We start from the raw sequence: 49868 nt of genomic DNA, 5'->3' as shown, positions 1-49868 counted from the left end.
GCCGTCCACCACGTAGTCGCAGTCCCGGGGCACCTCCTCGGCCGTGAGCAGCAGGACCACCAGGGTCCGGGAGAGCGCCTCCGTCAGGGCCTTGATGGCCCGCGAAACAGTGGGCTGCGACACACCCAGGATCTCTCCGATCACCGCCTGCACGATGTTCTGACGCAGGTACATCAAAGTCGCCCGCAAAGACCCGGACAGGCCCAGGATCGGCGGATACCCCTCGACCCCCTCCTCGCGCAGCCAGGCGAGCAGCCCGTCGAACTCATCATCGGTCAATCCCGTGGTACACTCCATCATGATGGCCCACTCCTTCCGGGGTCATGGCTGTTGTTTCTCAGACGCCCATGATACCCCACGGGGATGGGCCATCATCATATCGCCCCCCGGAAATGACCCAGGACACACCCAGAATAACCTTCATGGTAAGAAAGACTTATCGTTTAAATCAGTTGCCGATGCCGGGAAAAGTATTCTTGATCACTTCAAGGAGTTTGGCGGCAATGGTTTGATCTAACTGGATCGTCTGACTTACCTTCGGATGGCTCTTCCGTTTATCCGAACCGAAGGTTGAGAGATGAAGGTAAGTTCGCCCATCATCACCCGTAACGACCTGGTATGTACAGTCAACCTCACTCGCATGAACCCGTACGTTCTGCGTGCCTTTTTCAAGGGTTCTCAGTTTAGCCATTGTGGATCCTTTCACCGTGTTGTCACCGAGAGTGAGGTGTCAAGAGTTAGTTTGAGGGTGTTCGGGTATATTTATAGGGTACGGTGAATCTTTCTTGCCAAAAATGTCGGTTCGAGAATTCGGATTGGTGTGATAGTACAGTATGAGGAGGGATAAGTAGAGCCGACATGTACGGTGTTCGTGCCGTCCTACGGAGTCCTTCAGCAGCGTCACCTCACCCGGAGTCGCCACACGCCGCGCTCCTCGTCCGAAGCGGGGAGGAGGACGTCGGCCTTCCTCAACTTGAGGCCGGCCCAGCGCAGGTCGTACTGCCAGGTGTAGAAGAGATCGCCCGACTCCCGCAGATCATCCTCGTGCCGATCCCAGACCGCCCGCGAGATCTCAACGATCGTCCCCGCCCCGCCAAGACTCTGGAGAGCCTCGACGATCCAGTCGGGCAGGTCGTTCCTGTGCGCCATGCCTCCAGTCTGCCATCAACACCCGCATCCGGGCTCGGCACGCGCGAGCTACCAGCAAGCTACGACGCCGAGCTCACACTTCTCGTGACCCGAGTACATCCGGCCATCGAGGAGGACGCCATGAGCGCGCACACCACCGCCACACCCGAGCAGGAGCAGGTCCTGAGACAGGCGGCGACGCTGTCCCGGATGCTCCAGCAGACCTGGTCCCGCGCCGACTCCTACGACGTCGTCATGCTCCTCGTCGCCGAACTCCTTGAGGCCCACGCCGACACCGGCATCGACCTGGGCACATGGCCCGTGCCGCTGGCCGCCGTCGTCTCGCACCTCGCCCAGGATCCCGAGGGCTGCGAAGTCCTGCGCGCCGCCACCATCGAACCGTGGTTCACCGTCATCGGCACCCACCGCGGGCACAGGCGCGAGGCGGTCGCCGTCGTCGCCGGCCAGCGCGTGGTCGAAACGGGGATCGGCGCCTGGTGGCGTCAGATCCAGGCGCCATCGGCAGCCGACGCCGCAGGGTTCGCCATCCGGAGTCCCGCCTGATCGATCGTCTGACCCGAGCCCCGCGCATCGGATGACCGAACACCCGGAAACTTTGCGATTGTCAGGCCGCCTTCGAAATCGACTCGTCGATCTTGCCCGTCATTCTGTGCAGAAACCCCAGGTTCATCAGCAGTGCGGCGCCGATTACGACCGTGAGAATGGCCAGTAGTGGGTAGTTGACAGGGAATGTGACGAATGCGATCCCCAGCGTCGCCACCACCAGTGGGGAAGTGAACACGGCGGTCCGGCTCCCCGGCGCCCATCCGGGGAAGACGAGGGCTTCGCGGATATGAGCGACGAGGTGCAGGGCGTAGGCGATGAAGGTGGCGGCTATGGTCTCAACCGAGCCCAGGATAATCCCGACCGATAGGATGAGACTTGAGACGATGAACTCCTCGCAGATCTTCGCTGCTATCGATTCGGTCGACGGGTAACTGCCCGCCCCCGCGATGAACATCTCCGACGCGTAGCGCTCATCGTTCGCATGCTCGTCGATGTACCGACGGATGAAAATGATCTCGTCGAACTCGTGAATCATGAAGAGCGTGATCGTGATGAATGCGAACGTGCCTATGCTCATCGGGACTCCTCCTCGTAGCGGCTTCGCGGGACATCGATGAAGCAGACGATCCAGCGGTCCGTATCGCCAGTCATCTTCTCATCTTCATGTCGATGGCGCTTAGCATCCTTCCCGCCCTGGGCGTCAACTCCTGCTGTGCTGCGGGTCACCGACTGGAACTCATGAGGACGACCGGGAGGGTCGGTACTGCCTTCTTCGAGATTCGCGACATCGGATGTGATGTTGGTGACGACTCGTGCGGCCTCGGCATTGAGCCGTGCGATCGCAATGGAGTCGGTCATGGGGCCATGGTAGCACCGGACGCCGGGACCGCCTTCCATGGTGTCTGTTGGGTCATGTGCGAGGCGTTGATGGCGGATGAAGGAATCGATTCTCCGGGAATGCGGGATGAAGATCCTTATGAGTTGACGAGGGCAGGGGCTGCGAATCATTCTCACGCCGCTTGATGGGCATTGCCGTCGGGATCGTCGCGAAGTCGATCTGGGCAAGTCAGAAGGCTCGTTCAGAGGGCGGCGGTTCACCGCAGGAGCGGCCGCCCGGATCCGTTCACATGACGCGTCAGGAGCGGTCGGAGGTCCCGACGAATCTCGGTTTTGGCGCCCTGGGAGGATCGTTCGGGTCGACACATCGGATGCGCTCGGCGATTTCCTTGTGATTCCGCGGTTCTGACGGCGGCGCGATCGAGTGCGGGTTGGAACGATCCTCCCAGAACACCATGTTCATGAAGGCCGTGGCCCGCCTCGCGCCGAGGTGCTGCCGCTGCCGCCTCCCGGGCCGCCGCCATCGGACGTGCTGGCCTCACCGGGGTCCTGACCCCTGGTTTCGAGGGCGACCTCATCGCCGCGGCCGACGATCCCGGCCAGGACCTGACCGTCCTGCACGACCTGCGCCTATGGTGGTCTTCCGCGGAGGATCGCCGCGGGCGAGCAGGGTTTACTTGCGCATACTTCCCTCTGCGCGGTACGGGGTGAGGGACGCTGTGGGGCGCCCGGCTGTGCGCGGGCGCGTTCGCGATGCCCGTGGTCGGTCGGGGGTGATGGGGCGCTGGCGCCCGGGTCGGCTGTTCAGTCGTTGTCTGTGAGGAGGCTGGGGGTCTTCCGCGAGTTGATCGGCTGGTTGCTTTCGATGGTGGGCAGGCCGGTGAGTGGGTCGAGGTGGAGTGGCTCCGGTGGGGCGATCTGGTCGATGTGGGCCTGCACACCGTCGCTGAGGAACCGCGACATGGACACGCCGCGGGCCGCCGCGCTCGCCTTGATCCGTTCGTGGGCCGCGGGAGACAGATCGATCGTGGTGTGCATGGGCCCATCATGTGACGATGCGCCCCGGTGCGGCAATGACATGGGACTCCTTCTGACGGTGCGATCTCGTTGAGCGGAATGATGCCCGCCCGGGGAGTCCGCCGTCGAGCGTTTTGCCGGCGGATGGGGAACCGCAGAATCTCGCGGAGAACGACGACGGAGGTGGCCGTAACGGGCCTTCGGCGGTGATGCCGGGGTAGAGTCGCCTCATGACCCGCCAACTGATCAGGGGGCCGCGATGCTGCGGTTCGACGTCGATCGCCTCCGACTCGCGGTGCGTGCGGGAGGTGCGGCCATGAGACGCATGGCTCTGAGGCGCATGCCGGGGATGACGGTTACGGATCTCATCCCCATCCATGAGGACGACCCGGGCGGGTCGGCCGACTCGCAGCACTCGACGCGAGGATCGCACGAGTCGCTCTGTCTCGAGCGGCCCAGATCTTCTCTTCAGTGATGGAGGCGATTTCGAATGACCGAGCTCTACGTTGTCAAGCATGTGGCCGACCGTGTTGCCAATGAACCGCGTAACGTGGGCGTCATAGCCGCAACCGGGCGCGGCGCCGACTCTCGGGTCGCCACGCGTTTCCTCAGCGTCGATCCGGACGGGACGTCGGCGCGCAGGCCGCTTCCCGGGGTTCCCAAGAACATCTATCTGGCCTGGGTGAATTACTTCCGGGTGAAAACGCGGGAGGGCCGCTGGGAGGACATTGCGCGCGCCCGACGGCGCCGTCCCCAGGACTTCTATCTCGATCATGTTCTGACGATTCTCGACAGTGATGACGTCGAACGAATCGCCGACGAGTACTTCTCCCGCCTTGTCCAGACCGTCGGGAGGGTCAGGGCGCCAGCTGATCGAGTGGAACCGGGCTCGCCTCGACGTCGTACGGATGTGGATCATTCTCAGCCGACGGCGGCTCGACGGCCCGCCGGGCGGCGTCGGCCGGGGAGGTGAAGACGAATACGGTGCGATCGGGCCGAAGTTCTCTGATGCCTGCGATGCGCGCGACCTCGGTTCCCCGGACGTCGACGGCCGTGAGCGTCACCGGGATGCCGCTGGGACTCTGGTTGCCCAGGGACATGCTCTGCGGTGACAGGAGCAGGGATGTCCGGCCCGCCCCCGCGAGCCACTGCCCGCTGGGGAAGGAGGAGCCCGGTGCCGTTGGATCACCCAGGGGGAAGACGCTGATGAGGCCCTGGCCGGCACCGCCGGGGAAGGGCGCCCGCGCGGTCTGGACCGCGAGGGCGTCATCGGTGAGCGCCTGCCCCAGCACGAGGCCCGTGACCTCGGCCCGCCGCACGAGACCGCCCGTGGCGGTGTCGAGGACCACCACCTCGGTGCGCTGCTGCGCGACGTCGCCGACGGCCTCGGGCAGGAGGATGAGGGACAGGCGGGCGCCGTCGGGACTGAGGACCGCGTAGGAGACGGGGTTATTGCCCATGGTGTTGTCCAGTATGCTCTCGGCCCCGTCCTGCGGTTTACCGGGATAGTCGCTGAGGGCCCGGATGCACGCCGTCGGCCGGTCGATGAGAACCGCCCACTGGATCCGGTCGTCCGCGTCCCGGCTGACCACCAGGGTCGAGTCGCGCGACGCGGTCGAGGAGAGGGAGAGCAGGGCGACCGTCCCCGATCCGGTCTCGAGGGCGTTCGTGCAGTCGGCACTGGCCGTCGCGCTCTCCTCCTCGGCGCGCTGGGCGGAGATCGTCGTCACGACGGCGTCGGTTCGGCCCGGCGTGCAGGCGCTCGGCGCGAGGACGAGTGCGAGGGCCAGCGCGCACGCCATCAGAAGGCGCGGAAGGCGCAGGGCCGGGCGCGGGGCGGGGCTCATGGGGCGCCCGCCGAGAAGGCGAGGAGCCGGACGTTGCGTGACCAGACCGATTCGCCCGTGATCTGAACCACCAGCGTCACCCCCGGGGCGCCGAGGGCGGTGATGCCCGACTCGTTGTGATTCAGCCGGTCCCGCTCCAGGTCGGCGAGCCACGGGTTGAAGGACTTGCGGCCGGGGGCGAGGCAGGAGGTCGTGCCGTCCACCGGGAGGCTCACGCCGGCGCCGCCGTCGCCCGGTGTGATCGTGAGGCGGGTCTCGACGCCGTCGCCCGCCTCGTGCAGCGCAATGCCGACTCTCGCGGCCGCCAGACCCGGGGTGCGGGCCGCTTCGGTGACGGCGCCCGTGGCCGGATCGAAGACCGCCGCGACCATGCCGGGCTCGGGGCCGGGGGGATCATAGGAGTCGATCTCCCACTGGGTCCCCTCGGGCGGTGGTGGCACGGTGACGAGCAGGTTCGTCGACAGGCTCGCCCGGCCGTTGACGGCGACGGCCGGGCCCAGGTCCGCGGTGGCGGTATCGGCCCCCTCGACGCCCGCGAGCGCGTCGAGGCCGACGGCCCGGGCCCCGCCGTCGGCCAGGACGGTGCCCCACCCGTTGCTGAGCACGAGGTGGTAGTGAACGGTCGCCAGCACGTCGTCGACCGTTCGCGCCGCCGCGGGGTCCGATTCGGGGGCCACCGTCAGGGTCGTGGTCACCGCCCCCGAGCCCTCGTCCTGGGACGGGTCGGACAGCTCCAGGACGAAGGAGGAGTGGCCGGCCGGGCCGGTGTAGTGGTCGGGGCGGGGGTAGTCGTCCTCCTCCGGCAGCGTCCACATCAGGGACCCGTCCTTCAGGCTGTAGGCGCTGCGCCCGTCCAGGACGGCGTCGTCGGTGAGCTGGAGCCGCCCGCCCTCGCTCAGATGCTCCATGACCGGGCTGCCGGAGACGGTGTCCAGCACGACGGTCTGGTACTCGGGCGCGCCCTTGAGGAAGGCGCCGGGCCCGAGCAGGCGCAGGGCCGCGTGACTGCGGTCGGGGCTCGTGATGAGGCAGGGCCTGTCGCCGACGACGGGCTTCTCGGCGTCCTCCTCCGGGCAGGCCAGGGTGATGTTCTCGCGGCGGAAGGTCCAGGTCGGCGAGCCGTCGGCGGGGTCGAGGCCCTGGAGGCCGTCCGGGGTGAGGATGAGGGGGCCGGCCGCCCCGGCGACGACGTCGGTGAGCTCGGCGATGTCCCGGCTCCAGGCCGGTTCGGGGGAGAAACTGGTCGGGTTCGCGGGCAGTCCGACGGCGGTCCGCTGGGTGGCGGGCGCGTCCTCCGGGCTGCGCAGCTGCACGACGGCCGCGCTCCCGGCCAGGACGAGCACCGCGACGAGCGTCGGGGCGGCGACGGCCGCCCACCGCGCGGGGCGCCATCGCCCGCCGGGGGAGGGGTCGTCGCCGCGGGCCGTGTGCAGGGCGTTGCCCAGCGCGCCGGCGGCGGCCGCGAGCGACAGGCCGATCACCATGAGGGCGATGAGGAGGAGCTCGGTCACGCCGATTCCCGTGGCCCGGGCGATCGTGTCCCACCGGCGCGCGCAGACCGTCGCCGCCCGGCCCCCGAGGCACAGGACGAGGGCGGCCACCGCCAGGTGCAGGACGGCGGCGACCCGTCTTCCCGCGCTGAGCCGGCCGTTGCCGGGCCGGCCGTCTCCGGCGCGGCCGCCGACCGCCCGATTGCCGCCGGACCCGCCGTCGTCGGCCCGGTGTCCGCCGGTCGCCCAGTCCTCGCCCGCGTCGAGGTCCATCTTGCGCCGGACGAGGCTGCTGAGCGCCCGGAGGCCCAGGATCGGCAGGATGCTCGGCACCGTCACGTCCTCGGGGAAGTCGCCGCCGGTGGCCTCGGCGGTGCCGAGGGCGTTGCCGGCGTCGTCGGGGATGAAGGCGAGGTGGAGGCCGCTCGGCCACACCAGTCGCGCCGCGGCGGCGACGGCCAGGAGGACGACGGCGCCCGCCAGGCCGGTGCGCAGGGCGCGGCGCGCCCGGGGGACGTTCAAGGACGGGCGGGCAGGGGCCATGCCCTCAAGTATGGCTCAGGCGGCGTGCGGCGGATCGTGTTCTCCCCGCCCGCCCGGGCGCCTCGTCTCCGGCGGTGAGGACTCGGACCGGGGGCGGCGACGTCCGCTGGGACGGCCGCCAGATGAAGCCGCGGCGCCCGTGGCCGTCCGGGGCGGGGCATGATGGCCCCGTGCGCGACCTCACCCGCCCCACCGAGCCCTCCCGCGCCGTCCAGGCGCGCATGGCCGCCGAGACCGCCGTCCGGGCCGGCGTCGTCGGCCCCGCCGCCGTCCTGGCCGAGTCCGACGGCGCCCCGCCCCGCCTGCGCGCGGCGCTCGCCCGGTCCCTGGCCGGGCTCGCGCCGCGGATCGCGGCCCTGTCCCGCGACATCCACGCCCACCCCGAGGTCGGCTACCACGAGCACCGCGCGGCCGCCGCCGTCGCCGGCCTCCTGCGCGAGTGCGGCATCGAGCCCGAGGTCGGCGTCTACGGCATGGACACGGCCCTGCGCGCCGAGATCGGCCCGGCGGGCGCCCCCGCCATCGCCGTCCTGGCCGAGTTCGACGCCCTGCCCGGCATCGGCCACGGCTGCGGGCACAACGTCATGTGCGCCAATTCCGTGGGCGCCTTCCTCGCCCTGGCCGACCTCGCCCGGCGCGGGCAGTGGGCGGAGTCGGCCCCGCCCGGCCGCGTCATCCTCCAGACCACCCCCGCCGAGGAGTGCGACACCGCCAAGGAGCGCCTGGTCCGGGCCGGCATGCTCGACGGCGTCGACGCCGCCATCCAGACCCACGCCTACGCCCGCGACGTCGCCGACCAGGTCTGGCTGGGCGTGCGCCGCATGCGCGCCGTGTTCACGGGCGTGCCCGCGCACGCCGCCTCCCAGCCCTTCATGGGCCGCAACGCCCTGGACGCCGCCACTCTCGCCTTGAGCGGGATCGGCCTGCTGCGCCAGCAGATCCTGCCGTGGGACCGCGTCCACGCCGTCGTCGTCGACGGCGGGGAGGTCGCCAACATCATCCCCGAGCGCGCCGAGCTGTCCCTCATGGTCCGCTCGAAGTACCCCGAGACCCTCAAGGACCTGGTGGGGCGCGTGGAGGACGTCCTGCGCGGGGCCGCCCTCATGAGCGGCACGGGCGTGCGCATCATCGTCCCCGACTACACCAACGAGATGCCGGTGCGCGCCAACGGCCCGCTCACGGCCGCCTGGGTCCGCTCCCAGCGCGAGCGCGGCCGCGACCCGCTGCCCGCCGGCGTCGTGCCGGAGACGGTGGCCGCGGGGACCGACTTCGGCAATGTCTCCCAGCGCGTGCCCGGCATCCACCCGCTCATCGGGGTCGCCGACTCCCCCGACGTCGCCCTGCACACCCGCGAGATGACGCGGGCGGCCGGTTCGCCCACGGGGGAGGCCGCCGCGGTCGACGGCGCCTACGGGCTGGCGGCCGTCGCCCTGGACTGGCTGCACGACGCCGATCTGCGCCGGGCCGTGCGGGAGGACTTCGAGGCGGGCGGCGGCGCCGTCGACGTGGAGCACTTCTGGGACGCCTGAGCCTCGGGCCGAGTCCGCGGGCCCGACCGCGGCCCCGGCCCGGGGACCGGCGCGGGCGGCGCACGGGGGACGGGGGCTGATGCCGCCCATCGGCAACGGCGGGCAGCGCCGCCCGGACGGCGCGCCGGGGAGCGCCGCTACTCGTCGGCCATGGGGAGTACTGCTCTTGTGGGTCGTGGGGAGTACTGCGATCATGAATGCCGTGACTGTCTCACCGGGGAACTTCTCCACGCCGCCCGTCTACAACCCGCCCCCGACCGCGCCGGGCTGGCCGCCGAGCGGGGGTGCCGTCCCGGCGAGGCGGGGCTCCGGTGTGGAGGCCATGGCCGCCGTCTTCGCCGGACTGGCCCTGACGAACTTCATAGCGCTGTATCTCCGGAGCCCCTACCAGCCTCTTTTCGGCGATGGCGCCCTCGCCCGTTTCATAATGGAATTCCTCTTCGGGGACATCTGGTACATCATCGTGGGATTCGTCCTGTGCCTGCGGCACCGGGCGGCGGCGGGCTCCGCGGTCGTGCTGTTCTCCGTCGGCCCCCATGTCACAACATATGTGATTGGTATCACACAAAATGATTATGTGTCCGTGGACGGCGACACGGAGTTCACCACGACGGTCATTTTCGCGGTGATCACCGCGGTCGCGCTCTTCGGCGCCTTCATCATGAACCTGCTCGGCGGGCCCGGGGGCGCGGGAATTCCGCCCAAGCCGCTCCAGCTGTCCGAGGCCGCACTGGCGTACTGCATAGTGGCAGGCGCCATCGGCCTCTTCAACGTCATCCACGCCCTCATGGGGTACCCGCTCTTCGGAAGGGGCGTCATGGAGGCGGGCGTCCCCCCGATGATGATGGCGGTCTACGCCTGTGACGCCATCGTTCTGATTCTGGGCATCGGGGCGATCGTGGTGCTGCGATCCAGGCGCTCCCGCGGCGCCTACGCCGGCCTGCTCGCCGGTCAGGCGATTTCCTGGGCCGCGGCTGTCGCCCTGAATTATGTCTGGCTCGTGAATGATGTCTATCATCGTTTCTACCCCGCCGTCATGGTGCCCGGCATCATAGTCGCAGTCATCGTCCTCGTCTTCGCGCTCATGGCCGGGGCGCCATCGGTGGGGCAGTGGTTCGCGGGAGTTCCGGCTCCCGTCGCGGGGATGCCGGCTCCCGGAGTCAATGTCGGCGGCCCCGTGATGGTCGCGGCCCCCGCCCCGGTCGCCGTCCCGCAGCAGGTCCTGGGCGCGGACGGGCGGATGTACACCGTGATGACCGCGGCCCCCGCTCCGATAATGGGAGGAGGGGCACCCGGGTTCGCCGGAGGCGCGTTCGCGCCCGCCGCCGCGCCCGCGCCGTTCCCGCAGGCCGCCGCTCCGTCGGCCCCCGTCGCTCCGTCGGCGCCCGCAGTCCCGTCGGGAGCCGCCGCTCCCGCGCCCGCGCCGTCCTCGCAGTCCGCCGCCTCCGCCGCTCCGCCCCTGGTCGGGTACGGATCGTCTTCCGGGTCGACCCCCTCCTCGGCCTGATCTCCACGTCGACGGTCGGCGGGCTGCTACCCTGGCGCCGTCAGTTCCTGGTGCGCGAACCGCACGGCCCGGTGGGAAGTCCGGGCGGCGCCCCGCGGGGCACTCGTCGCTCCCGTCGCCCCCGACGTGGAGAATCCGGCGTCACCGGGTCCGCCTCGGCGTACCTGGAGACAAAATGCCAACCATCTTCACTGTTCTTTTCGACGGCCGGTTCTGGGTCGGAGTGCTCGAGCGTCACGACGCTGGCCGGGTGCGGGCGGCCCGGGTCGTCTTCGGGGCCGAGCCGTCCGACGTCGAGCTCCACGCCTGGCTCCTGGCCCACGGATCCGAGCTGCTGGAGCGGGTGGAGCGGGCCCCGCGGGTGCGCGAGACCCGGGCCGGGCAGCCGCGGCGGATCAACCCGAAGCGGGCACTGCGGCTCGCGGCGCGCGAGGCCGCCCGGCCGCGTACGAGCACGACGGCGCAGCAGGCGGTCAAGGCCGAGCGCGAGGCCCGGGCGGCGCAGGCCGCCCGCACCGCGAGCGCCGACCGCCGGGCCGAGCGCGAGGCCGCCCGCGCCCGCAGACGCACCCGGGCCAGGGCCAGGCGCCGCGGGCACTGAGCCGGGGCGCGGGCGCCGCCCGTCGCCGGCCGCTGCCGCCCGTCGCCGGTCGCTGCCGGGGGAGGGGCCGCGGGCGGCTCCGCCCGCGCGCCCCTGACGGAGTCGGCCGCCCGGAAGGCGGGCGCTCACCCCCGCGCGCCCGGTCCGCGTCCGTCCCCGAGGGCGAGGATCGCCCGGCAGGAGGCGCGCATGGCGTCTTCCAGCCAGGCGGGCATATCGACGTCGGTGCGCAGGTAGCGGCGCACCAGCCCGTACGGGCCCTCCTGGCACGCCACGACCACCAGCGCCAGCGCGTCCGGGTCCGCGCGGCCGAAGCGGGCCCGGGCCAGGGCCGCCGTCGCCTCCCGCACCGCGTCGTTGACGTGCTCGACGTCGCGGCGCAGCTCGCCGTCGACGCGCGCGACCAGGTCCTGCCGGCGGTACAGCGTCATGGCGATGGCGTCGAGCCGGTTGTCGCGGCAGAACCGCGGGACGTGGGCGGCCGCCTCGCAGGCCGCGGCCCCGGGGTCCGGCAGGGCGAGGGCCTCCAGCAGTCCGACGTGGAAGCGGCGCACCGCCCGCAGCCACAGGGCCCCGAACAGGGCGTCCTTGTTCGCGAAGCGGTAGTAGACCGAGCCCGGCGGCGCGCCCAGCCGGGCGGCGACGTCGGCGACGGTGGCCTCGCGCCAGCGCTGCGCGGCCACGACGGCGGCGGCGTCGAGGATGCCGTCGGCGGTGAAGCGGGCGGGTCGTGCCATGGGCCCATCATGCCGCGCCGATTCCCCCGCCAGGGCGGGGACCGCGCCGCGGGGCCGCCACCGGCCCGGGCGGCGCCCCGCCGGGCGGGCCCCGCAGCGCTCGCGGCGGGCGTCCCGCCCGTGAGCGGGGACTGCCTCGACCAGGCGCCCGGCGGCCAGGGCCGAGGCGGGCGCCCCGCCCATGAGCGGGGACTGCGCCCCTCCGCGCCCCGCCCGTCTTGAAATCGCGGCGCCGGGCGCGAGACGCTGCTCCCGTGCCACCCGCGATCACCGCCACCGACCTGCCCGCCTCGATGAGCCCCACCGGCCCCTACCGCATCGCCATGGTCTGCACCGGCAATATCTGCCGCTCGGCCATGGCCCGGGTCGTCCTCATCGACCGCCTCACCGCCGCGGGCGTGCCCGACGACGGCGTCGACGGGGTGGCGGTGACCTCCTCCGGCGTCTCCGACGAGGAGCACGGCAACCCCATGGACCGCCGCGCCCGGCGCATTCTCGCCGACCACGGCTACGGCCGGGGCTCCGACGACGTCGCCCGCGCGGTGTCGCGCGCCATCGCCGCCCACCGCGCCCACCGCATCTCCGACGCCGAGCTGGTCGACAGCGACCTCATCCTCGCCATGACCTCCCGCCACCGCGACGCGCTGCTGCGCCGGGCCGACCGCCTGGGCCTGGGGGACGGTCCGGCCCCGGGGGACGGCCCGGACGCGGAGGCGGGCCGCATCCGCCTGTTCCGCGAGTTCGACCCCGCCACCGTCGAGTTCGCGGCCGGGCGCGGCGCGCCCCCGCCCGCAGCCCTGGACGTGCCCGACCCCTGGTACGGGACCATGGAGGACTTCGCCGCCACCCTGGAGGTCGTCGAGCGCGTGAGCGACGCCCTGGCCCCGGCCCTCGTCGAGCTGGCCGCCGAGCGCTCGCAGACCCTCACGCGCGCGCAGGCCCCCGGCCGAGCCGCGCGACCAGCCAGCCGGTGAGGGCCGCCAGGTACTCCTCGCGCGCCGCCGCGTCCGACAGGGCCAGGTCGTGCACGCCGCCCGGGATCTGCCGCACGGTCACGTCGTCGCCCAGGAAGGGGGCGCGGGCCACCATCTGCTCCACCGAGAGCACGAGGTCGCCGTGGCGGGCCTGCTCGATGCTCGCGCCCCTGCCCACCGTCGTCGTCGAGCAGCACAGCAGGACGGGCTCCCCGATGCCCAGCCCGTGGTGGACCTCGCGCTGCAGACGCCGGATCCCCGCCATGAAGCCGGCCCGGACCGGGAAGGAGGGGGAGGGCTTGAGGGTCAGGTCCCAGTCCCACGGCCCGCCCCACCGGCGGTGCAGGACGCGGGCGTACATGTCGAGCTCGATCGGCCCGGGGTCGGCGTCCGCATCCCCGGCGCGGTCCCGCGGGGCCGCGTCCGCCGGCGGCGGCGCAGCCGGCGCCCCCTCCGTCCGCCGGTCGGCCGATCGCGCCGCTGGCCCCCGCAGTTCCGCCGCCCGCGCCGCTGGCCCCCGCAGTTCCGCCGCCCGCGCCGCGGCCGCCTCGAGCCCCGCGGCCCGCAGGGCCCTGGACTCGTCCGGATTGTCGATGATCCGCTCGGGGTCCCAGCGGGAGATCAGGTCCACCCAGGCCGACCCGTAGGAGCGCACGAGCGCCGAGGAGTTCAGGTCCAGCCAGGGGGAGTTGAGCGTGATCGCCTCCACGCCGCCGGGGTGGTCCTTCGCCCAGATGACCGCCTGGAGGCCGCCCGTGGAGTGCCCGTTGAGGACGACGGCGCCGTGTCCGTGCTCGGAGCGGATGATGCGCAGCGCCTCGCCGATCTCCTCGTCGTGGACCCGCAGGTCGCGCACGTCGTGCGGGGACCAGTAGCCCGCCCCGGCCCGACCGCAGGTGCGCAGGTCCAGGGCGTAGAACTCGTAGCCGGCCTCCAGCAGGGCGTCGGCCAGCCAGGTCTGGAAGAAGTAGTCGTTGCGGCCGTGCAGGTAGAGCACGGCGCGGTCGTGGCGGGGGGCGGCGCCGGGCGCCGGGACGGCCCCCCGCTGGTGGACCAGGACGGCGTGATCCGCCCCGGGGGCGGCGTCGGACTCGGTCACGGGGATCCGGCGGGCCACCCACGGCCCGCCCAGGATGTCGGCGGTGAGCTGGGGGCGGGTCGGCGGCGTCGGCGCGGTCATGGGGCGATTGTGGCACCTCAGTCCCGCCCGGAGCCTCGTCCGGCGCGCCCGGCGCCGCGGGCGGGGCGCGCACCGGCGGCGCCCGTCGCACGGGCGGTCGGAGGCGGGCCTCCGCCCCGACCGGCGCCCCGCCCGGAAGAGGGCGTGACGTTCGTCCCTTCCCGTCGCGGGGGTTTGCCCGTCCGCCCGCACCCGCCTACCGTTGTCCTGGACCATCCAGAGCAGCCGAGAGACCTGGCTCGACGACGTTGCAGCAACCCCCGCTTCGCGGTGAGGGTGCTTCCGCCAGGATCGATGGAGGAGTGCGTGAGCGAAGATCCAGCGGGCCGGGCCGAGCCGCCCGGCGTCGGCCCCCTTGACGTCAAGACGGACGACGGCGCCCGCTCAGCCGACGACGGGCCGGGACCCGCCGACGGTCCAGCCGTCGACGGTCTGGAGCCCGCCGGTGCCGAGCCGCCCGGCGCCGAGCCCATGATCCGGCTCCACGACGTCCACAAGCACTACCGCCTGCGCGACGGGCGCGAGGTGCGCGCCCTGGACGGCCTCACCCTCGACGTCCCCGCGGGCTCCGTCCACGGCGTCGTCGGCACCTCCGGGGCCGGCAAGTCCACCCTCGTGCGCTGCCTGACCGCCCTGGAGCGGCCCACGAGCGGCGAGGTGCGCGTGGCCAGCCAGGACCTGACCGCCCTGGGCGCCCGCGAGCTGCGCGAGGCCCGCCGCGCCATCGGCATGGTCTTCCAGCACGCCAACCTCCTGGAGCAGCGCACCGCCGCCCAGAACATCGCCTACCCGCTGGCCATGGCCGGCGTCCCCAAGGGCGAGCGCCACGAGACGGTGGCCCGCATGCTCGAGCTCGTGGGCCTGGCCGACCGCGGCTCCTCCTACCCCGCCCAGCTCTCCGGCGGCCAGCAGCAGCGGGTGGGCATCGCCCGAGCCCTGGCCGACCAGCCCGCCGTCCTCCTGTGCGACGAGCCCACCAGCGCCCTCGACCCCGAGACCACCCGCTCCATCCTCGAGCTCATCCGCGACGTGCGCGACCGCCTGGGCGTCACCGTCGTCATCATCACCCACGAGATGAGCGTGGTGCGCGCCGTGTGCGACTCCGTGAGCCTGCTCGAGGCGGGCCGCGTCGTCGAGTCCGGGCCCATCGAGGACGTCGTGGCCGACGTCGCCTCCCGCCTGTCCCGCGAGCTCGTCCCCGCCCCCGCCGTCCCCGCCGGATCGGTGGGGCCCGACGACGCCGTCATCGACGTCGCCCTGACCGCCCGCCCCGGTCAGCCCGCCGCCGCCCGGGTCCTCGCCCTGGCCGCCGAGCAGGGCGCCGACGTCGCCGGCGGCCTGTTCGAGACCCTCGGGCGGGCCCAGGTGGGGCGGCTCGCCCTGACCATCCCCGCGGACCGGGCGGAGGCCGCGGTCGCGGTCCTCACCGGCGCGGGCGTCACCGCGGAGGTGCGCGCATGAGCACTGCCACCCTGTTCACCGGCGCCGCCCTGCTGGCGGCCAAGTCGGACGGCGCCTGGTTCTTCAACCCCGCCATTACGCGCAAGCTCGGGCCCGCGGCCCTCGAGACCTTCGGGATGCTGCTCGTGTCCGGCCTCATCACGATCGTCGTCGGCCTTTTCCTGGGCCTGGCCCTGGTCACCACCGGCGCGCGCGGGCAGCACCGCAACCGCGTCGTCTACGAGGTCCTCTCGCAGGTGGTCAACATCGGCCGCTCCATGCCCTTCATCATCCTCATGGTGGCGCTCATCCCGCTGACCCGCATCCTCGTGGGGACCTCCCTGGGCTGGGGGGCCGCCTGCGTGCCCCTGACGATCGGCGCCATCCCCTTCTACGCCCGCCTGGTCGAGACCGCCATCAACGACGTCGACCACGGCAAGGTCGAGGCCGCCCTCATGATGGGCGCCTCGGGGACCCAGATCACCTGGGGCGTCCTCGTGCGCGAGGCCCTGCCGACCCTCATCCAGTCCGCCACGGTCACCATCATCACCCTCCTGGGCTACACGGCCATGGCCGGCACGGTCGGTGGCGGGGGCCTGGGCGATCTCGCCATCCAGCACGGCTACCGGCGCAACGACACCGACGTCATGGTCATCGTCGTCGTCCTCATCGTTCTCATCGTCGGCGCCATCCAGGTCATGGGCGACATGCTCAGCCGGCTGGTCGACCACCGCTGACGGCGAGAGCCGAGCCCCGACCAGCCGGAGTCCCCGCCCGCGGCGCCGCCGCGCAAGCGCAGGCTCGGCGCACCCGCCCCGGGATCGCCACCGGGGCCGCCGCGGCCCCGGCCGTCACCGGTCCCGCCGCGACTCGGGTCGTCACCAGACCCATTGGTGCGCACCGCTCCGCCACTTCAGACCGCGCTCCTCCGGGAGCCCCGCCCAGGGCCGCACCGGCCCGAAAGAAGAAGGAATCACCATGCCCCGCTCCATCCGCCCCTCCATCACCCGCCGTTCCGTCCTCGCCGGCTCGCTCGTCTCCGCCGTCGCCCTCGCCCTGACCGCCTGCGGCTCCAAGGGCTCCGCGGACGGCTCCGTCAAGGGCATCGAGGTCAAGGACGGCGTCGCCACCATCACCATCGGCGCCACCCCGCAGCCGCACGTCACCATCCTCCAGTGGGTCCAGGACAACCTCGCCGCCGGCGCCGGCCTCAGCCTCGACATCAAGGAGATCGACGACTACCAGACGCCGAACACCTCCCTCGACGACGGGTCCCTGGCGGCGAACTTCTACCAGACGCCGAACTTCCTCAAGCAGCAGATCGAGGAGAAGGGCTACGACTTCGTCTCGATCGCCGACGTCCACATCGAGCCCATGGGCATCTACACCTCCAAGGGCTACACCTCGGTCGACCAGGCGGCCAACGGCGGCACCGTCGTGCTCAACTCCGACCCGGCCAACACCGCCCGCGGGCTCAAGCTCCTTCAGACCGCCGGCCTCATCACCCTCGACCCCTCCGTCGAGATCCCCTCGGACCTCGACGTCACCGCCAACCCGAAGAACCTCAAGCTCGTTACGGTCGACGGCGCCCAGGTGGCCGCCTCGATGGCCGACGCCGAGCTCGCCGTCATCAACGGCAACTACGCCCTCCAGGCCGGTCTGGTGCCCAGCCGGGACGCCCTGGTCCTCGAGCCGGGCGAGCACAGCCCCTACGCCAACGAGCTGGTGGTGCGCACGGCCGACAAGGGCAACGAGCACCTCGTCAAGCTCGCCGGGCTCATGAACTCCCCCGAGCTCAAGGCCTACATCGAGCAGACCTGGACCGACGGCTCGGTCATCCCGGCCTTCTGAGCGGACTCCCGCTCACGGGCGGAGCGCCGCCCGGGCCCGTGGTGGCTCGCCCCGGCCGACGTCGCCCCGCCCCGGCCCGTGGTGGCTCGCCCCGGTCGACGTCGCCCCGCCCCGGCCGGTCCCGCTCCAGGTCGGGTCCGCGAGATCGTCGGGTAACCCGCGAGCACGTCACTTAACCCGTGAGATCGTCACTCAACCCGCGAGAACGTACCTCTAGCAGACGTGCTCGCGGGTTAAGTGACGTGCTCGCGGATCCGGCCGGGGCAGGTCGGGGGCGGCGGGGTTCGGGACCGGACCCGCGACGCCCCCGGGCCGACTCCCGTGCTGATGCGGGCCGGGCCCGGGTGCCCCACGGACGCCCAGATCCCGGGCCGCGGCGGTGCTTGTCTACACCTCGATCAGCGGGAGGCCCGGGTGAACGGCGCGCAGGTCCTCAGGGTCGGAGGTCACAACGGTGTGCCTCTGCTCCTGCGCCGCCAGGACGACGTGGACGTCGACGATGTCCCGGTGGCCGCTTCGTCCGCACAGCAGGCCGACGGCCCTCGCCGTCATGTCATCCAGCGGCACGACCCTCACATCGGGATCCGCGAGCAGCCGTGCGACTCGGGCCTGCCGCGGGCCGCCCCGCCAGGCTTGCGCCACGACGCCGGCCGGCACGCTCAGGGGCAGGCCGGCCTCCAAGGCCCGCCGAAGAAGAGCGCGAACCCGTGGGCTCCCGCGCTCAAGCGCGAGCAGCGCGCCGGTGTCCAGGGTCAGGCCCTTCGCGCTCTTCCCGCTGGCGGCGGTCATGCCAGACCCAGTGCCTTGTCCGCCCACGTCAGGTCGGCGTCGCTGACGGGGCCGAGTTCGCGGTCGAGTTCGTCCAACAGCTGTGCGAGGCGGTCCTCCTGCTGCGCATGAGCAACCGCCGCGCTGATGAAGCCCGATACCGACGGCGCCCTGCCCTGTTCGACTGCACGGCGAATGGAGACGACCTGCTCGTCCGGAAGGCTCACCGCGATCTTCTGAGTCATACCAGAATCATACCGGAGGGTTGGCGGCCAGCGCCGACTCCGATGGTGGCTCCGCGTGCGCGGGGCTCTGCGCGTCGTCCGCCGCGCCGGTCAGTTGTCGCGCGTCCGGGCGGTATTTCTGCGGGACTGCGCGGGACTCGCCCGGCTCGGCGAGGGGGAGCGCGGGGACGCGGTGCGGAACCGGCGTCGGTAGGCCGACGGCGTCGTGCTCAGCACCCGCCCGAAGACCTGCCGCATCGTCACGGCACTGCCGAAGCCGCAGGCCGCGGCCACCTGCTCGATCGCCAGCCCCGTGCTCTCCAGGAGGCGCTGCGCCTCGCGCACGCGCTGGGCGCGCACCCAGGCCGCCGGCGCGGTTCCCGTCGCCTCTCGGAAGGCGCGGATGAAGGAGCGCGTGCTCATGTGCGCGGCCGAGGCCAGCCGCTTCACCGTCAGCGGCTCGGCCAGGCGCTCCAGCGCCCAGGCCATGGTGCGGCCGATGGCGTCGTCGTCGGGGTGCCGCGGCATCGGCCGCTCGACGTACTGCGCCTGTCCGCCCTCGCGGTGCGGCGCGATGACGAGCTGGCGCGCGACCTCGTTGGCCGCCTGCGACCCCAGCCGCGCGCGCACCAGATGAAGGCAGGCGTCCAGGCCCGACGCCGCACCGGCCGAGGTCAGCACGTCGCCGTGGTCCACGTACAGGACCGACTCGTCGAGCCGCATCTCCGGGTGCTCGCGTGCCAGCGGCTCGAAGGCCCGCCAGTGCGTCGTCGCCCGACGTCCGCCGATGAGGCCGGCCTCGGCGAGCGGGATCGCGCCCAGGCACAGGCCGACGACGCTCGCTCCCCGGTCGTGAGCCTCCTTCAGCAGCGAGCGCAGTGAGTCCTCTGCCGCGCGACCGTCGGCGAACCAGGCGGGGACCACGACGACGTCGGCCTCCTGCGCCGACTCCGGACCGCCCAGTCCGCTGAGGATATAGCCCTCCGAGGTGCGGATGGAGGTGGTGGTCGGCGAGGGGATGGGGGCGGTGGTCGGTGAAGGCGCCGAGGCCGTGGAGTCGGCGGGATCCTCGACGGGCCTCACCGACTCGGAGCCGGTGGTGAACAGCGAGACCCGCCAGTCCGCCAGACCCAGCCGGCTCACGGTGCCGAAGACCATCTGGGGGATCGACAGGTGGAACATGGTGACGCCGTCGAATGCGTAGACGGCGATCCGCATATGACCTCCCACGTGTGCGCCGCCGATGCCGATGCGACGTCGATGTGCCGCCGCCTCCTTGGCGTGAAACCATCGAAGAACAGCATATGCGCCACTGGCGGGCGCTGGAGCCCCCGGGCACCCTGGATGAGACACCGTAACCGCGCCGATGCGCGCCGCAGCTTTGGAGGCACCGTGACCGCTTCTCAGGACGAATCGCGACGAGGCCCTCGGCCCGATCCTCGCAGAGCGCTGATCCTCGTCGACGTGCAGCGCGAGTACGCCCGGCTCCCGCTGCGCATCCGCTTCCCGCGCCTGAGCGACTGCCTGGATCGGATCGAGCGGGCGCTCGACGCGGCAGCCGATGCCGGCATCCCGGTGGTGTGCGTGCAGCACGCGGGCAGACCCGGAGGGCCGGTCTTCGACCCCGGGGGGAGGGGCTTCGAACTCTGCCCGCGCATCGAGGGCCGGTGCGCCCCGGGATGGAAGCGCGTCGTCAAGCGCCACGGATCGATCTACGCCGGCACCGGCCTTGAGCCGTGGCTGCGCGAGCGGGGCGTCGACACCGTGACGCTCGTCGGGTTCATGGCGAACAACTGCATCCTGGCCTCGGCGGCCCAGGGGGAGACGCTCGGCCTGACGACGGAGGTGCTCTCGGACGCCGTCGGTGCCGTGAACCTGCGCAACCGCGCCGGAAAGGCGGACGCCCGAGCGGTGCACGCCACGCTCATGGCGCTGCTGCACTCCAACTGGGCCGCGGTGGCCGCCACCGACGAGTGGTGCCGGGCGCTCGGTCGGGGCGCTCCGCTGCCGTGCAGCAACCTCGTCGCCTCCGCGGTCGCGCCGTTCTAATGCCCGCCCGAGCCGGCAGCCGCGCGAGCCGGCAGGCCGGCCGCGTTGGCCACCAGGGCCCGGGCGCGCCGCGGGGCCACCGTCGGCGGACGGCGGGTCAGCGCGAGCCGGCGGGGGAGAAGCCGTAGACCTCGCCGTCGTCCGGGTCGTAGCCCAGGGCCAGGTCGGATCTGACGAGCTCGAGCTGGCTGTTATCGGTGGCGTCGATCCCCTCGAAGGAGACCGCCTCGCCGGTGGCCAGGTTGTAGAGGAAGTGGAAGGAGTTGACGCCGGCCCTGCCCTGCGCCACGACCCGGAGCGTCCGTTGGTCCGATGATGTGGCGAAGCTCCCGATTTCGGGGCAGCCGGACTGCGACGAGGATGCTGAGATGGCCGAGCCGGACGACGTTCTCGGGATCACCGCCTTCGTCTGCGGCACGTCGAAGGTGGGGCCGCCCAGGACCTCGATGGAGGTCGTGCACTTGCTGTCTCCGTGCCCGAGGGCCAGGACCTCGCTGAAGTCGCCGTCCCTCCACAGCGTCCGGTAATCGGACAGCGAGCGCGGCGAGGTCTTGTAGATGAAGGCGGTTCCGCGGTTGGAGAGGCCGGCCTTGATGGCGTAGGAGTCGGTGGAGTCCCCGCCGTCGATGTCGAACTCGTATACGTGACTGATGTCATTGTGGTCGCGCGTCACTGCGGCCACGGCCCAGCCGTTGGAGGCCGCGGAGATGAAGTAGTCCTCGAGGGCGGGCAGGTTCAGCTCGACCTCCTTCCCGGTGTCGAGATTGATGATGCGCCGCATATTCAGGACGATATAGCGGTTACCCTGCCGCACGTACGTGGGGAGGAGGGACGGGAGATTGCTGTCGATATGGTGCGACGCGCCGGACACCTGGGCGCTCCACAGCGGCTCCGTGCTCCCCTCCTGCCAGGCCCGGCACGAGTCGGTGGAGTCGCAGTTGACGATGATGTCGTCGGCGAGCAGCGGCGGCTTCTGCGCGTCCCAGGGCGCACTCGAAACCTCACCCGTGTTCAGGTTGATGAGGGTCGTGCCGTGGACGAGCGTGGACTCGCCCCAGGGGAGGAACTCCGGGTCGTCGAGAGCCCCCTGGGACAGGTCGACCGTCTGCGTCCAGGATTCGGTCGGGCCCTCGTCGCCGATCGTGTACCCGGTCAGGGTCGCGTTCGAGTCCCTCGCCGTGGAGCGCTCAATGGCCACGAGGTGATTGCCCGCCGTGACGATCTCCCGGTTCGTCCCGATGGAGGTCCTCCAGCGGACGGCGGCGCCATTGACCCACCCGTTGTCGGGCGCAGCGGCGGGGGAGCGGTTCTCCGCGCCGCGGGCGGAGCGGCGCTCGGCGGACAGGAACCAGCCGACGCCGATGACCGTCGCGAGGACGAGGACGCCGACCAGGGCCGCCGCCAGCACCGTGCGCGGGCGGTAGCGGGGGCCGGTGGATGCTGTGCGGTTCGAGGGCGCGGCGTCGGTCATGAGCACGATATTACGAGATCGCGGGGCCCGCAGCGGGCGCGGGCAGGGGCTGCTCGGCTCTTCGTGGCGAAGACCGGCCGGCTCCCCGCAGCGCTGAGCCCGCGCCGGAATCCTCAGCTCTTGGGGGCGAATGCCCTCACCGTTCCGGTGGCCGGGTCGTAGCCGACAATGAGATCCGGTCGAACCAGCGTGAGCTGTCCCCCCGCATTCACGTCGATGCCCTCGAAGGCGATCTGCTCCCCGGTGGAGGCGTTGAACAGGAAGGAGAAGGAGTTGGATTCCAGCCGGGCGGGGATCGAGGCCATGAGGAGGGAGCGGTCGGCGGGGACGCGCAACCTGGATATGCAGGTCCTCTTCGTCGTTGGGGAGTCGGGGCCATTCGTCGACGTCAGGTCCGGCATGGCTATGGAGGCGCCGCCGACGACGTCGATCCGGGGGATGCATTCGTCGGAGTCGGGGGTGAAGCGGACCGCGATATTGCTCGTGTCGCCGTCGCGCCACGCCGCGCGGTAGGCGGACAGCGGCAGGGGATCCGGGACCCAGAAGGCGATGGATTCATCGTCGTGTTCATCGGTATAGGTGTCGATCGCCTCACCGCCCTCCGGGCCGAAGGCGTAGACCACCGAGCCGCTGCCCGTGGAGTGCACGACCCAGCCGTCCGCGGCGGCCACGAGATAGTAACTCTTCAGGGACGGCAGATCGAAGGAGACCAGCTCGCCGGTGTCGAGGTTGACCGCGCTGTGGAAGGCGAGAATGACGTAGCGCACGCCCTCGCGCCGGTAGACGGTCTGGGAATTATTGTCGAGACCGATAAACGCGGAGACATTCTCGATGGAGGTATTCCACAGCTGCTCGTCGGACCCCTCGCGCCAGGCCGCGCAATTGTTGTCGGTCGAGCAGGCGATGACGACGTCCTGGGCCACCATCGGCTGCTCGTCGGCCGGCCAGGGTCCCGAAGAGGTGTCTCCCGTGGTCAGGTCGATGACGGTCGAGCCGTGAATGAGATGATGATCGCCCCAGCGGACGAACTGCGGATAGTCCTGCGTGAGCGCGCCCCGCGACAGGTCCGCCGTCGTCGTCCAGGCCTCGGACAGGCCGCCGTCCTCGATCGTGTAGGCCGTCAGCGTCGCGGCGCTGTCGCGCGCGGTCTTGCGCGTCAGGGCCAGGACGCGATCCCCGGCCGAGAAGACCTCGGCGCCGCCGTCGATCTGCGTCTGCCAGGACTGCACGGCCCCCGCCGCCCAGCCGGAGACGGGCGGCCGGCCTTGAAGGTCCTCGGCGCCGCTGATCGCGCGCCTGTTGGCGGAGACGATCCACCCGATCCCGATGACGGCGGCGAGCGTGACGACGCCCGCGACGACCGCGGCGATGATCGCGCGGGGGCCGCGGGCCGGACGGCCCCTCCTCGCCGGGGGGATCGGGGCGGTTGCGCTCATGGGTCCGATGCTAGAAGGCCTTCTCCGCGGGGGCGAGGTAATGGGCTCCCCATCCGGCCCGCCCGCCGGCCGTCCTCAGCCGGCCGGGGCGAAGGCGCTCACCGTCCCGGTGGCCGGGTCGTAGCCCAGGACCAGGCCCGGCTCGACCATCTCCAGCCGGCCCCCGGCGGCGACGTCGACCCCCTCGAAGGCGATCTGCTCCCCCGTGGCGGCGTCGAGCAGGAAGAGGAAGTCGTCGGGGTCGAGCCCGCCGCTCTCAAGACCCATGATCACCCGTCCGCCGGTGGACATGCGCAGCTCCCCGGCGCACAGGACGGAGGCGTTCACGACCCCGGGCTCGGAGTGCTTCGAGAAGGTCGGCACCACGAGCAGGCCCACGTCGGGCACGTCGACCGAGTCGATGCACGAGCCCGTCGTCGAGTAGGCGGCCAGCAGCAGGCTCCTGTCCCCATCGCCCCACAGGGAGCGGTAGTCGGAGCGCGAGTGCGGACCCCGGGCGAGGATGGAGTGCTCCAGGGTCCCCGCCGGAAGAGTGTCCGGGTAGGAGTCGAAGGGCCTGCCGCCGTCGAGGTCGTAGGCGTAGACGGCGGCCCCCGTGCCGGAGTCGTCATTGACCCCGATGTGCACCAGCCAGCCGTTGGAGGCGGGCAGGACGTAGTAGCCCCGGGAGGCGGGCAGGTCGAACTCGACCCTTTCGCCGGTGTCGAGGTTGACGACGTCGTGGAGGGCGAGAATGACGTACCGCGCCCTGCCGCGCTGGTACACCGGCGTGGTGTTGGCGCTCGGAGCGGTCCAGCCGGACTCGTCGAGGGAGACGGTCCACACCGGGTCGGCGGAGTCGGCGCGCCAGGCCCGGCAGACGAGGGAGACGGAGCAGGCGATGATCGTGTCCCCGGCCGCCATGGGGAGCTCGTCGTCCGCCCAGGGCGCGGGCGAGGTCCCGCCGTCGGCCAGGTCGATGACGGTGGAGCCGTGGACGACCCGCCCCTCGCCCCACTCGATGAACTCCGGCAGGTCCCCGGGGGTCGTGCCCCGGGACAGGTCCGCCGTCGTCGACCACGCCTCGGACAGGCCGTCGTCCTCGATCGTGTAGGCCGTTAGCGTCGCGTTCGCGTCGTCGCTCCTCGCGCGCGTCACGGCGATGAGGCGCCCGCCGGCGGAGAAGACCTCGGCGTCCGGGGCGATGGCCGCCTCCCACGTCCGGGTGGCGCCGTCCGCCCAGCCGTCGTCGGGCAGGCTGTGGCCGACGACGTCGGCGATGCGGCTGCCCATGACGTACCGGCCGATGCCGATCCCCGCCGCCAGCGCCAGACCGCCGGCCAGCACCACAATGACGACAATGCGCAGAATGCGGACGCTTCGGGGCGTCGCCGCGGGGTCCGGGGAGCTCATGGGGCGAGGTTAGAAGGACCGGCCCCCGATGGCAGTGGGGCGAACGCACCATGGCGCCGGCGGGCGGGCGGGGTCCTGGCCGGGACGCCCCGGCCGCGGGACCGGGCGGCGCCATGGCCGCGGGACCGGGCGGCGCCGCGCGGACCGCATCGTCCGGCCGCCCCGGGCGGGCCGGCCCTCAGTCGACGATGCCGTAGAGGCGGTCTCCGGCATCTCCCAGGCCCGGGACGATGTAGGCGCGGTCGTTGAGGCGCTCGTCGACGGCGGCGGTCACCACCGTCACATTGGCGCGCCCCCCGACCCGCTCCTCGACCTGCTTGACGCCCTCGGGGGCGGAGATGAGGCAGATGGCGGTCACATCGCGGGCGCCGCGCTCGAGCAGGTACTCGATGGCGGCCACGAGGGTGTGACCGGTGGCCAGCATGGGGTCGATGACGAAGCACTGGCGGCCCGACAGGTCGTCCGGCAGCCGGTTGGCGTAGGTCTCGACCTCCAGGGTGTCCTCATCGCGCTTCATGCCCAGGAAGCCGACCTCGGCCGTGGGCAGCAGCCGGGTCATGCCCTCGAGCATGCCCAGGCCCGCCCTCAGGATCGGCACGACGATGGGCCGCGGCTCCGCCAGGCGGCGGCAGCGGGCGAGCGCCACCGGCGTGGTGATCTCGACCTCCTCGGTGCGCACGTCGCGGGTGGCCTCGTAGGCCAGGAGGGTGACGAGCTCGTCCACCAGCTGGCGGAAGACCGCCGACGGCGTCGCGGCGTCCCGCAGGACGGAGAGCTTGTGGTCGATGAGCGGGTGATCGGCAACGTGGAGACGCATAGGATCAGCCTACGATGGGCGCATCGGTCGGACGCGCCGAATCGCGGCCGCCCGCGGGCCGGGGCAGGGCGGCCCCGCGGCCAGGCGCTCAGGCGTGGGCGCGCACCCAGGCGAGCACGGCCCGCACGCGGCGGTTCTCCTCGCCCGGCGGCAGATCCAGCTTGAGGAAGATATTGGCCACGTGCTTGGCCACCGCCCCGTCGGAGACCACCAGCCGCTGCGCGATCCGCCCGTTGGACAGCCCCTCCGCCATGAGCGTGAGGACCTCGGCCTCCCGCGGGGTCAGCCTCTCCAGCCCCCGGTTCGGCGGGTCGGCGGGCGCGCCCGCGGCCGGGCCGCGTCCCACCGCGCCCGTTGCGCCCGGCGCGTCCCATGCGCCCGGCGCGATCGACTCGCCCGCCCCGACCGCCCCATCCGGTGCGCCCGCTGGGCCCGCCCCATCCGGCGCGCCCGAGACGCCCGACGCCGCGAGCGCTCGCGGCGCATCCGGCCCCGTCGCGCCGGCTCCGACCGCACCCGCCGCGGACGCCATGAGGTGCGCCATCACCTCCGGGTCGATGACGATGCCGCCGGAGACCACCACGTCCAGGGAGTGCATGAAGTCGCTCACGCGCCCCACCCGCTCCTTGAGCAGGTAGCCGACCGCGCCGTCGACCCCCTCGATGAGCTCGCCCAGATACGGCCCGGCCACGTAGGCGCTGAGCACCACCACCGGCAGCCCCGGATGCGCGGCGCGCAGGTCGACGGCGGCCCTCAGGCCGTCATCGGTCCTCGTCGGCGGCATCCGCACGTCGGTGACCACGACGTCCGGCAGCTCGCCCGCCGCCGCCAGCCGGGCGACCTCGGTGCGCAGCGCGTCGGCGTCGGCCACCTGGGCGACCACCTCGTGGCCGGCGGCGGCCAGCAGTCCCGCCAGACCCTCGCGCAGCAGGGCGGCGTCGTCGGCGAGCAGGATCCTCATGCGCCCATCCTGCCCCTCCGCCGTCGGCCGGTGCGAACCCGGGCCGAGAGGCTCCGGCTCGGCCCGGCCGGGCGGGCGGACTCGCGAGGGGCTCCGGCTCCCGGCCCGGCCTCAAAGACTCAGAACCAGCCTCAGGCCGTCGTTGACCCGGGCCAGGAGGTGAGCGGGCAGGTCGCCGGTGATCGCGGATACGATGACGGTGGCGATGCGGGACCGGTTGAAGCGGTCGGAGGAGACGATCAGGGCCGGGCGCAGGTGGGCGGGTTCCGAGCCGACGGGCTCGCCGAAGTCGATCCACCAGACCTCGCCGCGGGCTACCACTGCCAGTCCCCGGATCGGATCGGCGCGCGCCCGGCCGCCAGCCCGGCCCCGCCCGCGCCGCCCGCCCCGTCGGCCCCACCCTCGTCCGTCGCCCACGGCGGCGTCAGGGGCGCGCTGATCGTCAGCCTCGTCCCGCCCCCGGCCGGGGAGACGACCGCGAGCGCCCCGCCCACGGACTCCACCCGCTGCGCCATGCCGCGCAGGCCCGTCGAGCCGGATGCCCGCGCGTCCGCCCCGCCGCACCCGTCGTCGGCGACGACGACGCTCAGGCCCTCCGCCGTGCAGGTCAGCTCCACCGCGGCGCGCGCGCCGGGCCCCGCGTGCTTGGCGGCATTGGTCAGGGCCTCGGCGACGGCGAAGTAGACGGTCGTGGCCACCGGCGAGGAGATCGTCCCCAGGTCGGCGTCGGAGCCGCGGATCGCGACCGTCGTCGGCAGCGGGGAGCGCCCCGCCAGATCGCGCAGCGCGGCGGCCAGGCCCCGCTCGGTCAGGACGGCCGGGCGGATGCCGCGCACCGTTTCGCGCAGCGATCGCAGCGCCTCCTCGGCGCGGTCCTGCACGGCGTCGATGTCGGCCAGGAGGCTGCCGCGCAGCTCGCCGGTCCGCCCCCGCTCGTCCAGCGACTGCGCGTGCAGGCGGGTGACGCCCAGGGCCATGGTCAGGGCGACGAGTTCCCGCTGGGCGCCGTCGTGCAGGTCCCGCTCGATGCGGGTGCGCTCGGCGTCGAAGGCGTCGACGAGCGTGGCGCGCCCCGCCGACAGGCGGCCGACCTGCGCCGTCAGCGCTTCGACCCGTTCCGCCTCCCGGTCCCCGGACAGGGCCTCGACTATGCGCGTGCGCAGGATTCCCAGTCCGAGCAGCAGGGTCAGGGCGAGCCCCAGGACGGCGACGCCGATCGGAGCCGTCCACCAGACGTCCCCCGCGCTCGTGCCGACCACGTGCAGGTGGCCCAGGAAGATCTGCACCGGCCGCTCGGGATCGGCGACGACGGGCAGCGCGATCAGGACGAAGGCGAGGGCTCCCCCGAGGAAGGCGAGGAAGAAGCCGACCGTCGTCAGCAGGAGGGCGCCCAGGCACAGGGGCAGGTCCTGACGCCAGAACGCCGGTGTGGTCACGCGGGAGGCCAGCCACCGTCCCGCGCCCTCGCCGCTGCGCCGCGCCCGGCGCCATCCCGAGGGCGCCGTCGCGCCCGCGGCCCGGGCGACGGCCCGCTCGGCCTGGGCGATCGCCGGCACCGTGAGGTGGAAGGCCAGGGTCAGGGGGATGAGCGCGATGACCAGCGGCATCCACGCGGCGGCGCGCACGATCTCGCCGACGATGAGGATGGTGCGGCGCAGGTGCGGGTTGACGGCGCGCGGTCCGGCGATGGCCGCTGCGGCCCGGTCAGCGGCGGGGCCAGCGGTCTCGGCGGCGGTCGGCTCGGCGGTGCACGGCTCGGCGATGTGCGGCGTCATGGGGGCGACGCTACGCACCGGCGTGCTCCTGGGCACTGGTCCCGGCACCCGCCCGGGGTGGACCGGGCTCCACCGCGAGGATGCGGAACGGGTCCGGGCGCCAGTGACCGGGCCGGGCGCCGGAGGTTCCCTTGAGCCATGAATGCTCCAGCGAACGCCCCGACGGATGCTCAGACTGATGCTCCGACGGGCGCCCCGGCCGTCGTCGTCTCCGGACTCACCCGCACCTACCCCGTCCCCGGCCGCCGTCGCGGCGACGGGGTCAGAGCCCTGGACGGCGTCGACCTCGCCCTGCCGCGCGCCTCCTTCACCGCGCTCGTCGGCGCCTCCGGGTGCGGCAAGTCCACCCTCCTCCAGTGCGTCGCCGGGCTCGACCGCCCCACAGGCGGCTCCGTGCGGATCCTCGACGTCGAGACCACCGCCCTGCGCCCGCGCGACGCCGCTGGCTTCCGGGCCGACCACATCGGCTTCGTCTTCCAGGAGGACAACCTCGTCACCGCCCTGTCCGCCCGCGACAACGTCGCCCTGCCCGGCCGCCTGCGGCGCAGGCCCCTGAGCCGGGGCGACGTCGACGCCGCCCTGGAGCGCGTGGGGCTGAGCGCGCAGGCCCGCCACCTGCCCCACCAGCTCAGCGGCGGCGAGCGCCAGCGGGTCGCCATCGCCCGCGTGCTCGCCTCCCGGCCCGACGTCGTCTTCGCCGACGAGCCCACCGCCGCCCTCGACGTCGCCGCCGGCGCCGACGTCCTCGACTGGCTCGCCCAGCTGCGCCGGAATGGGACCACGGTCCTCATGGTCACGCACGACGCCGCAGCGGCCGCGCGCGCCCGAAGCGTCCTGGTCATGGACGCCGGCCGGATCGTCGCCGCCCTGCCCGGCGGCGACCCCGACGCGGTCTCCCGGGCCGTCCTGGCCGCCCGCGCCGGGGGCCGGGCCCGGGCGGAGTGGCGGGATCCGCAGAATTGGCGGGGTCCGCGGGGCTCGCAGAGTCCGCAGAAGCGCCAGGACCCGCCGAACCGGTCGGCTCGATCGGAGGAGACCGTCCGATGACCCGCCTCCTCCTGGCCGACCTGCGCCGCCACGCCGGCACCTGGACGTGGACCGTCGCCGTCGCCGTCGTCACCGGGGCCTGCGTGTCCGGCCAGTTCATGGTCATGCGCGGCTCCCTCGCCTCCGCCCGCGCCGTCGGCGACGCGAACCTGATCGAGGCCGCCTCCGTCGTCTCCGCCTTCATCATCGTCTCCGTCGTGTTCGCCGCCGCGACCGTGCTGACCTCCACCAGTGCGCTCGCCGTCACCGAGCGCGAACGCGACCACGGCCTGTGGCGGGCCCTGGGCATGCGGCCCGGGACGCTGCGCGCCGTCGTCCTGGGGCAGCTGGTCGCCATCGGCGCCTTCGGCGCACTGGCCGGCACCGCGGTCGGCGCCGTCGTCGCCCGCCTCATGATCCCCCTGCTCATCGAGGAGCGCGTCACCGCGCCCGGCACCGCGCCGCAGTGGGTTCCCGTCGACCTGCTGTGGTCCGCGCTCATCGTCGCCGGCTCGGTCGTGATCGGCGGGTGGGGAGCCGCCCGGCGCGCCTCCCGCGCCCCCGAGGTCGCGCTCCTGCGCGGACGCGGTGACGAGGAACGACGCTGGGATCTCGCCCGCGTCCTCGGGCTTCTCCTGCGCCTGGCCGCGGTGGGCGGGCTCGGCGCGGGCCTCGTCTCCGCCTGGCTGACCACCCGGACCGCGGGCGTCGGCAGCGACGCCGCCGCTGACGCCGCCGCCCTCGGCTCCCTGGGCGCCGTCGTCCTCATGTGCCTGCTCGCGCCCTGGCTCGTCCCCCGGCTGCAAAGGGCGCTGGCGGCCCTGCCCGTCCCCGGTACCGCGTGGCAGGTGGCCGCGCGGACCGCCGCCCTGGAGTCGCACCGCTCCTCGGCCACCGTGCTGCCCTTCCTCGTGGCGATCGGGCTGGTCGCCGTCCTCTTCAGCGGCAGGTCGCTCGGCCTCGCCTCGGTGTCCACCAGGGGGTTCCTGTCCATGTTCGGGCTCGCCCTCGTCGTGGCCTGGAGCGGCGGGGTCGCCGTCATCGCCATGAGCGCCGGGCGCCGGCGTCGTGACGCCGCCCTGCTGCGCGCCGCCGGGGCCCGCGAGGGCGGCGTACTCGCGGCGCAGGTCCTCGAGGGGGTTCTTCACGCGTTCACCGCGACTCTTCTCGGTCTTCTCGCTCTCGCGGCGGCGAGCCCGCTGCTGGCGGGCGCGGCCGGTCTGAGCATCTCCGATGCTCTCATCCGCGCGCCGTGGGCGGAGCTCAACGTGGTCGCGAACCTGACCCTGGTCACCACCTGCCTGGCCGTCGTCGCCTCCTCCCGTGCGCGCGGCGGGCAGGGCGTCGGGCAGACCCTGCGGGCGCGGGACTGAAGGGGCGCCGTGGCCGGCCGCGTCGGGGTGGTCCGGTCCCGTTTTTCGTGAGCGCGCGGGTTTCCAGTCGAACGCGCGCCTCCCGGCTGCGCGTTCGACTGGAAACCCGCGCGCTCACGGAGTCGAGGAGGACGCGGCACCCGGGGGCGGCCCAGGACACCCGAGTTATCCACAGGATGTGCGTTTTCCGCCGGTTTCGCGTGTCTTTTCCGCCGGTTTCGGTGAAAGGGGCGGGTCAGGCGAGGGCGGCACCGCTCGTGCCCAGGTACTCCAGCCAGCGCTCGTAGTGGTCGAGGACGTCATGGGCGACCTGGTCGGCGGACCAGTCCATGATGTCGTAGCCCACCCCGCCCCCGCGCAGGCGCACCTCCAGGCGCACCGTGACGTCGTCGGCCTCGTTCATGCCGCTGCCGTAGGAGGGCGCCGGGGCCTCGACCATGCGCACCACGTAGCGGAAGACCCGCCGCCCGTCGGCCCGTTCGAGGACCTCGGGCTCGACCTCGCCCTCGCGCGCCTCGCTGTGCGGGTCGGTCACCAGGAGGGTGACGCGGCCCAGGTAGTTGCGCTCGTCGTCGGGGTCGACGGCCTCCGCGCCCTCGATGTGGACCTGCGCCTCCAGGTTCTCCTTGCCCAGCTCGGCGGCCACCGCCTCCAGGGCCGGCACGATGCGCCGGTCCAGCGCCCGCCGGGCCTGCTCGGGGCTGACATGGTCGAAGGTGTGGGACAGGCGGTCGCGCCAGGAAACGTGGCGCAGCCCCGCCGCGGTGCCGGTGAAGCCGACCTGGCGGTTGCGGTAGGCCCGCGAGCGGGCCAGGTTGAAGGTCGCCTCCTGGCGCAGGGCCTTGAGCAGGCAGGCCATGATGATCACGAGGATGAAGCTGAAGGGCAGCGCCATGACCAGGGTCGCCTGCTGGAGGATGGTGATGCCCCCGGCCACGAGCATGGCCACGGTGAGCACGCCGGTCAGGGTGGCCCAGAAGATCCGCAGCCAGGGGGCGGCGTCCTCCCGCTCGCCCTTGATCCGGCTGGACAGGCTCGACATGACCAGCGCCCCGGAGTCGGCGCTCGTGACGTAGAAGAGGATGCCGACGAACAGGGCGAGCGCGATGACGGGCCTGCCGCCGGCGGCGTCGAGCATGAGGTACAGGCCCTGCTCGGGCTTGGCGATGGTGGCCTCGGCGAACTCCTGGTTGCCCGAGCGGATGAGGTCCAGGGCGTTGTTGCCGAAGATCGCCACCCACATGACCACGTAGGAGAAGGGCAGGATGAGGGCCCCGAGGATGAACTCGCGGATGGTGCGCCCGCGGGAGATGCGGGCCAGGAACATGCCCACGAAGGCGCCCCAGGTGACCCACCACGCCCAGAAGAACAGCGTCCAGTCGTTGAGCCAGGCCTCGGGCCGGTTGTAGGCGTAGGTCTCCAGGGTCAGCTGCGGGAACTGGACCATGAAGTCGCCGACGCTGCCGACCAGCGAGTCCATCAGGAAGGCCGTGTTGCCGGTGATGAGGACCCACAGGGCCAGCCCGATGGCGAGGACCACGTTGATGTTGGACAGCATGCGCACGCCCCGGTCCACGCCGGTGGTCGCCGAGATCGTCGCCATGATGACGCTCAGCGCGATGAGGCCGATCTGCGCGCCGGTGCCCTGGGGGATGCCGAAGAGGATGTCGAGGGCCACGTTGAGCTGGACGACGCCGACCCCCAGCGAGGCCGCGATGCCGAACACGCCGCCCACGAGCGCCGCGGTGTCGACGACGTCGCCGATCCAGCCGTCCACCCGGCGGCCCAGCAGCGGGCGCAGCGTGGAGCGCACCGCCAGCGCGTCGCGGCGCCGGTAGGCGAAGTAGGCCATGGCCATGCCCATGACGGCGTAGACGCCCCAGCCGGAGATCCCGTAGTGGAAGATGGCCAGCACGACGGCGTGGCGGGCGGCCTCGACGGTTCCGCCCTCGCCGATGGGCGGGTGCACGTACTGGGCGACGGGCTCGGCGATGGCGAAGAACATGATGCCGGTGCCGATGCCGGCCGCGAAGAGCATGGCGGCCCAGGAGAAGGTGGAGAAGTCCGGGGTGGAGTTGTCCGGGCCGAGCTTGACGAGCCCGTACCTGGTCACGGCGACCAGGACGACGAAGACGAGCGCGGCCGTGATGAGGATGATGTAGAAGGAGCCGAACCACTTGCCGGCCCAGGTCACGGCGGCGCCGAAGGCGTCCTGCACGGTCGACGGCGATATGAAGGCCCCGGCGGCGACTATGGCGATGATGACGGCGGAGGCGCTGAACACCCCCCAGTTGATGGGGTGGCCCTTCTTCGCGGCGGGGTCTCGCGCAGCGCCGACGGCGCCGGCATCGGCTGCGGCGTCGACGGCGGCGGCGCCGGTGGTGGCGGCGGCGTCGACGGCGGCTACGGCGCCGGCATCGGCTGCGGCGGCTTTGATGGTGCCAGTGGTGGCTGCGCCGGCGGTGGCGATAGTGGCGTCGGCGTCGGCCGTGCCCGTCGAGGGAGTCGTGGGGTCGTGCGTCACGATGTCCTGCTTCCTTCATCCTGCATCAGGGGTGCTCCTGGGAGCCTCTCAGGATCACGGGGGAGAGCGCAACTGGAAGTGGCGGATTCAAGCGGAAATGCGGTTGTTCGAGCGTACGCGGTCACCGGTCTTCCCCGCGGTCGGTGTGAGGTGGGGCATATTTCCGGAAGGGTTCCGGCCGGCGTGCCAGGCTGTGGCCGTGAGCATGGTCGAGGATCGCTACGGGGCGGCGATGGGGCGCGCCCTGGAGCTGGCGCGCCGGGCCGCCGAGCGCGGCGAGGTGCCGGTGGGCGCCGTCGTCCTGGGGCCCGACGGCGGGGTGGTCGCGGAGGCTGCCAACGCCCGAGAGGCGCAGTGCGATCCGACGGCGCACGCGGAGATCCTCGCGCTGCGGGCCGCCGGGGCGGCGCTGGGCGACTCGCACCTGGACGGCTGCGCGCTGGTGGTCACCCTCGAGCCCTGCACCATGTGCGCCGGGGCGATCCAACTGGCGCGTCTGGCGCGGGTGGTGCTGGCGGCGTGGGAGCCGAGGACCGGGGCGTGCGGGAGCGTGCGCGACGTCCTGCGCGATCCGCGCGCCAACCACCGGGTCGAGGTGGTGGCCGGGGTGCGGGCCGAGGAGTCGCGGGCGCTGCTGGCCGGGTTCTTCGAGCGGCAGCGGGGCGGCGGATCCGCCCGGACCGCCCCGACCGCTCAGCCTGCCGGGCCCGCCCGGTCCGCCCCGACCGCCGGGCCCGCCCCGACCGCCGGGCCCCTCGAGCGGCGGGGGAGCGGGGATGCTGAGGCGGCGGGGCGCTGATAGGGTCGGGTCATGACGACCCTGGAGGAATTCCGCGAGCTCGTTGCCCGGGGCGAGGCGCTGCCAGACGATTCCGAGGTCCACGCCTTCATGGTCGAGATCGGCGAGCGCACCCGCCGCCTGACCGCCAGGCTCAACGGCGAGTACCTCGCGCCGCGGGAGCGCGCCGAGCTCTTCGGCCGGATCACCGGCGAGCCCGCGCCGTCGGGATTCAGGATCTTCCCGCCCTTCACATCCGACTTCGGGCGCAATATCCACCTGGCCGAGAACGTCTTCATCAACTCCGGCTGCCGGTTCCAGGACCAGGGCGGCATCTGGATCGGCGCGGGCAGCCTCATCGGGCACAACGTGGTCCTGGCGACCCTCAACCACGAGCTGTCGGTGGCCCGGCGGGGCCGCGTCGTCCCCGCCCCCATCCGCATCGGGCGGAGGGTCTGGATCGGCGCGAACGTCACGGTGCTCGCCGGGGTGAGGATCGGCGACGGCGCGGTCGTGGCCGCGGGCGCCGTCGTCACCCGGGACGTGCCCGAGTTCACGATCGTCGGCGGGGTGCCCGCCAAGGTCATCCGCCGTCTCACCGAGGAGGAGATCGGGCAGGGCCTCGGGGGCGGGGTCGAGGCCGCAACGGCGCCAGGCCCGCCTTCGTGAGCGACCTCGCAGTCGTCCGGGATTGGGCGGCGGGCGCGACGCCGTGTACCCTCAACGCCTGAGGTAGCGTGTCCGAGCGGCCGAAGGTGCAGATCTCGAAAGTCTGTGTGGTTCATAGCCACCCTGGGTTCGAATCCCAGCGCTACCGCCATGACGGGAGGGGTCCGGTGCCGCGGCGGAAAGTCGCGGCGCCGGGCCTCGTCGCTCGCGGCCGTGTCCTCCGCGGTCGTGCAGGCCGCGCTTGTTCGGCCTTTCAGCGGGTGCTTCTGTCCTCCGCGGTCGTGCAGGCCGCGCCGTCCTCGGACGGGGAGTCGGGAATGCGGCCCGGCCCCGGCGCGCCGCTCGGTGTGGCCCCCGTCCCTCCGTCTGAGGCCCGCCCCGGGGGAGTCGAGCGGTGTCGCCCGGTGTGAGCCCCGCCCCTCCGTCTGAGGCCCGCCCCTCGGGGGAGTCGTCCGGGCGCTGCTTGACGCCTGCGCCGGCGTCAAGCGGCGACCCCGCCCACCCCGGGGAGTCGTTCCCGCGCCCACGAAGTGACGAAAACCGCGACCGGCGACCCCGCCCCCCGGGGGGAGTCGATTCGGTGATGTCACCTCAGATCGCATTGTGCGAGGTGGGATGGCGAGAATCGAGCGCAGGCGGATTCCGTCGCGCTGGGCTCGCACGGCGCGAGCCGGGGTGGATTCCGTCGCGCTGAGCTCGCATTACGCAAGCCGACCCGAAAGGTTGTTCAGGGGTGGTTTTGAAGGCGTGGGGTGTGAAGGTCGTGGTGACGGTCTGCTCGGGCGGGTCCTCCTCGTCAGAAGGGCTGTTGCGAAGGCGTCCGAGTGCGTCTCCCGGGTGTGATGCGAGGGGTCGTTGAGGGCGTTGGGGCACGGGGGCCGGCCGTGACGGCCCGCTCGGGTCGCCTCCGGGCGCGTCGGGGTGAGGTCGGGCGCGGCGGGATCGGCGGGTCGGGTGCCGGGGGCGGCCCGGGCGGCATCGGGGGCGGTTCCGGCGCCCCCGCCGGTCATCCCGCATGGTGGGACGGCGTCTCGCATGCCGTGACGCGGCCAGTTCACGAGCACGTCACTTAACCCGCGAGAACGTACCTCTAGCAGACGTTCTCGCGGGTTAAGTGACGATCTCGCGAGTCAAGTGACGTTCTCGCGGGTTACCCGGCGATCTCGCGGACCACGGCGCCCGACACCGCTGCGCCCCGGACGCCGAGACGTGCACTTCGCACTCGAGAACGACGGTCGGACCGCCGTGGTCCAGCGGAACGCAAGTTGTCCGAACAGGAGAGCACCGCCATGAGCCTGCTGAACAACCTTCCCGGGCCCGCACTCTCCCTGGGCTCGGTCCGCGCCAGCTACGGCCGCCCCGGGCTCGACCCGCACCGACCGGGTCCGCACCCCCTGGGGTCGTCGCGGGTCCAGGTGGCACCCCCGCTGGCTCTCGCGGGGCCGCTTCCCCGGCAGCTCCGGTGCGGCGGCGCGGACGAGGGGCGAGGCGGTGTCCGGACTCCCGCCGGGATCTGGCCCGGAGACTCTCCCGCCGGCGCCCGCGGGCCGGGGCGCACCCGGCCCCCGCATGCAAGACCGACGCGAACGAGAGTACCGGCACCGGGACGAGGACCCGCACGGGCCCGGTGATGAGGACGACGACGAACCCACGGTCCGGAGCACGCCCCCGGCTCCGGGCCGGTGCGGACCCGGCTGGCGAGACCCGGCCCCAGTGAGGTTCCAGGGCCGGGGAGGATCCGGGGCCGGCTTGCGTAATTCCATGTCCGCTCAACGAAATTCCGGGGTCGGGTCCAGCGCGGGCCGGGGCGGGCTTGCGTAATGCGAGCTCAGCGCGACGGAATCCACCCCGGCTCGCGCCGTGCGAGCCCAGCGCGACGGAATCCGCCTGCGCTCGATTCTCGCCATCCCACCTCGCACAATGCGATCTGAGGTGACATCACCGAATCGACTCCCCCCGGGGGGCGGGGTCGCCGGTCGCGGTTTTCGTCACTTCGTGGGCGCGGGAACGACTCCCCGGGGTGGGCGGGGTCGCCGCTTGACGCCGGCGCAGGCGTCAAGCAGCGCCCGGACGACTCCCCCGAGGGGCGGGCCTCAGACGGAGGGGCGGGGGCCACGCCGGGCGGACGACGACCCCTCGGGGCGCCCGGGGCGCCGCGGATCCTCCGGCCAGGCGTGCTTGGGGTAGCGCCCGCGCATCTCGCGGCGCACCTGCTGGTAGGGCCCGGCCCAGAAGGAGCGCAGATCGTCGGTGACCGCCACCGGTCGGCGCGCCGGGGACAGCAGGTGCAGGAGCACCGGCACGCGCCCGTCCACCACCCGCGGCGTCTCCTCCCAGCCGAAGCACTCCTGCACCCGCACCGCCAGAACCGGACGCTCACCGCAGGCGCCGTACTCCACCCGCACGCGCGAGCCCGAGGGCACCTCGATCCGCTCCGGCACCAGCTCGTCGAGCCGTGCGGCCTGCGGCCAGGGCAGAAGCGCCCGCAGCGCCGTCGTCAAATCCAGGGCCCCCAGATCGAAGCGCCGCGACCGGGCCGCCAACTGCTCCACGGCCGGGGCGAGCCAGTCCCCGGCGCGCGCCAGCAGCGAGTCGTCGTCCATCGCCGGCCAGGGCTCGCCGAGCTCGCGGTGCAGCAGCGCCAGGCGCGCCCGCAGTCCGGCCGCCCCGCCCTCCCACGGCAGGATCCCCGGCCCCTGCTCCCGGCAGGCGGCGACGACGGCGTCGGCCACCGCCGCGGGCGACGGCGTACCGGCGGGCGCGACGGCCAGCTCGATCGCCCCGAGGCGCCGCACCCGCTCGGAGCGCAGGCGCCCGCCGACCCAGCCGGTGCGCTCCTCCTGCACCAGCCAGGGGGCGGCGACGTCCAGCGCGAGTTCCTCGTCGATCGGCGCGGCGGCCCGGATGAGGGCGTCGCCCCGCCCCGGGGCCAGGTCGACGTCGGCGACGGCGAGCCACGGGCTGGACGCCAGCGGCGAGTCGGGCGGCAGCTGCACCCCCGTGCCGCCGACCGTCGCGTAGCTCGCCGACCGGCCCGGCATGGGGGCGGGGCCGCGGCGCAGGGCGATCCACTCCGGGCGGGCCAGGGCGCTCACCACTCCGACGGTCTGCGCCAGTCCCGCGACCCTCCCGTCGTACCCGTCGGACCCGTCGCCCGCCGGGCCCGGAGGTGATGCCGTTGCCGGCGATACGGCCGGTGCTGACAGCCCTGCCGACGTCGACGACGATGGTGCCGGTGCTGTCGACGGTGCCGCCGACGTCGGCGCGGGCGGTGCCGCCACCGCCGCCACCGCCGCCGAGTCCGCCCGGGAGGCCGCCGCCTCCAGCCGTTTCGCCTCCGCCCGCCAGGTCCGGCCGACCGCCCCGCCCTCGCGCACCCGGCGCGCCAGCGCGGTCAGGTCGGCCGCGGGCGCCCGCAGGTCCGCGGTCAGCAGGGCGGCGGCCTCGGCGGCCCGGCGGATCCCGATCCTCCGCGCGGCGGCCAGCAGCGCCCGAGCCTCGCGGACCTCCGCGGGCAGGGCCGCCACCGCCCGCCCCAGGGCCGTGACCGCCCCGTCCTCCCCGTCCTCCACGAGCCCGAGCCCGGCCAGCGTCCGGCGGGCGACCCGCATCGCGGCCTCGGGGGGCGGCTCGATCCAGCTCAGGCCGGCGCCGTCGGGCGCGCCCCACACGGCCAGCTCCAGGGCGGCGCGGGTCAGGTCCGCCGAGGCGATCTCCGGGCTCGGCGCCTGCGGGGAGCGCGCCCAGTCCACGGGCGTGCAGCAGCGGTGGACGGCGCCGGGCCCCTCGCGCCCGGCGCGCCCCGCCCGCTGGATCCCTGCCGAGCGCGAGACGCCCACGGTGACCAGGCCGCTCATCGCCCGGGCCACGTCCAGGCGCGGCCGGCGGGTCAGCGTGGAGTCGACGACGATCCGCACCCCGGACACGGTCAGGGAGGACTCGGCGACGTTCGTGGACACGACCACCCGGCGCCGGCCCGGGGCGGAGGGCGCCAGGGCGGCGTCCTGGGCGGCGGCGGGCAGGCGCCCGTGCAGCGGCAGGACGTCGACGGACTCGGGCAGCGCGCGGCGCAGGCGGGCGACGACGTCGTCGACCTCGCGCGCCCCGGGCAGGAAGACGAGGGCGTCCCCGGGCCGCTCGTCCAGGGCCCGCTCGGCGGTGGCGGCGACGTGGGCGAGGAATTCGCGCGGCACCCCGTGCGGCCCCAGGCGCGCGACGGCGGACGGCGGCGGCGCCCAGTGCTCGGCGATCGGATGGAGGGGGCTGGGGACGTCGAGGACCGGGGCGGGGGAGCCGGGGGCGCCGAGGATGTCGGGCAGGCGGGTCAGGTCGGCGGTCGCGGACATGGCGACCAGCCGCAGGTCCTCGCGCAGGGCGCCGCGGGCGTCGAGGAGGAGGGCCATGAGGAGGTCGGAGTCGAGGGAGCGCTCGTGGACCTCGTCGAGGACGACGGCGGCCGCGCCGCTCAGCTCGGGGTCGTCCTGGAGGCGGCGCAGGAGGAGGCCGGCGGTGACGATCTCGATGCGGGTGTCGCGGCCGACGACGCGCTCGCCCCGCACGGCGTATCCGACGGTGCGCCCCACCGGTTCGCCCAGGAGCGCCGCGAGGCGGCGGGCGGCGGCCCGGGCGGCCACGCGCCGCGGCTGGGTGACGACGACGCGGCGAGACCGGCCGGCGCCGTCGGGCGGGAGGCGGGCGACGACGTCGGCGACGAGCGGTGGGACCAGCGTGGTCTTGCCGGTGCCGGGCGGTGCGGTGACGACGACGGCCGGGGCGGGCCCCGTGCTGGCCGGGACGGGCGCGGGGGAGGCGCCGGACGCGCCGGACGCGGCCGGGTCGGACCTCGCGGCGGGCGCGGGACCCGCGGCGGATGCGGCGGGCCCCGCGGCGCCCGCCCCGGCGCCGGCGAGCAGTGTGCGCAGCCGGGGCAGGCCGACGACGACGGGCAGGTCCGGCGGCGAGGCGAGGAGCCGTGCGATCGGGTCGGGGGCGGTGGAGTCCACGGCCCCATCATGCCGAAGAGAATTGGTTGCAAAGGATGCTTGACACGAGCGCTCGCGTCAAGCACACTAGACATGTCAAGCAAGCCTGACAGGCCCGACGGGGTCCGGCCCGGTGCCGCAGCGGAAGGGGAAGACCCCGACCGCCGCGCCCCGACCGCCCCGGCCCCGGCCGTCACCTGTCCGCCCGCCGTTCACCGTCTTTCCGCCCGTCCACTCATCCACCGCCCATCCACCCACCACATCGAAACGGAACCCGTCATGAACACCGTCATCCGCACCGTGTCCCCCCTGCTCGTCGTCTCCGGCGCCGCCCTCGAATCCGCCGTCCTCATCGGACACCCCCCGATCTCGGCCGGCGGGCGCGATCTCATGATCGGCATGGGGGTGAGTCTCGTCGTCGTCGGCCTCATCGCCCGCATCGCGGGCGCCGTCTACCGGGCCCGCCGGACCCGGCCCCTCAACAGTCATGTGCTCATGAGCCTCATCTCCTCGGCCGTCTGGTTCGGAATCGTCTACCCGACGATGATGATGGTCCAGATCCGCCCGCCCTTCATCGTCGACGGCCTGCTCATCGGCGTCGTGGTGTCCACGCTGCTGTTCATGGGCGCGATCGCCGGGCGCGCGATCGGGGCTCACTGGAGGCGGGCCGTCTCGCCCGCCGGCGCCGCCGCCGGGACGGGCGCCTGAGATGTGCGTCCGCGACCTTCCGAGAAGCGTTCGCCGCCGCCGCGCCCAGGGGTTCGGCCTCCTCTTCCTGTCCCAGCTCGCCGCCGTCGGGGAGTTCGCTCCGCTCCTGGGCGGATGGCACACCGTCATCGCGGCTGTTCTCCTGGTAGCGGGCGCCGTCCTTCTCGCGCCCACCTTTCGCTACGATCGGACCCGACGGTGAAGGAGACCTCAATGGACAACGACGTGCGCGCCCTGCGCGAGGCCAAGGGGCTCACGCAGGCACAACTCGGTCAGGAGCTCGGCGTCTCCCGGCAGAGCGTCAACTCCATTGAGAAGGGCAAATACGATCCCTCCCTGCCTTTAGCGATCGCCATCGCCCGCTACTTCGATTCCACCGTCGAGGAGATCTTCCATGCCTGAGCACTCCCGGTGGGCGCCGCGTCGGCGCGGACTCGCCTACCTGATCCTGTGCGCCGTCCTCGCCGCGGCCTCCGGCGCCGGCTGCCTGCTGGCTCCGGCCGGCTCCCACCTCCGCAGCTATCTGGGCGGTTTCGCCGTGGGGCTCGGCGCGACGACCGCGGTCTTCCTGGTTCTCGTCGTGCTCGATCTGCGCGGGCGCGACTCGGTCTTCTCCCGCGAGATCCTGGGCAGGGACGACGAGAGGGACAAGATGGTGTGGCTGCGCTCCTGGAGCCTCACGGGCGTCATCGGCCTGATCTCGGCGATCGCGGGCACCGCGGCCGCACTGCTGGGAGCGGACGGCGTCGCGGTCCTCGTGGGCGTGGAAGTCCTCATGGCGATGGCCCTGATCGGCGGCAAGATCTATTACGACCGCGCCCTGTGATCGCCGCCCCGGCGAATTCGTCGGGGCCGGCCCCGCGCCGTCTCCTCCCGGCGGGGGAATGACATTCCCGCCCGGACGGGTACCCTTCGAGCCAACCGAACCGACCGAGCAGGAGGAGGCGCCGTGGCCGCACAGTCCAGCACCTGGGACGAGGACCCCCAGGGCGTCTCGCTGCTGCTCGCCACCGGCCGCGTCCGCCACGACCTCCTCGTCATCGCCGAACCGGCCCTCCTCACCGAGCTCGACGAGGCCTGGGGCCGGCCCGCCTCCCGGGTGCGCCTGTCCTTCCTGCCCGGCGTGCGCGCCCCGGGCGGCGTCGGCCAGGAGGACGCGCTGGTCACCTACGAGAAGGACGGTCTGGGCGTTCTCATCGCCCGCGGCCGCACCAGCCTTTTCGAGGGCAGGTCCGCCGCCCGCACCACCGCCTTCGCGCGCATCGCCGCCGGGGCCCGGGTGCGGGCCGCCCTCCTCGCCACCCGCGCCTCCAGCCTGGGGGCGCTGGTTCCCGGCGACGTCCTGGCAGTGCGCGACCACCTCAGCCTCACCGGCGCCCCCCTCTTCCCGGCCGTGCGGACCGTCGAGGCCGCCTGGGACACCGCCTTCGCCGAGCGCCTCACCACGGTCGACGGCGTGACCGGGGCCGGCATCGCCGCCCTCATCCCCGGGCCGGTGCTGCCCACACCCGCCGAGGCCCTCCTCCTGGCCGAGCTGGGGGCCGACGTCGTCGTCACCGACTCCGTCGCCGAGGCCATGGCCATGGCCGCCCGGGGCGTGCGCGTGGCGGGCCTGGCCGTCGTCGACCGCGTGAGCGCCAGGGCCGGCTCCGGGCGGCACAGCGGCCGCCGCGCCGCTGAGGCGCCCGGGCAGGCGGGTCCCGGCGCGCCCGCCGATCCCGCCGGCGGGTCCGGGCGCGCCCGTCGGCCCCAGACCCATATCGTCCGGGCCGCCGTCGAGTCCCTCCTGGAGGCCCTGCACTGAGGCCGCGGCGGTGCTCCGACGTCGGTGCGCCGAGCGGCCGGATGCCCCGCCGCCCGTCCGCTCCGACTAGGCTCGCGGGCGTGAAACCCTTCCTGCTCCTGGCCACCCGCGCCGACGACGGCCCCGCCGACGCCGAGTACGAGGCCTTCCTCACCCGCACCGGCCTGCCCGAGCGCGAGCTCGTCCGTCACCGCCTCGAGGCCGAGCCCCTGCCCGAGATCCGGCTCGAGGACTGGTCGGGGATCATGGTGGGCGGCTCCCCCTTCAACACCACCACGCCCCAGGACGCCAAGTCGCAGGTCCAGCGCCGCGTCGAGGCCGAGCTCGACGTCCTGCTCGACCGCCTGGTGGAGGCCGACTTCCCCTTCCTGGGCGCCTGCTACGGGGTGGGCACGCTCGGGCGCCACCAGGGCGCGGTCATCGACACCCGCTACGCCGAGCCGGTCAGCGCCCCGGAGATCGCCCTGACCGACGCCGGGCGGGCCGATCCCGTGTGCGCCGGGATGACGAGCCCCTTCCACTCCTTCGTCGCGCACAAGGAGGCGATCAGCGCCGCCCCGGCCCGCGCCGTCGTCCTGGCCACGAGCCGGAGCTGCCCGGTGCAGATGCTGCGCGTGCGCACCAATCTCTACGCCACCCAATTCCATCCCGAGCTCGACGGCGCGGCCCTGGGGCACCGACTGGGCTTCTACGTCGGGCACGGCTATTTCGCCACCGAGGAGCTGGAGCGGCTCCGGGCCTGGGCGCTGACCCAGGACGTGAGCCCGTCCTGGGCGGTCCTGCGCAATTTCGTGGCCGTTCACGCCCGCTGACATCAGTCGAACGGGCGCCGGGATCGACTGCGGGCGCGGGCGGACCGGTGTGCGGGCGGCCCGGCGGCTCAAAAAGGTGGCCGGCGCATATCTTTCACCTTCGGCCCCGCACCCCTCCTGTCACGAAGTGGCGCAATGACGCCATTCCCCGGTCGCGCAGGAGCCGCCGCACCCCTGAAAGTTACGCGCCGGCCACCTTTTTCCGCCCCGCCGACGCCCCGGCCCGCGGGAGCGCCGGGCTCCTGCGCGCGGCCTGCTCCCCGTCGCGCGGCCTACTCCTTCTCCAGGAGCTCCCCGGCGAGCGCGGACAGGACCTCGCTCGTCCCGCCCCCGACGCGCACGTCCGCCAACTCGTCGACCGCCGTCGGCCCCCGGTTGATGACCAGGACCTCGGCGCCGTGGGCCATCGCCTGGCGCACGATCCACAGCCCGGTGAGAACCGCCAGGCTCGTGCCCGCCACGAGGACCGCGTCGCACTCGCCCGCCGCCCGCATCGCCGCGTCCATGGCGGGCGGCAGCGACTCGCCGAAGAAGACGATGTCCGGCTTGAGCAGCCCGTCGCAGGCCTCGCAGGTCACGGCCCGGAAGTCGCAGGCCTCGGCGGCGGCCCGGTCGGCCTCGGGGGTGATGGCGATGCGGGCGGGGTCGCTCTCGCGCGGGAAGCCGGGGTTGGCGGCCTCGAGCCGCGCGTCGATCTCTGCCCGTCCCACCATGCGCCCGCAGGTCAGGCACACGACGCGGTCGTAGGCGCCGTGCAGCTCCCAGACGGTGGCCTGACCCGCCCGCGAATGGAGCCGGTCGACGTTCTGGGTGGCGACCCCGCTGAGCAGGCCCGCCTCCTCCAGGCGCGCCAGGGCCAGGTGGCCGGGGGTCGGGGAGAGCCCCTCCAGCAGGCGCCAGGTCGCCTGGTTGCGGGCCCACACCCAGCGGTACCACACCGGGTCGGCGGTGAACTGCTGGAAGTCGACCGGTTCGATCGGCGTCGTGCCCACGCCGCGGTAGTCGGGGATGCCGGAGTCGGTGGATATGCCGGCTCCGGTCACGGCCAGGGTCCGGCGCCCCGCCATGACCTCGGCCAGGGCGGCGACGGCGCTGCTCACGGTGCTCATGACATCCGGTCTACACCACCGGGGCCGCCGCCGTGCATCGGTCCGGCCGGTCGATTCGGCTCCGACTGGTCCCGCCTCTACTCGCTGCGGAAGTGCTCCACGAAGCGCCGGATGATGCGGCCCGCCTGATGCTCGTTGGTGCTGGTGCGGGCGCCGATGAGGATGTCGTCGATCATGCCCGGATCGCCGTAACCGGCGTCGGAGTAGATGGAGACGCGCTGGAGGAAGCGCTCGACGTCGAGCTCGGGGTTGAACTGCGTGCCGTAGACGCTGCGGCCCACCCGGACCATCTGCACGGGGCAGTCGGCCGAGCTGGCCAGCAGCGTCGCGTGCGCCGGGACGTCGACGGCGCCCTCGTGGTGGCCGACGAAGGCGGTGAAGGTCTGGGGCATGCCCTTCAGCAGCGGGTCCTCGCGGCCCTGCGCGGTCAGGAACACCTCGGTGGCGCCCAGCGCCTCGGCGAAGCGGGCCGACGTCGCCGTGCCGAGGTACCCGGCGAGCACCTCCAGGCCGAAACCGGTGGCGAGCAGCGGCACGCCCTCCTTGAGGGCGACGGCCAGGAGCTCGCGCACCTGCTCCTCCACATGCAGCTGCGTGCGGGTCTTGGTGGGCTCGGGGGTCGACAGGTCGTAGGGGCTGCCGCCTATGAAGACGCCGGAGACGTCGCCGGCCGTGAAGGCGTCGAGGAAGTCGACCTCCTCGAGCCGGATGTGCTGGAGCTGGTCGCGCTCCAGGCCGCCTTGAAGGAGGAAGGACTCGTACTCCTGCTCCGCCGCCTCGATCTCCGGACGCGTGGATATCATGATAAAGGGTTTCACGGGGCTCACCTTATAGGGCGCGTTAGCGATCTGCTCGGCCCGGTCGCCCGGGCATCGGGGGTGCGGGCGCCGGCGCGTGAGATGGTGATCCGCGCGGGCGCGATCGCCCGCGCAGCGGGAGGCCGCGGCCCTCGCGGGCCGGCGGACCCGCGGGCCTCACCCGGGCAGGGTGATGAGGCACCAGATCCACAGCCAGGCCGCGGTCGCGGCGCCGCCGACGACGACGCCGAACCAGGCCTGCGTGAGCCCGGCGTCGTAGGACCCGCGCAGACGCCGCAGCGCCCACAGGCCCAGGATCGCCGCAATGGCTCCGGCGCCGGGGATGAAGAAGAGCAGGCCGAGGATGAGCGCGGCGACGGCGGCCGGGTCGGTGCGCGTGCGCGGCGCCTGGTAGCCGGGCCCGGAGAAGACCTCGGCGGGGTCGATCTGCTCGGTGCCCGGGAAGGGCGGGCGCGCGGGCGGCGGCGTCGTGCTCACGCACGCCATTATGCGTGCGCGTGTCGTGAAGGGCATCGTCCCCGGGGAGGAGGGCGCGGGCGCCTAGACTGGCCGCCCGGCAGGACCCTGCCGGGCCCTGCCGCCTCGGCGTCGGCCGCGACCGCTCGTGCGCCGTCGTCCGCCCCGTTCCCACGCGACAGGAGCCCCCACGTGCCTTCCCCCTCCCGCCGACCCGACTTCCGCGGCTGGCGCCTTCACGGCGACGGCCGGTCCATCGCCCCGGGCGAGGTCGTCGCCCCCGACGAGCGCCTGACCTGGCCGCGCACCATCGGCATCGGCGTCCAGCACGTCATCGCCATGTTCGGCGCGACCTTCCTGGTCCCGCTGCTCACGGGCTTCGACCCGGCGACGACGCTGTTCTTCACCGGCGCCGGCACCCTCCTGTTCCTGGCGATCACGGCCGGGCGCCTGCCCAGCTACCTGGGGAGCTCCTTCGCGCTCATCGCCCCCATTGGCGCGGTCACCGGGTACGTGGCCGGGGGCGGGGGCGCCATCGACGCCCACAGGGCCGCCCTGGCCCAGGGCGGGGTGGTGTCGGCCGGGGCCGCCCTGCTCCTGGTGGGCGTCGTCGTGCACCTGGCCGGGGCCGGCTGGATCGACCGGCTCATGCCGCCGATCGTCACCGGGGCGATCGTGTCCCTCATCGGCTTCAACCTGGCGCCCAGCGCCTGGAACAACGTCAGGTCCGCGCCCGCCACCGCGCTGGTGACGATCGTGTCGATCCTGCTCATCACCGTCCTGTTCAAGGGCATGATCGGGCGCCTGGCCATTCTCATCGGCGTGCTCATCGGCTACGCCACCGCGGTGGTGCGCGGCGAGGTCGACTTCTCCGCGATCGCGCACGCCGGCTGGGTGGGGGCGCCGGCCTTCCGCGCGCCCGCCTTCGACGCGGGCCTGCTGGGCCTGTTCATCCCCGTGGTGCTCGTGCTGGTCGCCGAGAACATCGGGCACGTCAAGTCCGTGTCCGCCATGACGGGGGAGGACCTCGACGACGTGACCGGCCGCGCCCTGCTGGCCGACGGGCTGTCCACCGTGCTCGCCGGGGCGGGCGGCGGCTCGGGCACCACCACCTACGCCGAGAACATCGGCGTCATGGCCGCCACCCGCGTCTACTCCACGGCCGCCTACGTCGTCGCCGCCCTCACGGCGCTGGGCCTGTCCATGCTGCCGAAGTTCGGCCAGGTCATCGCCACCATCCCCGCCGGCGTGCTCGGCGGGGCGGCCACGATCCTCTACGGCATGATCGGCATGCTCGGCGTGCGCATCTGGGTGCAGAACCGCGTGGACTTCTCCGACCCGGTCAATCTCAACACCGCGGCCGTGGCCATGGTGGTCGCCATCGCCGACTACACCTGGCACTGGGGCGAGATGACCTTCACCGGCATCGCCCTGGGGTCGGCGGCGGCCGTCGTCGTCTACCACCTCATGCGCCGGATCTCGACGCTGCGCGGCACGAACCTGGAGGGGGCCTCGCCGGCCTCGGCGCCCGCGGGCACCGAGCTGGAGGGCCCGGCCTACTCCGGGCGCGTCCGCCGCCCCGGGGCTGGCTCCTGAACCGGGCGCGGGGGCGCGCTGCGGTGGCGGGGGAGGCGATTTCGACGTCGCCGGGAATGCGGCCGGTCGGGCGGGGGAGTGCCGTCGGGGGCTGGGCTGCCGCGGAGTGCTCCAGTCCGACGGCGGGGCGCCGCCGTTCCTCATTCGCCGGTGGGCTGGTCTTGTAGGCTGCCGGTATGGTCGGTTTTCTCTCCCTGGCCCGGCTCGGTGTCGGTCTGGCCGTGTTCCTGCTGCAGGCCTCGGATGCGGTCCTGGATCCGTCACCCGGCGGCGTGGCGACGGTGATCGGGGCGGCGCGCACGGGTTGGCGCGATATCGCTGCTCTCAGGGGGCGGGGCGATAAGGCGGTCGACTCCTTCGGCGGGCGGATCGCCTCGCGCCTGGAGGCCGAGGTCGCGGATGCTCGGCGCCGGTGCGAGGAGCAGCACGTTGACGCCGGCCTGCTGCGGAGCGCGGTGACCGAGGTCGAGGTCCTCCTCGAAGAGCTGGCGAAGGATGACGACGTCGTCGTGGCCGCTGTGCGGGAGCCCGATGACTTCGGGGATGTCATCCGCAGGCGGGTTCAAAGGCGTCGCCGGAATGTGGAGGCGGCGGCCGAGCCCTTCTTCGACGCGCTCGTGCGGGCTGTCACCGGGGAGTTCGTGCGCCTGGCGCCGGGGTCGAAGGACTTCCAGATCGGGGCCCTCCGGCAGCTGCTCGACGGCGTCGAGGGACTCTCGAAAATAGTTGCAGATATTGAAATTGGCCAGAAATACATCATCGAAAATATTTCTCAAATCAAAGAGACACTTCCCGGGCCCGTGCCGCGACGCCCCTCGCGTATTCGGTTGGGCAGTCGTCCCATGGAGGTGTCCGGGTTCGTCGGGAGGCTGGAGCAGAAGGGGCTGTTCGAGGCGGTCTTCGCCGGGGCTTTGGGGCGCATTGTGCTCACGGGCATGCGCGGCAGCGGAAAGTCGCAGCTGGCCACCGCCGTGGCGGCCCGCTGCGAGGCGGAGGGCTGGGAGCTCGTGGCCTGGGTCCCCGCGGGGTCGCGTGAGGCGGTCCTCTCCGGTCTCGTCGAGCTGGGGCGGGAGCTCGGCGTCGACGTCGAGGACGGCCCCTCCCGCGAGGCGATCGCGCGGCGCTGCCTGACCGCGCTGACCTCGGCGCAGGAGTCGGATCGTCTCATCGTGTTCGACGATGTCGAGAACCCCGATGACCTGGCGGGGCTCGTTCCCCGCGGGGAGGGTGTGCGGGTCCTGGTGACCACGACGCGGCGGGCGGACTGGGAGGGCTCCGGCTGGGTGCACGTGCCCGTCGGGGTCTTCAAGCGCGAGCAGTCGATCGGCGTGCTGCTCGACCGCACCGGCCGGGCCGACTATGAGGCGGCGGACGCCATCGCCGGGGCCCTGGGCGATCTTCCGGTCGCGGTCGTGCAGGCCGCGGCGACGGCGAGGCGTGACCGGTACACTCTGACGGCCTACCTCGACATGCTCGAGCGGACAACGCTGGAGGAGGGCGTTCGGCGCCGGGAGGGGGATGAGTACTCCGAGGCCGTGGGCGTCGCCCTGTGGCTGGCCTTCCAGAGCGCGCTCGAGCGGATCGAGGACCGGAGTCCCCGCCGGGGGGAGGTCGCCCGCGTTCAGCTCGGGGTTCTCTCCGTGCTCGCGGCCCCGGGCGTCCCCGCGCGCTGGCTGGGAGGGGATGGGGATGGGGCGTCCGCTGACGCCCGTGGGGCGCTGAGCGGGCTCATCGAGTCTTCGGTCTGCCGGCTCTCAAAGGACCGCTCCAAAGTGATGATCCACGGGCTTCAGAGCCGGGCGATCCGGGAGGCGTGGAAGGCCGAGCCTGCGGGCTGGGGGCGGGTCGAGGAGGAGGCCGCCGGGCTCCTGGGGGCGGTGAACGTCACCGCCATCCCGGTTCGGGACAGTGCCGGCCGTCGTCGCGAGGCCCTCGATCTGGTGGAGCAGCTGCGCGCAGTCGCCGGGCAGGACCACTCCAAGAGCCTGTTCTCCCACCCCCGCACCGCGGGTGCCCTCACCCACGCCCTGCGGTACGCGGTGGAGCTCGGAGACCCTCAGGCCGCCTTGTCCCTGTCCGACGCCGTGAACCTCCTCGATGAGACCCTGGGCCCCGACCACCCCCACACCCTGACCGCGCGGGGCAACCTCGCCGACGCCTACCTGTCCGCGGGCAGAATCGACCAGGCCATCGGCCTGTACGAGCGGACCCTGGCCGATTGCGAGCGCATCCTGGGACCCGACCACCCCGACACCCTCACCTCGCGGGTCGGCCTCGCCTACGCCCACTTGTCCGCGGGCAGACTCGATGAGGCCGTCGGCCTGTTCGAGCGGAACCTGGCCGACCGCGAGCGCGTCCTGGGACCCGACCACCCCGACACTCTGGCCTCGCGGGACAGCCTCGCCGACGCCCACTTGTCCGCGGGCAGAATCGATGATGCCATCGGCCTGTTCGAGCGGACCCTGGACGACAGTGAGCGCGTCCTAGGGGCCGACCACCCCCACACCCTCACCTCGCGGGGCAGCCTCGCCCTCGCCCACTTGTCCGCGGGCAGACTCGACCAGGCCATCGGCCTGTTCGAGCGGACCCTGGACGACAGTGAGCGCGTCCTGGGGGCCGACCACCCCTACACCCTGATCTCGCGGGGCGGCCTCGCCAGAGCCTACTGGTCCGCGGGCGGACTCGATGATGCCATCGGCCTGTTCGAGCGGACCCTGGCCGATTGTGAGCGCGTCCTGGGGCCCGATCACCCCTACACCCTGATCTCGCGGGGCGGCCTCGCCAGCGCCTACGAGTCCGCGGGCAGACTCGACCAGGCCATCCCCCTGTACGAGCGGACTTTGGCCGACACTGAGCGTGTCCTGGGCCCCGACCACCCCTACACCCTCACCTTCCGCAACAACCTCGCCAGCGCCTACGAGTCCGCGGGCAGACTCGATGATGCCATCGGCCTGTTCGAGCGGAACCTGGCCGATTGTGAGCGCGTGCTGGGGCCCGACCACCCCCACACCCTGACCTCGCGCAACAACCTCGCCAGCGCCTACCGGGCTGCGGGCAGACTCGATGAGGCCG

General features: G+C 73.1%; 44 protein-coding genes, 1 tRNA gene, 1 pseudogene and 1 riboswitch. Of the genes and pseudogenes, 21 read left to right on the top strand and 25 right to left on the bottom strand.

What is annotated here, in order from left to right:
- From G446_RS0108815 to G446_RS0108810, 3 genes are all read right to left on the bottom strand, one after another.
- Positions 1-300, bottom strand: a 300-nt coding sequence (locus G446_RS0108815; protein WP_026409876.1) for a transposase family protein, incomplete at its 3' end; no start/stop codon positions are given.
- A 148-nt stretch (positions 301-448) separates the two neighbouring features.
- On the bottom strand, positions 449-691 hold the full coding sequence (locus tag G446_RS19310) for a hypothetical protein (protein WP_084779110.1): 243 nt from the start codon (positions 689-691) through the stop codon (positions 449-451).
- Positions 692-900: 209 nt separating this feature from the next.
- Positions 901-1149 carry a hypothetical protein gene (locus G446_RS0108810; protein ID WP_026409875.1) on the bottom strand — a complete coding sequence of 83 codons (249 nt, stop codon included), beginning with the start codon at positions 1147-1149 and terminating at the stop codon, positions 901-903.
- A gap of 120 nt (positions 1150-1269) precedes the next feature.
- Between G446_RS0108810 and G446_RS0108805 the strand changes: the two genes are divergently transcribed.
- Positions 1270-1692, top strand: coding sequence for a hypothetical protein (locus tag G446_RS0108805; protein WP_026409874.1), 423 nt, complete (start codon positions 1270-1272; stop codon positions 1690-1692).
- Positions 1693-1753: 61 nt separating this feature from the next.
- Here the strand turns inward: G446_RS0108805 and G446_RS0108800 are convergent, their stop codons facing one another.
- The 5 genes from G446_RS0108800 to G446_RS0108780 all read right to left on the bottom strand — a co-directional run bounded on the left by G446_RS0108800 (position 1754) and on the right by G446_RS0108780 (position 7429).
- Positions 1754-2272, bottom strand: a complete 519-nt coding sequence (locus G446_RS0108800) for an HXXEE domain-containing protein (RefSeq protein ID WP_026409873.1) — start codon at positions 2270-2272, stop codon at positions 1754-1756.
- A complete protein-coding gene (locus tag G446_RS19970) occupies positions 2269-2553 on the bottom strand; it encodes a hypothetical protein (protein ID WP_156916590.1) in 285 nt (94 codons plus the stop codon). Before G446_RS19970 ends, G446_RS0108800 begins: the two co-directional genes overlap by 4 nt.
- A 783-nt stretch (positions 2554-3336) precedes the next feature.
- Positions 3337-3570, bottom strand: coding sequence for a hypothetical protein (locus tag G446_RS0108795; protein WP_026409872.1), 234 nt, complete (start codon positions 3568-3570; stop codon positions 3337-3339).
- 836 nt (positions 3571-4406) lie between these two features.
- Positions 4407-5396, bottom strand: coding sequence for a hypothetical protein (locus G446_RS18785; RefSeq protein ID WP_051285842.1), 990 nt, complete (start codon positions 5394-5396; stop codon positions 4407-4409).
- The gene (locus G446_RS0108780) at positions 5393-7429 is read right to left on the bottom strand and encodes a hypothetical protein (protein WP_026409871.1); all 2037 of its coding nucleotides are present in this window, start codon (positions 7427-7429) and stop codon (positions 5393-5395) included. Before G446_RS0108780 ends, G446_RS18785 begins: the two co-directional genes overlap by 4 nt.
- 122 nt (positions 7430-7551) lie before the next feature.
- On the opposite strand from G446_RS0108780, the gene G446_RS0108775 reads away from it, so the two are divergent.
- The 3 genes from G446_RS0108775 (at position 7552) to G446_RS0108765 (ending at position 11066) form a co-directional block, all read left to right on the top strand.
- On the top strand, positions 7552-8958 hold the full coding sequence (locus G446_RS0108775) for an amidohydrolase (RefSeq protein WP_051285840.1): 1407 nt from the start codon (positions 7552-7554) through the stop codon (positions 8956-8958).
- A gap of 202 nt (positions 8959-9160) precedes the next feature.
- On the top strand, positions 9161-10465 hold the full coding sequence (locus G446_RS0108770; RefSeq protein ID WP_156916589.1) for a hypothetical protein: 1305 nt from the start codon (positions 9161-9163) through the stop codon (positions 10463-10465).
- Between the two features lie 175 nt (positions 10466-10640).
- On the top strand, positions 10641-11066 hold the full coding sequence (locus G446_RS0108765; RefSeq protein ID WP_026409868.1) for a YjdF family protein: 426 nt from the start codon (positions 10641-10643) through the stop codon (positions 11064-11066).
- A 125-nt stretch (positions 11067-11191) separates the two neighbouring features.
- On the opposite strand, the gene G446_RS0108760 is transcribed toward G446_RS0108765, so the two are convergent.
- The gene (locus tag G446_RS0108760) at positions 11192-11803 is read right to left on the bottom strand and encodes a TetR/AcrR family transcriptional regulator (RefSeq protein WP_026409867.1); all 612 of its coding nucleotides are present in this window, start codon (positions 11801-11803) and stop codon (positions 11192-11194) included.
- 293 nt (positions 11804-12096) lie between these two features.
- Here G446_RS0108760 and G446_RS16980 point away from each other — a divergent pair, with 293 nt between their 5' ends.
- Complete coding sequence (locus G446_RS16980; RefSeq protein ID WP_051285850.1) at positions 12097-12777, top strand: low molecular weight protein-tyrosine-phosphatase; 681 nt, start codon at positions 12097-12099, stop codon at positions 12775-12777.
- Here G446_RS16980 and G446_RS18780 read toward each other — a convergent pair.
- Positions 12728-13957, bottom strand: coding sequence for an alpha/beta hydrolase (locus tag G446_RS18780; protein WP_051285836.1), 1230 nt, complete (start codon positions 13955-13957; stop codon positions 12728-12730). The genes G446_RS16980 and G446_RS18780 overlap by 50 nt on opposite strands.
- 209 nt (positions 13958-14166) lie before the next feature.
- Positions 14167-14258, top strand: a riboswitch (SAM riboswitch).
- Between the two features lie 5 nt (positions 14259-14263).
- On the opposite strand from G446_RS18780, the gene G446_RS0108745 reads away from it, so the two are divergent.
- From G446_RS0108745 to G446_RS0108735, 3 genes are all read left to right on the top strand, one after another.
- Positions 14264-15418 (top strand): methionine ABC transporter ATP-binding protein, encoded by a 1155-nt coding sequence (locus G446_RS0108745; RefSeq protein WP_425393880.1) that lies wholly within the window; start codon positions 14264-14266, stop codon positions 15416-15418.
- Positions 15415-16134 (top strand): methionine ABC transporter permease, encoded by a 720-nt coding sequence (locus tag G446_RS0108740; protein WP_026409865.1) that lies wholly within the window; start codon positions 15415-15417, stop codon positions 16132-16134. The genes G446_RS0108745 and G446_RS0108740 overlap by 4 nt, the downstream gene beginning before the upstream one ends.
- Positions 16135-16387: 253 nt before the next feature.
- A complete protein-coding gene (locus G446_RS0108735; RefSeq protein ID WP_156916593.1) occupies positions 16388-17248 on the top strand; it encodes a MetQ/NlpA family ABC transporter substrate-binding protein in 861 nt (286 codons plus the stop codon).
- 387 nt (positions 17249-17635) lie between these two features.
- On the opposite strand, the gene G446_RS0108730 is transcribed toward G446_RS0108735, so the two are convergent.
- The 3 genes from G446_RS0108730 to G446_RS0108720 form a co-directional block, all read right to left on the bottom strand.
- The gene (locus G446_RS0108730; protein ID WP_026409863.1) at positions 17636-18037 is read right to left on the bottom strand and encodes a PIN domain-containing protein; all 402 of its coding nucleotides are present in this window, start codon (positions 18035-18037) and stop codon (positions 17636-17638) included.
- Complete coding sequence (locus G446_RS0108725) at positions 18034-18261, bottom strand: ribbon-helix-helix domain-containing protein (RefSeq protein ID WP_026409862.1); 228 nt, start codon at positions 18259-18261, stop codon at positions 18034-18036. The genes G446_RS0108730 and G446_RS0108725 overlap by 4 nt, the downstream gene beginning before the upstream one ends.
- Before the next feature lie 90 nt (positions 18262-18351).
- Positions 18352-19458 (bottom strand): GlxA family transcriptional regulator, encoded by a 1107-nt coding sequence (locus G446_RS0108720; RefSeq protein WP_051285834.1) that lies wholly within the window; start codon positions 19456-19458, stop codon positions 18352-18354.
- Positions 19459-19704: 246 nt separating this feature from the next.
- Here G446_RS0108720 and G446_RS0108715 point away from each other — a divergent pair, with 246 nt between their 5' ends.
- Positions 19705-20289, top strand: coding sequence for an isochorismatase family protein (locus tag G446_RS0108715; protein WP_245574651.1), 585 nt, complete (start codon positions 19705-19707; stop codon positions 20287-20289).
- 97 nt (positions 20290-20386) lie between these two features.
- On the opposite strand, the gene G446_RS0108710 is transcribed toward G446_RS0108715, so the two are convergent.
- The 7 genes from G446_RS0108710 to G446_RS16965 all read right to left on the bottom strand — a co-directional run bounded on the left by G446_RS0108710 (position 20387) and on the right by G446_RS16965 (position 28141).
- Positions 20387-21760, bottom strand: a complete 1374-nt coding sequence (locus G446_RS0108710; protein ID WP_026409859.1) for a hypothetical protein — start codon at positions 21758-21760, stop codon at positions 20387-20389.
- 113 nt (positions 21761-21873) lie between these two features.
- Positions 21874-23196, bottom strand: a complete 1323-nt coding sequence (locus tag G446_RS0108705) for a hypothetical protein (protein ID WP_026409858.1) — start codon at positions 23194-23196, stop codon at positions 21874-21876.
- A gap of 75 nt (positions 23197-23271) precedes the next feature.
- Positions 23272-24588, bottom strand: a complete 1317-nt coding sequence (locus tag G446_RS0108700; RefSeq protein ID WP_026409857.1) for a hypothetical protein — start codon at positions 24586-24588, stop codon at positions 23272-23274.
- Positions 24589-24766: 178 nt separating this feature from the next.
- Positions 24767-25405 carry a uracil phosphoribosyltransferase gene (gene upp, locus G446_RS0108695; protein WP_026409856.1) on the bottom strand — a complete coding sequence of 213 codons (639 nt, stop codon included), beginning with the start codon at positions 25403-25405 and terminating at the stop codon, positions 24767-24769.
- Between the two features lie 88 nt (positions 25406-25493).
- Complete coding sequence (locus G446_RS0108690; RefSeq protein WP_026409855.1) at positions 25494-26366, bottom strand: response regulator transcription factor; 873 nt, start codon at positions 26364-26366, stop codon at positions 25494-25496.
- 111 nt (positions 26367-26477) lie between these two features.
- The gene (locus tag G446_RS16970) at positions 26478-26687 is read right to left on the bottom strand and encodes a type II toxin-antitoxin system PemK/MazF family toxin (RefSeq protein WP_051285830.1); all 210 of its coding nucleotides are present in this window, start codon (positions 26685-26687) and stop codon (positions 26478-26480) included.
- Positions 26681-28141, bottom strand: coding sequence for a sensor histidine kinase (locus tag G446_RS16965; protein ID WP_084779107.1), 1461 nt, complete (start codon positions 28139-28141; stop codon positions 26681-26683). Before G446_RS16965 ends, G446_RS16970 begins: the two co-directional genes overlap by 7 nt.
- 138 nt (positions 28142-28279) lie before the next feature.
- Between G446_RS16965 and G446_RS16960 the strand changes: the two genes are divergently transcribed.
- Both G446_RS16960 and G446_RS0108670 read left to right on the top strand, forming a co-directional pair.
- Positions 28280-29188, top strand: a complete 909-nt coding sequence (locus G446_RS16960) for an ABC transporter ATP-binding protein (RefSeq protein ID WP_084779106.1) — start codon at positions 28280-28282, stop codon at positions 29186-29188.
- On the top strand, positions 29185-30540 hold the full coding sequence (locus G446_RS0108670) for an ABC transporter permease (RefSeq protein WP_026409854.1): 1356 nt from the start codon (positions 29185-29187) through the stop codon (positions 30538-30540). The genes G446_RS16960 and G446_RS0108670 overlap by 4 nt, the downstream gene beginning before the upstream one ends.
- Before the next feature lie 235 nt (positions 30541-30775).
- Here the strand turns inward: G446_RS0108670 and betT are convergent, their stop codons facing one another.
- Positions 30776-32824 carry a choline BCCT transporter BetT gene (betT, locus tag G446_RS0108665; protein ID WP_245574653.1) on the bottom strand — a complete coding sequence of 683 codons (2049 nt, stop codon included), beginning with the start codon at positions 32822-32824 and terminating at the stop codon, positions 30776-30778.
- Between the two features lie 445 nt (positions 32825-33269).
- Between betT and G446_RS21000 the strand changes: the two are divergent.
- The 3 genes and pseudogenes from G446_RS21000 to G446_RS19965 form a co-directional block, all read left to right on the top strand.
- A pseudogene (locus G446_RS21000) lies at positions 33270-33725 on the top strand (nucleoside deaminase); the annotation flags it as partial.
- 150 nt (positions 33726-33875) lie between these two features.
- Positions 33876-34511, top strand: coding sequence for a DapH/DapD/GlmU-related protein (locus G446_RS16950; protein ID WP_051285828.1), 636 nt, complete (start codon positions 33876-33878; stop codon positions 34509-34511).
- 62 nt (positions 34512-34573) lie between these two features.
- Positions 34574-34662, top strand: a tRNA-Ser gene (locus G446_RS19965).
- A gap of 1942 nt (positions 34663-36604) precedes the next feature.
- On the opposite strand, the gene G446_RS16945 is transcribed toward G446_RS19965, so the two are convergent.
- Positions 36605-39514 (bottom strand): ATP-dependent RNA helicase, encoded by a 2910-nt coding sequence (locus G446_RS16945; RefSeq protein WP_245574650.1) that lies wholly within the window; start codon positions 39512-39514, stop codon positions 36605-36607.
- Positions 39515-39772: 258 nt separating this feature from the next.
- On the opposite strand from G446_RS16945, the gene G446_RS0108645 reads away from it, so the two are divergent.
- The 5 genes from G446_RS0108645 to G446_RS0108620 all read left to right on the top strand — a co-directional run bounded on the left by G446_RS0108645 (position 39773) and on the right by G446_RS0108620 (position 42817).
- Entirely contained in the window at positions 39773-40201 is a 429-nt protein-coding gene (locus G446_RS0108645; RefSeq protein WP_026409852.1) for a hypothetical protein, read from the top strand.
- 213 nt (positions 40202-40414) lie between these two features.
- A complete protein-coding gene (locus tag G446_RS0108635) occupies positions 40415-40603 on the top strand; it encodes a helix-turn-helix transcriptional regulator (protein WP_026409850.1) in 189 nt (62 codons plus the stop codon).
- Positions 40596-41027 (top strand): hypothetical protein, encoded by a 432-nt coding sequence (locus G446_RS18775; RefSeq protein WP_051285826.1) that lies wholly within the window; start codon positions 40596-40598, stop codon positions 41025-41027. The genes G446_RS0108635 and G446_RS18775 overlap by 8 nt, the downstream gene beginning before the upstream one ends.
- A 123-nt stretch (positions 41028-41150) precedes the next feature.
- Entirely contained in the window at positions 41151-42005 is an 855-nt protein-coding gene (locus tag G446_RS0108625) for a nucleoside phosphorylase-I family protein (RefSeq protein WP_026409849.1), read from the top strand.
- Between the two features lie 80 nt (positions 42006-42085).
- On the top strand, positions 42086-42817 hold the full coding sequence (locus G446_RS0108620) for a glutamine amidotransferase (RefSeq protein WP_026409848.1): 732 nt from the start codon (positions 42086-42088) through the stop codon (positions 42815-42817).
- A 272-nt stretch (positions 42818-43089) separates the two neighbouring features.
- Here G446_RS0108620 and G446_RS0108615 read toward each other — a convergent pair whose 3' ends face one another.
- From G446_RS0108615 to G446_RS0108605, 3 genes are all read right to left on the bottom strand, one after another.
- A complete protein-coding gene (locus tag G446_RS0108615; protein WP_026409847.1) occupies positions 43090-43926 on the bottom strand; it encodes a Sir2 family NAD-dependent protein deacetylase in 837 nt (278 codons plus the stop codon).
- 77 nt (positions 43927-44003) lie between these two features.
- Positions 44004-44744 (bottom strand): glutamine amidotransferase-related protein, encoded by a 741-nt coding sequence (locus tag G446_RS0108610; protein WP_026409846.1) that lies wholly within the window; start codon positions 44742-44744, stop codon positions 44004-44006.
- Between the two features lie 156 nt (positions 44745-44900).
- The gene (locus G446_RS0108605; protein ID WP_051285824.1) at positions 44901-45230 is read right to left on the bottom strand and encodes a DUF4190 domain-containing protein; all 330 of its coding nucleotides are present in this window, start codon (positions 45228-45230) and stop codon (positions 44901-44903) included.
- Between the two features lie 162 nt (positions 45231-45392).
- Between G446_RS0108605 and G446_RS16935 the strand changes: the two genes are divergently transcribed.
- Together G446_RS16935 and G446_RS16930 are read left to right on the top strand one after the other, a co-directional pair.
- A complete protein-coding gene (locus tag G446_RS16935) occupies positions 45393-46796 on the top strand; it encodes a uracil-xanthine permease family protein (RefSeq protein WP_034469857.1) in 1404 nt (467 codons plus the stop codon).
- 176 nt (positions 46797-46972) lie between these two features.
- A partial coding sequence (locus G446_RS16930) for a tetratricopeptide repeat protein (protein WP_034469855.1) occupies positions 46973-49868 on the top strand: 2896 nt, incomplete at its 3' end.

The organism is Actinomyces dentalis DSM 19115, assembly GCF_000429225.1.
Lineage (GTDB): Bacteria > Actinomycetota > Actinomycetes > Actinomycetales > Actinomycetaceae > Actinomyces > Actinomyces dentalis.
The sequence above is the reverse complement of the archived record's forward strand: the minus strand, read 5'-3'. Positions and strand labels throughout refer to the sequence as shown.

Coding starts and splice junctions, on each gene's coding strand:
- G446_RS19310 (WP_084779110.1), bottom strand. CDS start 691: ATGGCTAAACTGAGAACCCTTGAAAAAGGCACGCAGAACGTACGGGTT.
- G446_RS0108810 (WP_026409875.1), bottom strand. CDS start 1,149: ATGGCGCACAGGAACGACCTGCCCGACTGGATCGTCGAGGCTCTCCAG.
- G446_RS0108805 (WP_026409874.1), top strand. CDS start 1,270: ATGAGCGCGCACACCACCGCCACACCCGAGCAGGAGCAGGTCCTGAGA.
- G446_RS0108800 (WP_026409873.1), bottom strand. CDS start 2,272: ATGAGCATAGGCACGTTCGCATTCATCACGATCACGCTCTTCATGATT.
- G446_RS19970 (WP_156916590.1), bottom strand. CDS start 2,553: ATGACCGACTCCATTGCGATCGCACGGCTCAATGCCGAGGCCGCACGA.
- G446_RS0108795 (WP_026409872.1), bottom strand. CDS start 3,570: ATGCACACCACGATCGATCTGTCTCCCGCGGCCCACGAACGGATCAAG.
- G446_RS18785 (WP_051285842.1), bottom strand. CDS start 5,396: ATGAGCCCCGCCCCGCGCCCGGCCCTGCGCCTTCCGCGCCTTCTGATG.
- G446_RS0108780 (WP_026409871.1), bottom strand. CDS start 7,429: ATGGCCCCTGCCCGCCCGTCCTTGAACGTCCCCCGGGCGCGCCGCGCC.
- G446_RS0108775 (WP_051285840.1), top strand. CDS start 7,552: ATGAAGCCGCGGCGCCCGTGGCCGTCCGGGGCGGGGCATGATGGCCCC.
- G446_RS0108765 (WP_026409868.1), top strand. CDS start 10,641: ATGCCAACCATCTTCACTGTTCTTTTCGACGGCCGGTTCTGGGTCGGA.
- G446_RS0108760 (WP_026409867.1), bottom strand. CDS start 11,803: ATGGCACGACCCGCCCGCTTCACCGCCGACGGCATCCTCGACGCCGCC.
- G446_RS16980 (WP_051285850.1), top strand. CDS start 12,097: ATGAGCCCCACCGGCCCCTACCGCATCGCCATGGTCTGCACCGGCAAT.
- G446_RS18780 (WP_051285836.1), bottom strand. CDS start 13,957: ATGACCGCGCCGACGCCGCCGACCCGCCCCCAGCTCACCGCCGACATC.
- G446_RS0108740 (WP_026409865.1), top strand. CDS start 15,415: ATGAGCACTGCCACCCTGTTCACCGGCGCCGCCCTGCTGGCGGCCAAG.
- G446_RS0108730 (WP_026409863.1), bottom strand. CDS start 18,037: ATGACCGCCGCCAGCGGGAAGAGCGCGAAGGGCCTGACCCTGGACACC.
- G446_RS0108725 (WP_026409862.1), bottom strand. CDS start 18,261: ATGACTCAGAAGATCGCGGTGAGCCTTCCGGACGAGCAGGTCGTCTCC.
- G446_RS0108720 (WP_051285834.1), bottom strand. CDS start 19,458: ATGCGGATCGCCGTCTACGCATTCGACGGCGTCACCATGTTCCACCTG.
- G446_RS0108710 (WP_026409859.1), bottom strand. CDS start 21,760: ATGACCGACGCCGCGCCCTCGAACCGCACAGCATCCACCGGCCCCCGC.
- G446_RS0108705 (WP_026409858.1), bottom strand. CDS start 23,196: ATGAGCGCAACCGCCCCGATCCCCCCGGCGAGGAGGGGCCGTCCGGCC.
- G446_RS0108700 (WP_026409857.1), bottom strand. CDS start 24,588: ATGAGCTCCCCGGACCCCGCGGCGACGCCCCGAAGCGTCCGCATTCTG.
- upp (WP_026409856.1), bottom strand. CDS start 25,405: ATGCGTCTCCACGTTGCCGATCACCCGCTCATCGACCACAAGCTCTCC.
- G446_RS0108690 (WP_026409855.1), bottom strand. CDS start 26,366: ATGAGGATCCTGCTCGCCGACGACGCCGCCCTGCTGCGCGAGGGTCTG.
- G446_RS16965 (WP_084779107.1), bottom strand. CDS start 28,141: ATGACGCCGCACATCGCCGAGCCGTGCACCGCCGAGCCGACCGCCGCC.
- G446_RS16960 (WP_084779106.1), top strand. CDS start 28,280: ATGAATGCTCCAGCGAACGCCCCGACGGATGCTCAGACTGATGCTCCG.
- G446_RS0108670 (WP_026409854.1), top strand. CDS start 29,185: ATGACCCGCCTCCTCCTGGCCGACCTGCGCCGCCACGCCGGCACCTGG.
- G446_RS16950 (WP_051285828.1), top strand. CDS start 33,876: ATGACGACCCTGGAGGAATTCCGCGAGCTCGTTGCCCGGGGCGAGGCG.
- G446_RS0108645 (WP_026409852.1), top strand. CDS start 39,773: ATGAACACCGTCATCCGCACCGTGTCCCCCCTGCTCGTCGTCTCCGGC.
- G446_RS0108635 (WP_026409850.1), top strand. CDS start 40,415: ATGGACAACGACGTGCGCGCCCTGCGCGAGGCCAAGGGGCTCACGCAG.
- G446_RS18775 (WP_051285826.1), top strand. CDS start 40,596: ATGCCTGAGCACTCCCGGTGGGCGCCGCGTCGGCGCGGACTCGCCTAC.
- G446_RS0108615 (WP_026409847.1), bottom strand. CDS start 43,926: ATGAGCACCGTGAGCAGCGCCGTCGCCGCCCTGGCCGAGGTCATGGCG.
- G446_RS0108605 (WP_051285824.1), bottom strand. CDS start 45,230: ATGGCGTGCGTGAGCACGACGCCGCCGCCCGCGCGCCCGCCCTTCCCG.